Below are 54,193 nucleotides of genomic sequence, written 5' to 3'. Positions count from 1 at the left end.
GGTTTCGAGGGGGTGCACCACCTGCATGGCGGCATCCTGCGCTACCTGGAGGAGCGGCCGCAGCAGGGCAGCAGCTGGCGGGGGGAGTGCTTCGTGTTCGACCAGCGGGTGGCCGTGAATCACCAGCTGGAGCCGGGCGAGGCCAGCCTCTGCCACGGCTGCCGCATGCCCCTCACCGCCGCCGACCGCCAGCTGCCCAGCTACGCCGAGGGGGTGAGCTGCCGCCACTGCGTCGATCGCCAGAACAGCGCAGATCGCCTGCGCTACGCCGAGCGCCAGCGCCAGATGGAGCTGGCCCGCCAGCGCGGCGAGGACCACCTCGGCCGGCGCTTTCCGGTGCCGCCCAGCAGCGGTGGCTGAAGCGCGGCCCATCCTCTACAGCTTCCGCCGCTGCCCCTATGCGATCCGGGCGCGGCTGGCCCTGGCGGCGGCGGGGCTGAAGCCCGGCGTGGATCTGGAGCTGAGGGAGGTGAGCCTCAAGGCCAAGCCGCCGGAGCTGCTGGCGGCGTCGGCGAAGGGCACGGTGCCGGTGCTGGTGCAGGGGGAGCGGGTGATCGAGGAGAGCCTGGCGGTGATGGCCTGGGCCCTGGCGCGCCGCGATCCCCACGGCTGGCTGCAGGGCTGGAGCGCGGCCGAGGCCACCGCCATCGAGGCGCTGATTGCTGAGAACGATGGGCCGTTCAAGCACCACCTGGACCGCTACAAGTACGCCGGCCGGTTTGGTGCCGAGGGGGAGGAGGAGAGCCACCGCCAGGCGGCCCTGGAGATCCTGCGCCGCTGGAACCAACGGCTGGCGTCCGGCGGCTGGCTGCTGGGCGAGCGGCCGTCCCTGGCCGACATGGCCCTGCTGCCGTTTGTGCGCCAGTTCCGCCTGGCCGATCCGCAGCGCTTTGACGCCGAAGCGGCGCTGCAGCCGTTGCAGGCCTGGCTGGGCCGCTTTCTGGCCGGAGCGGAGCTGGCGGCGGTGCTGGATCCGCCCTGGGCGGCCCGCCAGGGGTGGTGGTCGCCCGGCTGGCTCTATCACCTGGCCCTGCGGCAGGAGTGGCAGGCGGCGCAGGCCGCCGGCAGCTACCGCCGCTCCACCCGCGGCCGCTCGCTGGAGCAGGAGGGCTTCATCCACCTCAGCCAGGCCCACCAGCTGGCGGCCAGCCATGGCCGCTTCTACGCCGACCTCGATCCCGCCGAGCTGAGGCTGCTGGTGCTCGACCCCGAGCGGCTGGCGGCGACGGGCGCGGTGGTGCGGCTGGAGCCGGCGCCGCACAGCGGCGAGCTGTTTCCTCACCTGCACGGGCCCTTGCCGCTGGCTGCGGTGCTGGCGGCCTGGCCCTGGTGCCCTGAGGATGGGCCAAGCCGGAGCTCACGATGGTGAACCCCTCCCGAGGTCCGGAACGGCTGGTGCGCGCCGGCCAGTGGCTGATCGCCCTGCTGTTCGCCTATTTCCTGATCCAGGTGGGCGGGGCGCTGATCGCCGACCTGCCCCTGCTCTCCAGCCCGCCCAGACTCGAGCAGTTCCTCGACCAGCCGGCCAAAACGGCGCTGGAGGCCGAGCTGCAACCCCTTGAGAGCCGCCGCGAGGCGCTGCAGGAGCAGGCCGAGCGTCTGGGCGAGCGCCAGCAGCAGGCCCAGGCCCGCTATGAGCGCGAGAAGGCCAGCTTCGACAACTGGCGCTCCACCCGCTCGGCCACGGCCCAGTCTGACCAGAACCCGGAGGTGATCGCCCGGGCCCGCCAGCTCGATGGGCTGCTGCAGCAGCAACAGCAGCTCAGCGGCGAGCAGGCGGCACTGGCGGCCCGCTTGCGGCAGGTGCAGGCCTCGATCGCGGTGCCCCGGCAGCAGCTGCAGCAGCTGCAGTCCGAGGCCCAGGGGCGCTTCCAGGCGGCCCGGCAGCGGGCGGAACTGCGGGCCTTCGGCATCCGGCTGTTGCTGGTGGGGCCGCTGCTGGGGCTGTCGCTGTGGCAGTTCCGCCGTTTCCACCGCAGCGACCAGTGGCCCTTCGTGTGGGGGTTCCTGCTGTTCGGCCTGTTCGCCTTCTTCGTGGAGCTGGTGCCCTATCTGCCCAGCTTCGGCGCCTACATCCGCTATGGGGTGGGTGCCCTGCTCACCTTCCTGGTGGGCCGGGCCCTGATCCGCTGGCTGAATGGCTACCTGGCGCGCAAACAGCAGGAGCAGGCGGCGCCGCAGGAGCAGCGCCAGCACACGATCCGCTACGAGAAGGCCCTGCAGTCGCTGGCGCGCAGCCAGTGCCCCAGCTGCGAGCGCAGCCTGCCGCGGCGGGAGGGCGTGCTGCCCAACTACTGCATGCACTGCGGCCTGCAGCTGCAGCACGACTGCAGCCAGTGCGGCGCGCTGCATTACGCCTGCTTCCCCTACTGCCCCAGCTGCGGCAAGCCGGCGTAATGGAGCCCGATCTGCCGAGCCTGGCCCAGCTGGAAGCGCAGGCCCGCCAGCGGGGCCTGCTGCTGCGGCTGCAGGTGGGGCGCCAGGCCGCCGTGGGCTGGAGCCTGCGGGTGGGGGTGGCCCGCCGCCAGGCTGGGGGCGCCCAGGAGGAGCGGCTGGTGTTGCTGGGGGAGCTGAAGGGCTGGGCCCTGCCCACGGCCGCTGGCCTGCGGCTCGACACGATGCGGGTGCAGGGAGAGGAGAGCGCCGCGGTGGGGGCACTGATCTGGGCGGCCAGCTTCGCCTGGGCCCTGGAGGCCACCCCCTGCCGCCGGGCGCGGCTGCTGGCGATTCGCGATGACGACCGCCAGCACCGCCGCCTGGTGCGCTACTTCCGCCAGCTGGGCTTTGAGCCGCTGCGGGAGCTGGGGGGCGGCGCGGCCGACCTGCCGGCCCGGCTGCTGTGGGGCGGCGCCGGCCTGCTGATGCAGGGCGACTGCGCCGAGGGGCTGCGGCGCAGCGCCCGGCGGCTGGAGCGGCGGCGATGACCCCAGCGCTGGCCTGGAACGGCCTGATCCGCCTGTTCAACGCGCCGCTGCTGCCCCTGGGCAGCCAGACCATCACCCTGGGCTCGCTGCTGGGGGTGGGGCTGCTGTTGCTGGTGGTGACGCTGGCGGCCCGGCTGCTGCGTTTCCTGCTGGCCAAGCGGCTGCTGCTGTGGCTGGGCCTGCCGGAGGGCCGCCGCGAGGCGATCGGCACGCTGCTGGCGATCGGCCTGGCGGCCTTCGGCTACGTGGCGGTGGCCCAGGGCATGGGGCTCGACTTCGGCGCCCTGGCGGTGCTGTTCGGGGCGCTGGGGGTGGGCCTCGGCTTCGGGCTGCAGGACCTCACCCGCAACCTCAGCAGCGGCCTCACCCTGCTGATGGAGGGGAAGCTGAAGGTGGGCGATCTGATCGAGTTCGAGGGCACCCAGGGCTTCATCCGCGAGATCTCCTTCCGCTCCACCGTGATCCGCACCTTCCAGGGCTCGGAGATCGTGCTGCCCAACGCCCTGATCACCAACACGCTTGTGCACAACCTCAGCTACCTGAGCTCCCAGGGGCGGGTGGATCTGGCGGTGCGGGTGATGCACGGCACTGACCCGCTGCTGGTCACCGAGGCGCTGCTGGCGGTAGCCCTGGAGGAACCGAGGGTGCTGGATGACCCCGCCCCCAAGGTGGTGCTGCACCAGATCGGCCGCGAGGGCCTGGAATTCGAACTGTGGGTGTGGACCGCCGAGATCCAGAACCAGCTGCTGCTGCGCAGCGCCATGAACTACGCGATCCACCGGGCCCTGAAGCGGCGCGGCATCCACCTGCTGGGTGAGAAGCAGGTTCTGCAGTTGCTGCCCGAGGCAGGCCCTGGGGCGCCCCTGGCTTTTGATCTGGATGAACAGCTGGCCGCCATCCCCTGCTTCGCCAACATGGATGCGCGCCGCCTGCGCGAGCTGGTGGGCAGTGGCGCCCGCCGCCGGCTGACGGCGGGGCAGATGCTGGTTGAGAAGGGGGACCCAGGCCGGGCCCTGCATCTGGTGCTGGAGGGGAGGATCAGCGCCATCCACGAAACCGAGCGCATCAGCCACCGGCTATTCAGCTTCGGCCCCGGTGAGTTCTTCGGCGAACTGCCTCTGCTGTTGCAGGTGCCCTACCCCACCGCCATGTGGGTGCAGGAGGACGCCGTGCTGTTCGAGATCCCAAGCGGCAACGTTCGCCTGCTGCTGGAGAACCGGCCCGACTTCGCCGAGATCGTGCTGCAGGCCCTGGCCCGTCGCGGCGATGTGTTGCGCAGCTACGAGAGTTGCCTGCGGGAGCGGGGCTTGTTGCGGGAGGGGGATCTGGGCAATCCCTTGCAGTGGCTCAGGGGGCGGTTGCGGCGGGTGCTGGAGCCGAGAGTGGGGGGCTCTTTCCAGTCAACGCAGAATTGAACCTGAACGGTGGGCTAAGGCATGGGCAGCCAGGAGCCCTCCAAATCGTGAAAACTCTCTTCGCGCCAGCCATCGCAATACGCATTGGCCACTGACCAGGGATGTAGCGACTGCAGCACGATTCTGCCTCGTGGTACGAGTAACCGCCTAAGGGTTTTCAATAGCGCAGCAGCCTCCTGGTGGAGAATGGAAAAGTTGGCCGAGATCACATCGAAGCCGTTGCCAGCACGGCTAGGATTGTTGGCTAATTCAAAGTATGTGCAAACCTGAAACTTGCCACCTCCCGCAGACTGAGCCGCTGCAATCAGGGTCGGTGAGCCGTCCAATCCCACAGCATCAACTCCTTGTTGACAAAGCCTCCGAACCAACCAACCTTCACCACAGCCCAGGTCGAGTACTCGCTTTGGTTGTTGAGCGAGCACCGCGTCAACGATAGCTTGATCTGTCACGAGTCGGCGGCTTTCGATACCGCCACCTCGGATGATGTCTATCCATAGATCGGCATTTGCGATCCAGCTCTGCATTAGATCGTCTGATTGATCAGAATGTTTGCTCATTTCAATGCCACTTCAGAACAAGAAGGTAATCAAGTCGGAATGCCAAGATCAGAAGCGGGACGGGTCTTGGGACTGGAAACAGCCAATGCTACCGTCTTCTGCATCTTGATGTTATGCGGTAACAGATTGCTTGCTCGATCCATATTTATGAGTGATCACGAAATTCATGTAGCCTGTGCATTTCGGTCCACTCTGGCTAGAGTTATGCATAGCTCGATTATCATTGCCGAAAGCAATTGATATCTTTCAATGCTGACCGACATATTCGTGGTTCGCTTGTGATTTTCGAGCTTTAGCCTGTCAAGCACATCTTGCTTGCTAAAACTCTGTCTGGGCTTAAAATATTCTTGTTCTAGGTCGTAGCGATTGCACAAAGTCTGGTTTGCTGGCCAGTAATACCAATCTGTATAGGATGCAAGATCAGATAATATGCCATTAAGATCGCATGAGATATTCTGGTCGCCTGCCTCTCTGCTCAATGAAGATATTAGACTAATAATATCATTGCTTTCGTGGGGGCCCATCATTTCAATGCCCAAGCCAACGGCAGCATTTATCGCTTCCACAACATTTGGATCAAAACTCCTATTGGCTCTCTCTTGAGAAGAATATTCTATGCCCGCATGTAATCTTAGCTCAGCCTTATCGCAGAAGTCTTGGATTAGAGGCCGATCTTTTTCTTTATTTGGAAGAGTGCCACATCTTATTGTTACGTTTAAGTCATTTGTGGCTTGAGTGATGCTGTTATAAGAGCTGTTCCAATCAAGAATGCTGTACCCTGACAGCATTCTTGCGCTATCATAGTTGTTTTCAATCGAGGCAATAAACTGTCGCTCAAGTCCTGTGAACACACTCGGATCAAATCCCAGTCTATTTACAATTGCGTTTACTTCCCTAACTCGCACTGGTGAGCGGAAAAACCACTGAGAATAGGCTGACGCGAGAAAATCAGACTGCCTCCGGCAATAGCCAATAACGAATATCTTCTCCGCTATGGTATTTGCCAAGAGGCAGAGCCAATTTACAGCATATGGATTTTGAAACAAGAACTCATGACTGAGAATAAGCGAATCGCATCCATGCAGATCAGCAGACAATTGTTCTCTTGTTGATTCAAGCAATATCTTGCTTGGATCATTGCTATTCAACTTGGAAATTACCGCTGGAGCAAGCAGCTTGAAGCGTATCCTCTCAATGCAAGGTGATTTCTGAGTTGAAAAGAATTGTTGAATAGACGAAGATCCGCACTTGCCTGGGCCTACATGAAGAATTAGCTTTGGCTTCATTGTCTTTGTCTTGAGCTAGGATTGTTCATTGGTTGTCTGCATAACGATTAGCTGAGCCGAACGCCGTTCGTTAAGAACGGCGTTCGGCTAGCAGGCGGTGTCGGCTCGAGCTTGCTGTTGCTTAGCCCTGCAGGTATTCTAAGGACCCACAACAACCGTAAAAACACGGTCTAAGCAACGCTGATTGGGCGGGTCCGTTAACCACCCCCCAAACTCTGCCCTTGCCTGGATAAGCACTGCGTCACCTTGCAGCAGCGAACCCCAGGTCTTGCCACGGCAGTTTTTCTTGGCTCAGGTTCGCAGGGCTGAGAAGTTGATGCGGACCCGGTAACGCGCTGTTCAAGCTGCTACAGAGAACCTGCTCTCTGAAGAAACCGGGTCAAGCCCGATCCGGTCAATACCTTATCCATCGGGGCTATTCCCCTGAGGTTTACAGCATCGGTCAGTCCAATCCCACCCTTCCGGTTAATCCCCGCTTCCGTGGCCCCAACCCAGAAGCCCGTAAGCCTTGTAAAGCCCCACAGCCCTCCCGCCCCCCGCTACCTACCTTCCCCATAGGCCCCAGCCCACCCCATTCCCCCGGAGATCGTCGATGACGGCCATCAGCCAGTGCCCCTTCGCGGGCCGCTCCGGGGCCCCCACCACGGCGGGCGACCAGGCCAACCACCATTGGTGGCCCCATCAGCTCAATCTGGCCATCCTTCACCAGCACGCGCCAGCCTCGAACCCGCTTGGGGCGCACTTCAACTACGCCCAGGCCTTCAGCGAGCTGGACCTCGCCGCCGTGAAGCGGGATCTCCATGCCCTGATGACCGACTCCCAGGACTGGTGGCCGGCGGACTGGGGCCACTACGGCGGCCTGTTCATTCGCATGGCCTGGCATAGCGCCGGCACCTACCGCACCGGCGATGGCCGTGGCGGCGGCGGCACCGGCAACCAGCGCTTCGCGCCGATCAACAGCTGGCCCGACAACGGCAACCTCGACAAGGCCCGGCGGCTGCTCTGGCCCATCAAGCAGAAGTACGGAACCAGCCTCTCCTGGGCCGATCTGATCATCCTGGCCGGCAACTGTGCCCTCGAATCGATGGGCTTCCCCACCTTCGGCTTCGGTGGCGGCCGTGTGGATGTGTGGCAGCCGGAGGAAGACATCTACTGGGGCCGCGAGACCAGCTGGATGGGGGATGAGCGCCACAGCGGCGACCGCGACCTCGAAAACCCCCTGGCTGCGGTGCAGATGGGGCTGATCTACGTGAACCCGGAAGGCCCCAACGGCGAGCCCGACCCGGTGGCCTCCGGCCGCGATGTGCGCGAGACCTTCGCCCGCATGGCCATGAACGACGAGGAAACCGTGGCCCTGGTGGCGGGCGGCCACACCTTCGGCAAGGCCCACGGCGCCGGCGATCCGGAGCTGGTGGGCCCGGCTCCGGAGGGCGCCACCTTGCAGGAGCAAGGGCTGGGCTGGCACAACCGCTTCGGCACGGGCAAGGGCGCCGATGCCACCACCAGCGGCATCGAGGGCGCCTGGAAGCCCAACCCCACCACCTGGGACCGGGGCTACTTCGAGATGCTGTTCGGCTACGAGTGGGAGCTGGAGAAGAGTCCGGCCGGTGCCTGGCAGTGGCGCGCCAGGGATGTGCGTGAGGAGCACCTGATTCCCGACGCCCACGATCCCGGCAAGCGCCACCGGCCGATGATGACCACCGCCGATCTGTCGCTGCGCTTCGATCCGATCTACGAACCGATCTCCCGGCGCTTCCACGCCGACCAGCAGGCCTTCGCCGACACCTTTGCCCGCGCCTGGTTCAAGCTCACCCACCGCGACATGGGGCCCAAGGCCCTCTACCTCGGCCCCGATGTTCCCGCGGAAGACCTGATCTGGCAGGACCCGGTGCCCGCCGTGGACCATCCCCTCATCGGTGCCGCCGCGATCGCCGAGCTCAAGGCCCTGGTGCTGGCCTCACGGCTCACGCTGCCTGAGCTGGTGGCCACCGCCTGGGCCTCCGCCTCCACCTTCCGCGGCTCCGACAAGCGCGGCGGTAGCAACGGCGCCCGCCTGCGCCTGGATCCCCAGAACAGCTGGGAGGTGAACCAGCCCGAGCAGTTGGCGCGGGTGTTCCTGGTGCTGGAGGGCATCCAGCAGGGTTTCAATGCCGCCCAGAGCGATGGCACCCGGGTGTCCATGGCCGATCTGATTGTGTTGGCCGGATCGGCTGCCGTGGAAGCGGCGGCCAGCGCGGCCGGCCAGCCGCTGCAGGTGCCGTTCCGCCCAGGCCGCACCGACGCCTCCCAGGAGCAGACCGATGCCGCCTCCTTCGCGGTGCTGGAGCCCCAGGCCGACGGCTTCCGCAACGTCCAGAAGCGGGCCTTTGCGGTGCCCGCCGAGGAACTGCTGATCGACCGGGCCCAGCTGCTCAGCCTCAGCGCCCCCGAGCTCACGGTGTTGGTGGGGGGCCTGCGGGTGCTGGGCGCCAATGCGGGCGGCTCCAGCCATGGCGTGTTCACCCACCGCGTCGGCACCCTCAGCAACGACTTCTTCGTGAACCTGCTCGACATGGCCACGGTCTGGACCCCCAGCCCCGAGGCCGCAGACAGCAGCCTCCCCGACCACTTCGAAGGCCGCCACCGCGCCACCGGTGCGCTGCGCTGGACCGCCACCCGGGTGGACCTGGTGTTCGGCTCCAATGCCCAGCTGCGGGCCATCGCCGAGGTCTACGCCCAGGCCGATGGCGCTGCCCGCTTCGCGGCGGATTTCGTGGCGGCCTGGACCAAGGTGATGGAGCTCGGTTGTTTCAACCTCCGCTCGCCAGCCTGATCCGCTCGCTCACAAACGCCACCACCGCGTCGATCACGGCGGCCTGCTCCACGTCGCGGAACAGCTCATGGCCGCTGCGCTCGAACCAGGCCGTGCGCACCCGGCTGCTGGGGCTGCCGATCTCGGCGGCCAGCAGGTTCGCCGCCGCGGGCGCCACCACCCGGTCGGCCGTGCTGTGCAGGATCAGAGCCGGCTGCTTCACCTCGGGGAGTCGCCGCCGGGCCACCCCAATCAGCTCCAGGAAAGAGAGCAGGGCATCCATCGGCACCCAGGGATAGCTGGGGTCACTGGCGGCCAGAGCCGCATCGACGTAATCCTTCGGCAGGGGCCAGCCGCGCAGCAGCCGGCCGAGCAGCGGCACCAGCCCCCCCAGCGGCCGCCCCGGAGCCAGGGGAGAACCCAGCTGCAGCGGTGTGGCCACCAGCACCAGGCTGTCGATCGCCCCGGGCTGCTCGGCCGCCAGCAGCAGCGCCAGCAGGGCCCCCATGCTGTGCCCCACCACGATCACGCTGCCGTTTTCGGCGCCAGCCCCAAGCTCGGCCCGCAGGGTCGCCAGGGCGCTGGTGGCATCCGCGAGCCAGTCGACCCAGTTGATCCCGGCCAGGGCCTGGGGCGACGCCTCCCCGTGACCCCGCAGGCGTGGGACGGCCACGGTCAGGCCAAGCCGCCGCAGGGCTGGCTCCAGGCTCGTGAAGGTGCTGGGTCCCCCGCTGAAGCCATGCAGCAGCAGCACGCCGAGGGGGGATTGTCTTGCCGTGAGCGGGTTCATCGTTCCAGGCCTAGGGCAGTGCCACACTGGCGTTCTGCTGGTGTCCCCCATGGCCGAGACGAACTCCGACCCCTCCCTCAGATCGCGCCTGATCAGTGCCCTGGTGGTGCTTGGCGTGCTGGCGGGCCTGGCCGTGGTGGTGTGGTCCACCGTTGTGATGCTCGACCTCAAGCACCTCAACACCTCCGGCTTCACGCTGCCCTGAAGGCCCCTGGTCCCTAAGTTGCCCCCAACTACCGCCTTTCAGGCAGCCAGATCCCCATGGATGTGTTCGAGGCCATTGTCAGCCGACGCGCCGTCAAGCAGTTCGATCCCAGCCACCGGCTGACGCCTGCGGAGGAGCGCCGCCTGCTGGAGGCCACCATCCAGGCCCCCACCAGCTTCAACATCCAGCACTGGCGCTTTGTGATCCTGCGGGATCCCGAGCTGCGCGCCCGCATCCGCACCGAGCTGGGCAACGACCAGGCCCAGATCACCGACGCCTCCCTGCTGGTGCTGTTCACGGCCGACACCAGGGCCTTTGCCAAGAACCCCGAGCGCTACTGGGTCAATGCACCCCAGGAGGTGGCTGAGCTGCTGGTGGGCTGGATGGGCCCCTTCCACGCAGGCCGCGAGTGGCTGCAGCGCGATGAGGCCCAGCGCTCGATCGGCATGGCGATGATGACCATGATGCTGGCCGCCACCGGCATGGGCTATCAGACCTGCCCGATGATCGGCTTTGAGATCGAACAGCTGGCCCAGCTGATCCAGCTGCCTTCCGACCATGTGATGGGCCCGCTGGTGGCCATCGGCAAGGGCACCAAGGAGCCCTGGCCCAAGCCCGGTCAGGTGCCTCTGGAAGAGCTGGTGGTGGAGAACCACTTCTGATCCATGCTGGGCTTGATTGGATGGGCGCGGCCGCGATGATGCAGCAGCTGAGGCAACGGCTGGAGTCGTTGCGGTTGGTGGCCAGCCTCGGTCAGTTCCTCAACCATCCAGGCGAGCTCGACAACGTGTTCGCCATCACCCGCCATCTGCAGGGCAGTCCCCTCGCCACCCAGATGCAGCGCCATCTGCTGGCGCACCCGGGGATGGCCGCCCTGGTGGAAGCCGGCTGGCGGCCCGCCCCGGTGGATCTCGATCAGCTGCTGGCGCTGCCCGCAGGCAGCCTGGGCCATGCCTACGCCCAGCACCTGCGCGGCCAGGGTCTGACGGCGGAGAGCCTGATCGATCCCACGCCGATCACCTCGCCGCAGCAGTACCTCACCCACCGGCTGCGCGAGACCCACGACATCGTGCACGTGCTCACCGGTTTCGGCGTGGATGGGCCGGGCGAGCTGGGCCTGCAGGCCTTCAACCTGGCCCAGGTGCGCTCCCCCCTGGCGGTGATGCTGATCTTCGGCGGTCTGCTCAATGTGCTCCAGGAGGATGAGCCGCTTGAGCCCCTGCTGCGGGCCCTCAGCCACGGTTTTTCGATGGGCCTGGCCGCCCGCCTGGTGGTGGCCGCCAGGCTGGAGGAGGGCTGGGAGCGGCCCCTGCTGGCCTGGCGCCAGGAGCTGGGCCTGCCTGCGGAGGGCGCCTGAAAGGGTCAGGGCATGGCCCGTGTTCGCCGCGATCCCTTCAAGCGTCGTCCAGGCGACAGCCCTCCAGCCGCCGGGGCGATGAACTGGGTGGCCCCGCCGTCCCCCGCCATGGCCGTGCTGCTCTGGGCTCAGCGCCGCCAGATCGGCTGCTGTCTGTTATTGCAGGCCGCCTTCCTCGGCACGGGGATGGCCCTGGAGGGCCGGCTCAGCCCGGCGCCGCCGCCCTGCGCTCCGCCCCTGGCGAGAAGCGCTGAATGATCCGTCTGGCCCCGGGGTCGCTCGTGTCCCGCCGGCTGCAGGAGCGGCCGGGCGAGCTTCCCGGGCCCCTGTTCGTGCACGGCGGCCAGCCTCCCACCAGCCTCTCGGCCCTGCTGTTCACACCCGATGGGGCCGTGGAGCAGCGGCTCGATAACCTCGACGATCTTGATGCTCTGCTGGCCACGGGCATGCCCTGCTGGTTGCGCCTGCAGGGCCAGGCCGATACGGCGCTGGTGAGCGAGGTGTTGGCACGGGTGGGGGTTCCTGAGCTGCTGCACGCCCCCTTGATCGACACGCCCCAGCGCACCCGCCTCGATGCGGTGGAGGACGTGGTGCTGGTGGTGATGCACCGCCTCAGCTTTTCGAGAACGCCGGCGCGGCTGATCTCTGAGCAGGTGGGTCTGCTGCTGCTGCCCAACCTGCTGCTCAGCCTCGAGGAAGCCCCCAAGCCGGAGGCCTTCCCCCGCCTCAGCCGTTGGCTGCTGGGCCTGAGGCCGCCGCCCGGCCAGGAGGATCTCGATGATCTGCTGCACTTCCTGATTGATGAGCTGCTCGATGAGCTCTTCCCGATGCTGGAGGAACTGGCCGATCTGCTGGATGGCATGGAGGAGGCAGCCCTGCGCAACCCCAGGCCGAGCCTGCTGAACCGCACCTACCAGGTGCGCGCCACCCTGAGGCAGATCCGCAGCCAGGTGTGGCCCCTGAGGCCCCAGATCATGATCCTGCTGCGCCAGAACCATCGCCTGCTCGGTGGCGAGGCGCTCAGCGGTTTCCGGGACATGGATCAGCAGGTGACGCTGATCTTTGAACATGTGGAGTTATTGCGGCACCAGTGCGATGCCGTGACCGACGCCTACATGGCCAGCATGGGAAGTCGCATGAACCAGGTGATGAAGACACTCACCATCGTGTCGACCATCTTTGCCCCGCTCACTTTCGTGGCGGGCATCTACGGCATGAACTTCGTGCGGATGCCCGAACTCAAGTGGAGCTTCGGCTATCCCCTGGCCCTGGCCTTCATGGCCCTGATTGCCATGCTGCAGAGCTACTGGTTATGGCGGCGCGGCTGGTTCGAGGACTGGACAGCCCAGCGCGGTTGGCCGTCCCAGCGTGGTGGATCGGACCGCGGCGGGCGCTTGGGTCGGTAGAGACCCACTCCCATCCGGCTTCTGCGCACCTAGATCTGGCTTGTGCCGAGCTTTTCGACCAGGTCAATGTCGTTCTGCTTGTACAGACTTGCCTCTGCATCAATGAGGATGGCTGCCAAAGCCCCATAGGCTTCGGTCCATGCGGCCATCACTTCATCAGTGGCGGCATCACCCAGAACCTCTTTCATGGCCTGGAGCAGTTTTTCTCCAATCAGGGGGTACTGTTCAGGCAGTATTCGACAGGCAACATGCCGGTGGGCAATGGCATCAACCGCATTGGCAAGTTCGTCAAGCCGGTCAATATGGGTTGCATAGGCATAAACGGATGAAGCCAGCTTCTTGGCCTGCCCGTTGCCATGGGCATCAACCATCCAGGTGCTCTCAAAGCCAAGTTTGTAGTCAGGCCGCTCCGAAAAAGCGATTTCATACATGCGAGAGGTGATCTTCTCACCGTGCTCCTTCACCACCGGAGCCGTTGCCTTGACAATGTCGATCGTCTTCTGTGAGATTCCTGCCGTCATCCTGTTTTTGTTGTTAGCCCATCACTCTATGCCGAAGGGTCTGGCTGAGAACCAAAGAGTGATCAACATGTTGTGAGCAGGCCAGGACATCGGTGGCCAATGGGGGCTTCCCTCTCTCCCCGCCGTTGCCTACGGGCGATGCCGGGGAGTGGTTGGTGAGATCGCGCTCCATGGGCCACAGACAGCTGGGCTGCGGGCCAACGGGCCCCAGACTCTTCGGCCGTGACCTCCCGCAGCCGTCGCTGTGCTCCCCCATCCCAAGGAATCCCCCTTCAGCGCGCTGCCGCCGCTGCTGCTGAGCCGGCTGCTGCCCACGCCGCCCGCCCCCGGGGAGGGGCTGCGGCTCGCTCTCTGGCAGGGGGAGGGGACGGCGGGAACCCCAGAGGCGGTGGAGGCAAACCTGCTGCGCCTGGAGCAGGTAGCCGCTGAGGCCGCCACCTGGGGCACCCAGTTGCTGGCCTTCCCCGAGCTGTTTCTCAGCGGCTATGCCAGCGATCCGGAGCGGGTGCGCCGGCTGGCGGAGCCGGTGGATGGTCCCGGCCTGGAGCGGGTGGCGGCCTGCGCCCGCCGCCACGGCATGGCCATCGCCTGCCCCTACGCCGAGCGGGCCCTGGTGGGCGGCCAGGAGCGTTTCTACGACGCCATTGCCCTGGTGGCCGCCGACGGCAGCCTGCTCAAGAACTACCGCAAGACCCACCTCTGGGGACCGGATGAACGGCTGTTCTGGAGCGAGGGCTACAGGCTGGCCGAGGAGGGCGAGCCCTTCACCGTGCACGCCGTCAACGGTGTCGGCGTGGGCCTGCTCAACTGCTACGAGGCTGAGTTCCCGGAGCTCACGCGCCTGCTGGCCCTGGCCGGCGCCAGCCTGGTGCTGATCCCCACCGCCGCCGACACCTGGGTGCGTCTCAGCGACGGCCGCCGCACCGAACACCCCTACCCCGATGTGTCGCGCAACCTGCTGCCGGCTCATGCCTTCGCGAACGGCTGCTTTGTGGCCTACGCCAACCGCTGCGGCCTCGAGCTGGTGGAGGGGGAGCCGTGGGCCCACTACCTGGGCAACAGCGTCATCTGCGGCCCCGATGGCGCCCTGCTGCTGGCCGCCCAGAACCGCCCCACCCTGCTGCTCGCCGACCTGATTCCCGCTGAGTTCCGCGCGCCGCACCCGGAGGGCACCACCTACCGGGCCGACCGCCGCCCTGACCTCTACGGCCCGCTGCACACCCCCGCCTGCTGAAGGACGATTCCCGCCAGCGTGCATACGGTGAGGGCCCTGGCCCCCTCAAGCCGCCCATGGCCCTGCACCTCACCGGCGCCACCAGCCAACGCGATCAGCAGGAGGCCGAGCTGCTGGTGCGGCCACTGCCGCTGGACCTGTTCCCCGCCGAGGGCCAGGAGCCCGCCCTCACCGCCGCCATCCTCACGGAGGAGCTGCTGCTCGATGGCAACAGCAAGCAGAACCTGGCCACCTTCTGCCAGACCTGCGAGGAGCCCGAAGTCCACGCCCTGATGGATCTGGGCCTCGACAAGAACCTGATCGACAAGGACGAATACCCCCAGACCGCCGAACTGGAACGCCGTTGCGTCAGCCTGCTGGCCGACCTCTGGCATGCCCCTGCCGGCGCCACCGGCTGCTCCACCATCGGCAGCAGCGAGGCGGCCATGCTCGGCGGCATGGCCGCCAAGTGGCGCTGGCGGGCGGCGCGGCGGGCGGCGGGTCTGCCGGCCGACAAGCCCAACATGGTGTGCGGCAGCGTGCAGATCTGCTGGCACAAGTTCGCCCGTTACTGGGACATCGAGCTGCGCGAGATCACCATGACGCCGGGCCGTCTCTGCATCACACCGGCGGATGTGCTGGCCCAGGTGGATGAGAACACGATCATGGTGGTGCCCACCCTCGGCGTCACTTATCACGGCCTCTACGAGGATGTGGCGGCCATCAGTGCCGCCCTCGACGACCTCCAGGCCCGCACCGGCCTGGACGTACCGATCCACGTGGACGCCGCCAGCGGCGGCTTTCTGGCCCCGTTTACCGCCCCGGACCTGCCCCCCTGGGACTTCCGCCTCGAACGGGTGAAGTCGATCAATGCCTCGGGCCACAAGTACGGCCTGGCCCCCCTGGGGGTGGGCTGGGTGCTGTGGCGCCAGGCCAGTGATCTGCCCCGGGAGCTGGTCTTCAGCGTGTCCTATCTGGGGGGGGACATGCCCACCTTTCAGATCAACTTCTCGCGGCCGGCCGGCCAGGTGATCGCCCAGTACTACACCTTCGTGCGCCTGGGCCGGGAGGGCTACCGCCTCACCCATGGCGTGGCCTACCAGGTGGCCCGCTATCTCGCCGCCGAGCTGGCCAGGCTGCCGCTGTTCTCGGTGCTGCACGACGGCGACCCCGCCAAGGGGATCCCGGCCGTGGTGTGGCAGCTGCAGCCGGGCACTGATCCGGGCTTCAGCCTCTACGACCTCGCCGACCGCCTGCGCAGCAGGGGCTGGCAGGTGCCCGCCTACCCCTTCACCGGCGCCCTCGCCAGCCAGGCCTTCCAGCGGATCATGGTGCGGCGCGGCTTCAGCCGCGACATGGCCGATCTGCTGCTGCAGGACATCCGCCAGGCGATCGACCACTTCGAGCAGCACCCGATCAGCGTGCCCCTCTCGGCTGCCGAGGCGGCCTCCTACAACCATCTCTAGGTCGTGTCTGGCCGCGGATCAGTCGCCGGCGTGGTAGCTGCTGCGCACCAGCGGCCCGCTGCGCACCTGGACGAAGCCCAGCTCCCGGGCCAGGGCACCGAGGCGCTCGAACGCGTCCGGAGTCCAGTAGCGCGCCACCGGCAGGTGGGCCAGGGAGGGGCGCAGGTACTGGCCCAGGGTGAGGCGCTGGCAGTCCACCGCCCGCAGATCGCGCAGGGTCTCCACCACCTCCTGCTCGCTCTCCCCCAGCCCCAGCATCAGGCCGCTCTTGGTGGGGATGGCGGGGGCCAGCTCCCGGGCTGCGGCCAGCAGTCCCAGGGAGCGGCGGTAGGTGGCGCCGCGGCGCACCTCCCCCTGCAGCCGCTCCACGGTTTCGAGGTTGTGGTTGAAGCACACCGGCGCCGCCGCCAGCACCGTGGCCAGCCGCTGGCGCTGGGCGGCCAGGGCCGCCTCGGGATCGGCCAGGCCGCCCCAGAAATCGGGGGTGAGCACTTCAATCGCCACGGCGGGGCTGCGGCGCCGGATCGCGGCCATGGTGGCGGTGAACAGGCTGGCGCCGTGGTCGGCCAGATCGTCCCTGGCCACGGCGGTGAGCACCACATAGCGCAGCTGCAGCGTGGCCACGGCCTCCGCCACCCGCTCGGCCTCGGCCCCGTCCACGGGCAGCGGCGCCCGGCCTTTGTCCACCTGGCAGAAGGCGCAGCTGCGGGTGCAGATCGGACCGCCCAGCAGGAAGGTGGCCGTGCCGGCGGCATAGCACTCGCCCCGGTTGGGGCAGCGGCCCTCCTCACAGATGGTGTGCAGCCGCTGCTGCTTCACCACCCCCTGCACCGATTCCAGGGCGGAGGCCTCGCCGATCGGCCGCCGCAGCCAGGCGGGCAGCCGTTCGGCCGGGGCGATGCTGCTGTAACGGCTGGAGGTCTGGCTCATGGCTGCTGGTTCATTCCATCCGCCGCCGCCCCTCGAAGGCCCGGGCCAGGGTCACCTCGTCGGCGTACTCCAGCTCACTGCCCACGGGCAGGCCGTAGGCGATGCGGCTCACGGTGGTGAAGGGTTTGAGCAGTCTGGCCAGGTAGAGGCTGGTGGTGTCTCCCTCCACGCTGGGGGTGAGGGCCAGGATCAGCTCCTTGATGCCCTCATCGGCCACCCGCTGCACCAGCGGTCCGATCTGCAGCAGCTCCGGGCCGATCCCGTCCATGGGCGAGATCAGGCCGCCCAGCACGTGATAGCTGCCCCGGAACTCCCGGGTGCGCTCCATGGCCAGCAGGTCGCGGGAGTCGGCCACCACGCAGAGCTGGCCATTGCGGCGCTCCTCATTGCGGCAGATCTCACACAGGGGCTCAGCCGAGAGGTGAAAGCACCGCTGGCACTGGCCCACCTGGCTGCGGGCCGCCAGCAGGGCCTCGGCGAAGCTGCGGATCTGCTCCTCCGGCTGGCGCAGCAGGTGCAGGGCCAGCCGCTGGGCCGTGCGGGGGCCGATGCCGGGCAGCCGCTCGAACTGGTCGATCAGCCGGGCCAACGGGCGCGTGAAGCCGCTCAGCGAACCGCCGCAGGTGGGCTGAATGTAGGCGGGCCGGCGCTCGCAGCAGAATGGCGCCACCGGTCCCCCTCTCCCTGCCATGACCAGCCCCTCCGCCCTGCTGCCTCGGCCCCTTGTGCGGGGGGCTCTGGCCCTGCTGCTGGCCGTGGCGCTGGTGGGCTGCAGTGCCGCTTCAGCGGGGCTGAACCGCTTCCAGAACCCAGACGGCCGCTTTGCCTTCCTCTATCCCACCGGCTGGGTGCGGGTGCAGGTGAGCGGTGGACCCCAGGTGGTGTTTCACGACCTGATCAACAGTGACGAGACCCTCAGCCTGGTGATCTCCGAGGTGACCCCCGAGAGCGACCTCACCAGCCTGGGCAGTGCGGTGGCCGTGGGGGAGCAGCTGCGCCGAGCCGTGATCGCCACCGAGGGCAGTGGCCGCCAGGCGGAGCTGCTCCAGGCCGATGAGCGCCAGCAGGACGGCCGCACCTTCTATGACCTCGAGTACGCGGTGCACCTCGACGACCGCGATCGCCACGAGTTCGCCACGGTGGTGGTGGACCGGGGGCGCCTGTACACCTTCGCGGCCAGCACCAATGAGGCCCGCTGGGACAAGGTGAACGAGCTGTTCCACCAGGTGGTGACCTCCTTCACGCTGCTGGTCTGAGCCGGAACGGCGGGAGCCGGCCAGGGACATGGCGATGGCGGCTGCTGTGGTGGTGGTGGGGGGCGGCCTCTGCGGCGGGCTGGTGGCCCTGGAGCTGGCGGCGCTGGGGCTGGAGGTGGTGCTGCTGGAGGGGGGTGGGCCCGCCGCCACAGAGCTGAGCTACGGCCTGATGCCGCTGCCGGCCGCCCTGCCCTGGCTGCGGCTGCAACTCCGCCATGGCCCCCTGGGGCTGCGCTGCCGCTGGCTGCGGCTGCACAGCGCCGCTGAACCCGCAGCTTCCGTTCCCTGGCTGGATCGCCTGCCCCTGCCCGCCGCCCAGGTGGAGGCGCCGCTGTTCCTGGCCGCCCTGCCCGCCGCCCTGGCCGCCGCTGGGGTGCAGGTGCTGCCGGCTCAGGTGCGGGGCCCGCTGCAGCGCGGCCCGGGCGGCTGGCGGCTGGTGTTGGAGCCGGCCCCGGCTGCTGGTGGTGGCGCCAGGGGCTCAGCTGCTGATCCTGGGCTGGAGGCCGCCCAGGTGGTGCTGGCCGCCGGTGGCGGCTGCCGCCAGCTCTGGCCTGCTCTTGCACCAGGCCTGCAGACCAGCTGGGCGGGGGTGCTGGAGCTCGCCGAAGCCCCGCCCCGGGGCCTCTGCTGGCCGGCTGAACTGACCGTGCCGCGGCGGTTTCAGCGGCCTGCCCTGAAACGCCAGACCCTCGCCCCAGGGCCACTGGCCTGGGTGGTGGATGCCGGCCTGGTGCCGAGCGCGGATCGCTGGCTGGCCGGCCAGATCAGCCTGGTGGGTGCGGAAGCTGCGCTGGGTGCGCAGGCGCCCGATACGCCGCAGCCCGATCCGGCGGCGATGGAGGAGCGCCTGCGCCAGGGGCTGAGCGGCCTGAGCCCTGCCCTGGCTGGGGCCCCCGCCCGCTACCGCCAGGTGCCTGTCACCTTCTCCCCTACGGCCACGCCGCTGGTGGGCCCGGTGGGCGGGGCGCCGGGGCTGTGGGTGTTGAGCGGCTTCTCGGCGGCCTTCAGCCAGGTGCCCCAGCAGGCGCTGCGCCTGGCCCAGGCCATCGCTACTGCCGCGGCCGATCCGGTTCAGTAACGGAGTGAGCCTCAGTCAGCGGGGCAAACCTCAGTACACGTAGTTGTTGTCGAAGCTGCCGTCGCCTTCGCCGGCCGGTCTGGGCCAGTCGGCCTCCCAGTAGCTGATGCCATCGAGCATGAAGGGCCGTCCCCCCAGGCGCTCTGTCTTGAGTTCGGTGCTGCCCATGGCGGTGATCAGGCCCCCCAGTTCCATCGGCCCCAGGTTGGTCTTCACGTCGTTGCCACCGGCGGCGAGCAGCATCGGCAGCCGCACCAGGTTTTCAGGCCGGGTGAGTTTGCGGAACAGGGCCTTGAGGGCCAGTTGCTGCCGCTCGATGCGGCCGATGTCGCCCCACTCGTCATGGCGGAAGCGCAGGAAGCCCTCCAGGTCGTTGCCCCTGAGCAGCTGGGGTCCGGGCTGGAGATCGATCGATAGCCCCTGGCTTCTGTCTGTGTAGCGCATCCGCTTGGGCACATCCACCTCGATGCCGCCGAGGGCGTCGGAGATGCGGCTGATCGCGTTCAGATTCACCACCACGTGGTGGGTGATCGGGCGCCCCATCTTGAAGGAGAGCTCCCTCTCCAGCAGCTCGGTGCCCCCCAGTGCGTAGAGGGCATTCACCTTCGTGGGGCGGTAGCCCTCTGGATCGATGTAGGTGTCGCGGGGCACCTGGGTGATGCTGGTGATGCCGCCATTGATGCGCAGCGTGGCGATCACATCGGTGTTGGCGCCGCTGGCATCGGTGCCCAGCACGAGGATGTTCTGGTCGCCGATGCCGCTCCAGGCGGCAAAGGGGTTGGTGATGCGGGGGTTCTCCGGCAACGCGGTGCCGCTCAACCAGTCGGCCAGCGGCATGGACGCCAGCAGCCCGCCCCCCAGCCCGATCAGCATGGCCAGCAGCACCGGCCCACGCCGTCGCCGCTGTCGAGGCTGCTGATGGGGGGCCCGCCGGGCCTCGCTGGTCTTCATGGAGAAACGCTATTGCACAGCGGCGTGGGGCACGGTTGCCGCTGAGCCGGTTGGACGGGCAGCCCCTCTGGCGGCCTAGGCCCTCAGCATCTCGTCGAGCTGTTCATCGCGGCGCAGGCCGGCCTGCACCCGCCAGAGGTTGGCGTAGACCCCGCCGGCGCGGATCAGTTGGTCATGGCGCCCGCTCTCCACGATCCGGCCCTGGTCCATCACCACGATCCGATCGGCATGGCGCACGGTGGAGAGACGGTGGGCGATCACCAGGGTGGTGCGCTCCGCGGTGAGTTGCTCCAGGGAGCGCTGGATGGCGGCCTCGGTCTCGTTGTCCACGGCGGCGGTGGCCTCATCCAGCACCAGCACCGGCGGGTCCTTGAGGATGGCGCGGGCCAGGGCGATGCGCTGGCGCTGGCCGCCGGAGAGGCGTTGGCCGCGCTCCCCCACCACCGTGGCGTAGCCCTGGGGCAGGGCCCGGATGAAGGCGTCGGCTTCGGCGCGGCGGGCGGCGGCCTCGATGGCCGCGGGGCTGGCCTCGAAACTGCCGTAGGCGATGTTCTCGGCCACCGTGCCGTGGAAGAGGAACACCTCCTGGCTCACCAGGCCGATGGCCTGGCGCAGGTCATCGAGCCGCAGCGTGCGGATCGGAATCCCATCCAGACGGATCTCACCGGCCTGGATCGCGTAGAGCCGCAGCAGCAGCTTCACGATCGTGCTCTTGCCCGATCCGGTGGCCCCCACGATGCCGAGGGTGCTGCCCGCCGGGATCGCCAGATCGAACGCCTGCAGCAGCGGCTCGCGGCCCCCATAGCCGAATTGCACGGCCTCGAAGCGGATCTCACCCCGCACCTGCTCGACGGGCAGGGGGCGCTCACCGGCCGGGATGGTCACCGGGGTGTCGAGCAGGTCGAGCACCCGGTTGGTGGAGGCCATGGCCCGCTGGTAGTCGTCCAGGGTGCGGCCCAGGGTGGTCAGCGGCCAGAGCAGACGCTGGGTGATGAACACCAGAAAGGCATAGGTGCCCGTGGCGATGGCGCCCCGCTCGGCCTGGAGGCCACCGATCACCAGGATGGCGATGAAGGCGAACAGGATCGCGTAGCGGATCAGCGGCACGAAGGCCGCCGAGAGCCCGATCGCCCGACGATTGGCCTGGCGGTAGGCCTGGCTCTGCCGCCGCAGCCGCTCCAGCTCCCAGCCTTCGGCGGTGTAGCTCTTGATCGTGAGCATGCCGCCCAGGTTGGTGCTGAGCTGGCTGGCCAGGTCGCCGGCCTGCTGCCGTACGGCGGCATAGCGCGGTGCCAGCCGCTTCTGGAACCGCAGCGACCCCCACAGGATCACCGGGATCGGCAGGAACGACAGCCCCGCCACCGTGGGCGAGAGCACGGCCATGGCGCCGCCGACGGCCAGCACGGTGGTGAGCAGCTGCAGGATCTCGTTGGCACCGTGGTCGAGGAAGCGCTCCAGCTGGTTGATGTCGTCGTTGAGCACGGCCATCAGCCGGCCGCTGCTGCTGGTTTCGAAGTAGGCCATCTCCAGCTGCTGAAGATGGTCGTAGGCCTTGAGGCGCAGCTCGTGCTGCACGGTCTGGGCCAGGTTGCGCCAGAGCACGCCGTAGAGGTATTCGAACAGCGACTCAGCGCTCCAGATCAGAAAGGAGAGCAGCGCCAGCACACCCAGCTGGCCGGCCACGCTGCTCACCCCGAAGCTGCTCAGCCAGGCGGTGTCCTGCCGCACCACCACATCCACCGCCAGGCCGATCAGCACCGGCGGCGCCAGATCGAACAGCTTGTTGAGCACCGAGCAGGCCGCGGCCAGCCTCACCAGACGCCGGTGGGGCCCCAGGGCTGCCAGCAGGCGCCGCAGGGCCGAGGCCTGAGCCTGGGGATGGGCCGTGGCGGCGGCAGGAAACGGGGCAGCGGGCGGTGGCGCCATGGCAGAGGAAAGGGCTGGGCATGCAGGCCCCACTCTCCCCTTCCGGGCTCACCAGCGGTTGCCGCCGCCCCCATAGCCGCCGCCCCCATCGCGGTTGCCGCCGCCGTAGCCGCCGCGCCCGCCACTGCCGCCCTCCCGGGGGGTGGCCTTGTTGACCCGGATCATCCGCCCCATCCACTCCACGTTCTGGAGATCGTCGATGGCCTTCTGCTCATCGTCGTCGCTGGCGAGTTCCACAAAGGCGAAGCCGCGCTTGCGCCCGGTTTCTCGATCGAGCGGCAGGCTGCACTGACGCACCTCCCCGTACTGGCCAAAGAGATCGAGCAGGTCCTCGCGTTCAGCCTGGAAGGAGAGGTTGCCAACGTAAATGGTCATGAATGAAGCAGAACCTGGAACGAAGTCCTGTGAACGGAAAGAATGAGTGCTGGCCCAGCCGTGGCGAACCGGCGCAGCACCATTGCGGTGCCAACAGGAATGGAACCCAATTTAGGGGGCGAAGCCAGCTCACAAGCCTCTGCTGTCCGGCAGAAGGTATCCCTGGCCACCCGTCGCTGACGGGGGGCGGCGGCCGGGGCGAGCGTAAAGAAGCCTGAAGCAGTTCCCGAAAAGACTCTGAAGAAGCTGCGCTGCTCCCGATCGCTGGGGCATTGTCAGCAAATCGTGATCTGATCAGGTGGATGCCATGACGGCCCCCGTTCCCTGGAGCCTGGCCTGGAGCGAAGACGGCGAGCTGGCACCCCAGGATCGCTTTGATCTGCTTCAGAGCCTGGTGCAGACCGAGAGCCAGGACGTGCAGCCCTCCCTGATCGCGGCTGTGGAGGTCATGGAGCTGACCGAGGTCAGCGGCAGCCACTGCACCAGTGTCACCAGGCTCTGGGCCTGAGCCCAGGGGCTGGACTCAGCCCCGGAAGCGGGAGATCTGCAGGGGTTTGTTGAGCACCCTCAGCTCCCGCAGGCTCGCGAAGATGTCTTCGGGCATGCCCTTCGGCAGATCAATGATGCTGTGGGCATCGAAGATCTGAATCCGGCCGATCGCCTTGCCCTGCAGACCGGTTTCGTTGGCGATCGCGCCCACCAGGTTGCCCGGCTTGATGCGGTCGCGCCAGCCGAGTTCAACCCGGAAGCGGTCCATGTCGGCTTCCGGTGCCCCCAGGGAGCGCTCGGGGCGTCCGCCGCGACGCAGCTCTCGGCCACCGTCGCGACCCCCATCGCGGCCGTCGCGGCGGGCCGGGCCCTGGGGCCGCACCTGGGTGAAGTCGTCGTTGCCCTGCAGCAGCAGGGGTTTGCCCGCCAGGCCCAGCTCCAGGGCGGCCAGGGCCAGTTGGTCCGGGCTGCAGCCCTGCTCCTGAGCCACCCGCTGCAGGATCTCGCCCAGCAGGGCCCGTTCGTCGGCGCTGACGGTGCTCTGCTGCAGGGCGCCGGTGAGGCGCTGGCGCAGGCGATCGAGACGGCTCTGGTTGATCGTGGCGTTGTTGGGCACCTCCATGGGCTCGATCGGCTTGCCCACCGCCCGCTCCAGTCCACCCAGGAAGCGGCGCTCCCGGGGGGTGAGGAAGAGGATCGCGTCGCCCTTGCGGCCCGCCCGGCCGGTGCGGCCGATGCGGTGCACGTAGGCCTCGCCGTCAAAGGGGATGTCGTAGTTGATCACCAGGGCGATCCGCTCCACGTCCAGGCCTCGCGCGGCCACGTCGGTGGCCACGAGCACGTTCACCTGGCCGGTCTTGAGCCGCTCGATCGTGCGCTCCCGCTGGGCCTGGGGCACGTCGCCGTTGAGCACGGCCACGTCGTAGCCGTGGGCCTCCAGCGATTCGGCCACGTTGAGGGTGATCGCCTTGGTGCGGGCGAAAATGATCACCCCCTCGCTGGTCTCGCTCTCGAGCACCCGCTCCAGGGCGGCGAGCTTGAGCGGGGCCTGAACGGTGAGGTAACGCTGACGGATCCGACTCGCGTCGGCGGCCCGCGTCTTGATCGTGATTTCGGCGGGGCTGTTCAGATACTGCTGCGAGATCCGGCGGATCTCGGCGGGCATGGTGGCCGAGAAGAGCACCACCTGGCGCTGTTCGGGCAGCTGGCCCAGCACCCACTCCACGTCGTCGATGAAGCCCATGCGCAGCATCTCATCGGCCTCGTCGAGCACCAGGGCCCGCAGCTCCGAGAGGTCCAGGGTTCCCTGGCGCATGTGGTCCATCACCCGGCCCGGGGTGCCCACCACGATCTGGGCACCGCGGCGCAGATGGTGGATCTGGTCGCGGAAGTCGGCGCCGCCATAGACGGCCACCGTGCGCACCTGGGGCAGATGGGAGGCGTAGCTGCTGAAGGATTCAGCCACCTGGATGGCCAGTTCCCGGGTGGGAGCCAGCACCAGGACCTGGGGCTTGCGCTGCTCGGGGTCCAGGCCGGCCAGCATCGGCAGGGCGAAGGCCGCCGTCTTGCCGGTGCCGGTCTGGGCCTGGCCCACCAGGTCGCGCCCCAGCATCAGTTCGGGGATCGCCGCCGACTGAATCGGCGAGGGCTCGCTGTAGCCCACGGCCTCCAGGGCCTGCAGCAGTTCCGGGTCGAAGCCGAAGTGGGCGAAGCCACTGGCCGGACCCGGCTGGTCGCCGCCGGCGGTCTCTGGGCCGTGGCCGGTGCTGCCAGCCGTGGAGGTCGCTGTCGCAGCAGTGTCTTCAGCACCACTCCCCTGAGTGGTCAGCTCCCGAACAGCAGCCGTCTCGTGGGCGGCTGACTGGAGGCCAGGAGTCGACGTCTGGGTGGGTACCGCCGTTCCGGACACGTTCTCGCTGGGAATGATCGGAGCTGCAGCTGCGGCGTCAGGGGCCGGCTCGCGGGAGCCGCTGGCGTCTGCCGAGGGGTCTGCTGAGGGGTCTGCCGCTGTGGCCGCAGGGGCCGTCGTGTCGTCGATCTGGACGCTCTGGGGAGTGAGGGAAATGGTGTCGCTGGGGGTGGTGGTGGGGTCGGGGCACACGACGCTGGCGCCGCTGAACGATTCAGTCACGGAAGTCAATCGAACCTGTCCAGGCCAGGGCCTGGTGGAATCCTTCTTCGCAGGACGGCAGATGCCCAGATGGAGGGAACCGCTGGACCATCAAGGGGGTGTCGTCGCTGTTGGCTCCCGCCGGTCGATGACATGCACGACGCTGAGGCGATGGGCTGAGGAGCCGTTGACCTTGCTGCCGTTGAGATTGCGCCAAGGGGCGCGGATCTCCTTGAAATCCTTGAGTTCTTGAGAATCCTTAGAACTGCCTTGCCCTTGAGAAAAGGGTGAAATCAAACTTTATCACCCTCTGGTGTGATCAGCTCCGCCCGCTGTCTGGCCCGGGTGAGGGCGGTGTACAGCAAGCGGTCGCTGGGGCGACCCGTGTCCGGCATCAGGATCCACACCTCCTCGGCTTCACTGCCCTGGGCCTTGTGCACCGTGAGGGCCAGGGCAGGCTGCCGTGCAGGCAGTTGGGCGGGATGGAGCCAGAGATGCTCTCCGCCTCCCACGCCGAACAGCAGACGTGGCTCCTGCCCCGCTGCCGGCCGCGTGAGGATCCCCACATCGCCGTTGGCCAGGCCCAGCTCGGGCAGGTTCTGCTGGCAGAGCACCGGCGTTCCGAGCGGCCACTGCTGCACGGGTTGCTCCAGGCGCTCCCCCAGCAGGGCCCGATGGATCGCCTCCACCCCCCAGCGACCGCGGCGCACGGGCGTGAGCACCAGCAGGGCATCGAGCTGGGCCAGCAGCCGCGCCTCGGCCTGCTGGTCGCCGGGCCTGGTGCTGTCGCAGAGCCGGCGCAGCTCCTGCTGCTGCCGCTGCAGCCGCTCCAGCAGTTCCCCCGGCAACCGCCGCGGAGAGGCCTGCCGCCAGGCCAGATTGGCCCCGGGCTGCAGCTGGCGCAGCTGGGGGATCAGATGACGCCAGTCGCCTGATCCCTGCGCCGCCGCGTCCACCGGCTTGGGGCCAGGGCTGGGCCGCAGGCTGGCCGCCAGCTCGGCGATGGCGCCGCCGTTGCGGTAGGTGGTGCGCAGCTCCACGGCCGCGGGCCCCAGGGCCTGCCGCCTGTCGGCACGCTGCAGCTCCAGGAGTACCGGCCCGGGCCCCACCGGCGGCAGCTGGGCGCCATCCCCCACCAGCACCAGGCTGGCCTGGGCCGGCAACGCCTCCAGCACCGCCTGCATCAGGGCCAGGTCGAGCATCGACACCTCATCGATCACCAGCAGATCCAGCTCCAGGGGGTGCTGGCGGTTGCGCCCGAAGCGCTCCCCCTGGCTCTCCAGCAGGCGGTGCACCGTGGTGCAGGGCACCGCCTCGCTGGGGGCCAGGTTGGCCCGCAGCCGGGCCGCGGCCTTGCCGGTGGGTGCCGCCAGATGCATGCGGGCGCCGCCGTTCCGCTCGCGCACGGCCTCGAGCATCCCGGCCACGGTGCTGGTCTTGCCGGTGCCTGGGCCGCCTTCCAGCAGCACGAGCCGGTGATTCAGCACGGCCGCCACCGCCCGCTGCTGATCTGAGTCGAGCCTGGCCAGGGCCGGAACCGGCCCAGCCTCCGCCAGGGCGGAGGGCTGCCCGGCCCGCTGGATCAGGGCCTCCAGCACCTGCTGGCGCTGGGCGTGCCAACGCCGCCACAACAGCCGCTCGCCCTCCAGCACCAGGGGGCCCCAGGGGTCGCTGGCCAGGGGTGAGGCCGCCACGGCCCGGCGCTGCTCGGGATCGGCCAGCAGCAGCTCCAGCTGACCCTCCGCCAGGGCGCCGGTGAGGGCCGCGATCACGGTGTCCAGGGCCGGATCGCCCTGGACGCCATGCAGCCGCGGCAGGGCCTCCGCAAGCGAGGCGGCCAGGGCGGCAAGCCAGGCCGGCCGCGGATCGCCGGCGGGGTCGGGCAGGGTGGCGGGGGAGGGGCTCACGCCGCCCCCTCCAGCACCCGATCCAGGGCCAGCAGGCGCGCCAGGGGCGGACACTCCACCGCCATCCCCGGCAGCAGCTCGGCCTGGGCGGCCTCCTGCCGCGCCCGCTCCGATGGCCCCGGCACGCCGCGCAGGAACACGTAGGCATAGCCGCCCAGGTGGCAGGCGGGGTCGTAGCCCGGCAGACGCCAGCGCAGGTAGCGGTGCAGGGCCACCAGATAGAGGTGGGCCTGCAGTGGGTAGTGGTTCGCGGCCATCAGGTCGGCCAGGGCGCCGGGGCCGTAGTGGCGGGGGCCGCAGGCCAGGGGCTGGCCGTCGGCATCCCGCTCGCCCAGCCAGTTGCTCTTCCAGTCGAGCACCCACCAGCGCTCGCCCTGGCGGAACACCAGATCGATCGAACCGGTCAGGAAACCGCGGTCATGCACCTCTAGCAGGGCCAGCCGGTCGGCGTAGTCGGCGCCGCAGGCGCCGCCGGGGTGATCCCGGAATGGCCGGGCCAGGGCTTCGGCCCGCACCAGGCCCAGGGGCAGATCGAAGCCCATCTCGTTCAGCCGCTCCGCCGCGGGCAGCTGGTCCAGCTGGAAGGCCCCGAGCGGGCCACCCAGGGGGCTCAGGCGCAGCTGGTCGAGCCCTGAGAGCGCGTTCTCCAGGTGGCTGGCGGCGATGCCGCTGCGCTGCAGCTCGCGGCCCACCAGCTCGGCCTGCTCGGCAGCGGGTTGCTGGTAGTCGAGCTGCTCGAGGATGCGGTGCAGGCAATCACCCGCCTGGGAGCCGCGGGGGAAGTGCGCCAGGGGGCTCTCGGCCGGCCATGTTGCTTCCGGCTTCCCGGACGGCTCGCCGGCCTCGGAGGCGCCCAGCGGCTCCGGCAGCTCGAGCTCCAGGGCGAGGCCATCGGTTTCGCGGCCCTCCTCCAGGGTCTGGGGCGCGGCGGCGTGGCTGCCCCGGGTCCAGCTGGTGTAGCTGCTGCGGCCCCAGCTGCGATCGAGGCGGTGGCTGGGCACAGGCCCCACGGCCAGCTCAGGGCCCACCGCAGCCGCTGGCGCCACCTGCACGGATGCGCCCGGATCGGGAAGGTCGCGCAGCCGCATCGGCAGGTTCCGCCGGGCGATCTCCTGATCGAGGCGCTGGCGCCACTCCTGGTCGGAGGGGTCGGTGTAGGGAGCGTCGTCCAGCCCCGGCGGGGGCTCCTGGCCGAACAGCCAGCTGTGCAGGGGGTTGCCCTGCTGCTCCTTCACCGGACCCCAGGCCAGCAGCAGGCGCCGCCGGGCCCTGGTGCAGGCCACGTAGGCCCGCCGCTCCGCCTCCTGCAGATCCGCCTCGCTGTGCTGCAGCCGGGCCTGGCAGCCCTGGCCCCAGTGGGCGTTCAGGTGCAGGTCGAGCACCGGTGCCGGATGGTGCGGTGGTTGCCAGCGCAGGCCAGGGCCCGTCAGGCGGCGGCTGGGGGCCTTCCACAGGTAAGGGCAGAGCACCACGGGGTATTCGAGGCCCTTGCTGCGGTGGATCGTCACCACCCACACGGCCCCATCCTCCAGGTCGCTGTGGGGCTGGTGCGTCTCGGGGGGATCGGGGTCCGGCTCCAGGCGCCGCTGCCGCAGCCAGTCGGCGGCGGCGGCCGGCCCGAGCCGGTGGCTGTGCAGCTGTTGCTGCACCAGCACGGCGCATTGCTGCAGATCGGCCAGCACCCTGCCGCCCGGGGCGAGCCGGGCCAGGCCCGGGGCGTCGAGCAGCGCGGCCAGCACGCCCATCAGCCCGCGGCGCTGCAGCTGCTCGGCGCCCTCGGCCAGCTCCGCGGCCAGGGCGCTCCACCGCTCCGGGCTGGCCGCGGCCAGCTCCGCCGCACTCCAGCCCAGCAGCGGTGAGGCCGCCAGCAGCCGCAGACGGCGGGGATGGCCGGGGTGGGCGAGGGCATCGAGCAGGCGCTGCAGGGCCGTGGCCGCCGGGCTGGTGAACACATCGCCGTCCATCACCAGCCGGCTGGCGATCCGGCAGCGCTCCAGGGCGGCCCGCAGCTGCTCCGCCTGGCGGTGCGTGTTCACCAGCAGGCAGATGTCCTGGGGCACCTCGCCGCCAGCGATCAGCTCCACCACCACCCGGGCCACCTGGCCGGGCAGGCGCTTCTCCAGCTCCGTGCTGGTCTGGGGGGCCTCGCCGGCGCCCTCGCCGCTGCCCAGCCAGAGCAGCTCCAGGCTGGTGGGCGGGCCCTGGGCCCCTGGGGCCGCCTGACCGGGCCGGGGCTCCACCTGGGGCACCTCCAGACCGGAGCGCCGCAGGCCCAGTGCCATCAGGCCGTTCAAGGCCTTGATCAGGGTTGCCGTGGCGCGGTAGTTGGTGGTGAGGGCGCTGACGCCCCCGCTGGTTTCAGCCGCAGCGGCCGCGAGCCTGTAGGTGGCCAGCTCGCCGCCGCGAAAGCGGTAGATCGCCTGCTTGGGATCACCCACCAGCACCAGCCGGTGCCGCTCCGGGCTGAAGGCCCGCGACAGGATCCGCCACTGGATCGGATCGGTGTCCTGGAACTCGTCGATCAGGGCGGCGGCGTAGCGCTGGGCCACGGCCTCCAGCAGGGGGGAGTGGGCGTGGGGGTCCTCGCCCGGATCCAGGCTCTCCAGCAGTTGGCCATAGCCCATGCGGCCGCTGCGCTGCCGCCGCCGGGCCAGCTCGCGGCGGCCCCAGTGGCAGGCGTGAAGCAGCAGCGCCTCCGCCGGACCCTCCAGCAGGGCTGCCACGGCCTCCATCAGGGGGCGCTCGGGCAGGCTCGGCTCCCGGCCGCCGGGGGCTGACGGGGCGGTGGCCTCGATCGGCCTGGCCTGCTTCAGGAAGGCGCCGGGGTGGAAGTAATCGTTGAGTTCCTTCTGGGCCAGGCAGGCGGCGTGGTCGCCACCGTCCGGCTGGGCCGCGATCCAGACGCTCACGATGGCGCAGCGGTCCTTTCGGGGGCGGGGGGAGTACGTACCGGTCTTGCTGATCCCCCTGGAGCGCCAGTCGGCGGCCGTGCTGCAGAGGCTGGCCTCCAGGGCCTGGCCGTGCCGGGCCCACAGAGCGCAGAAGTGGGTCCAGCTGCTCCGCCAGAGGCCCACCAGCTGGTCCGTCAGAGGCTGATGGACGTCCATCCCCTCGGGCAGGGGGTCGAGGGCGAGGGCGGGATCGCCATCCAGCCGCGCCAGCAACTGCACCAGGGTGTCCGGGCCCTTGATCTGGCTCTGCACCCCCGCCAGCAGGTGGGCTGGCAGGGCCAGCACCTGCTGGCGCCAGTAGTCGTGGCACACCTGCCGCAGCAGGGGGGCGGCATCGGTGTCGAGCTGCAGCTCGGGCGGATGGCCCGACTCCAGGGCATGGCGCTGCAGGCTGCGCAGGCAGAAGCCGTGGATGGTGGTGATGTCGGCCCCGTCGAGGTCCTCGAGCGCCAGCAGCAGGGGCGCCCGCAGGGCCTCGGCCCGGGGCCGGGCCCAGGTGAGCCAGTCCGCCAGGGCCGGATCCATGTCCGCCCGAGGGCCCGCTCCATTCCCCTCCCCGGCTGCTGCCCCCGCCTCCAGGCCGGTGAGGGCCTGTTGCAGGCGCCGGCCGATCCGCTCGCGCAGCTCGGCGGCCGCGGCGTTGGTGAAGGTCACCACCAGCAGCTGGTTCAGGGGCAGCTCGGCCTCGCTCACGAAGCGCAGCACCAGATGGGCCAGGGAGAAGGTTTTGCCGGTGCCGGCGCTCGCCTCCAGCAGCCTCAGCCCCGGCGTCAGCGGAAAGCGGTTGGCTTCGAACACAGCCTTCATGCCAGCCGCTCCCGCAGCGGAGCGAGCAGCTCGGCGGCCAGCTCCCGCACCGGGTTCTGCTCCAGCAGCACCACCCCCGGCAGCTCAGCCCCGAAACAGAGAGCCTGCTCGGGCTCCAGCCGCTCACCGGCCAGCTGGAAGCCCCCCTCCCAGCAGCTGATCGCGGCGCTGTCGCCTTTCTGCAGCAAGGCCCAGCCCGTCTGCGGCGGCACCGGCCAGCAGCGCTGCCGCCACTCCTGGTGCAGGGCGGCCAGGCGCTCCAGTTCGGCCCGGGCGCCCGCTGCATCGGGGGTCCGCAGCTCCAGCTCCTTCCCGAATCCCTTGCTGCCGCGGGCCACCAGCACGGCCCCGCTGGGCTGCTGGTCGGCGGCGGCGGCCAGCAGCAGCCGCAGCCACAGCTCCAGCCGCTGGTGGCTGCGGGCCCGGGCCGTGTGCACGAGCACCACGCAGCTGCCGCGCCAGGGCAGCTCCTGCTGCCAGCACTGCCAGCTGGCCAACCGCTGCTGGGCCGGTCCCAGGGCCTCCAGGGCTTCGGTGAGGTCGCGCCAGCGTTGCGCCAGGCCCTCGGCCTCCAGTTCTCCTCCCGCCAGGGGCGGCAGCAGGCCGCGCCCCCGCTGGGCCTCAAGCCAGCTGCCGGCCTCAGCCAGGGGATCATCCGCAGGATCGGCCGGGCAGGCCTCGTCCCGACCCAGGGCCTGGCGCAGCAGGGAGGAGCGCTGGCGCTCGTCCAGGCCGGCGGCGTCCAGATCCTCGATGGCCTCGCTCCACTCCTTCGGTTGCAGGCCGAGCGACTCCAGCCAGCTCCCCTGCGGTTGCACCAACCAGCGGCGCAGGTCCTCGTAGGGGCTGATGGGGGAGGCGCTGGGCGCGGTGCTCTGCGGGGCGGCCGTGGCCGCCAGGGGACGCAGGGGCTGGGGGGGCTGCGGCCGATCCAGCAGCTGCCGGGCCGCCAGCCGGCGGCGGTCGCAGCTGGCCGGCGGCCCCTCCGCCGTGGGGAGGAAATTGGCCCGCTCGAGGGGGTTGGCGCGATGCTCCTGCACCAGTCCTGAAGAGGCCTCGGCGGGGCTGAGGGCACTCTGGAGCCAGGAGATCCACTGGCTCACCGGGGTGGCGGGCTGCAGGGGCTCCCCCTTGCGCTCGTCGCGGCAGTTCCAGGTGATCAGCAGGTGGTCGCGCGCCGAGAGCAGGGCCTCCAGCAGGGCGTAGCGATCCTGATCCGCCGGGCTGGGATCGCCCAGCTGCCGCCGTTGCTCCAGGTGGTGAAAGCCAGGCCGCCGGCTCTGCCGCGGAAAACGGCCCCCATCCAGGCCCATCAGCACGATCACCCGGTGGGGAATCGCCCGCATCGGCTCCAGGGCACTGATCGTGAGTGCCCCGCTGCGGTGGCCGAACCGGCCGGCCTCCTCGGCCAGCCGCTCCTCCAGCACCGCCGCCACCACGGGAGCCGCGAGTTGCAGGTCACAGCCGGCGGCGGCCCGCTGCCAGTCGTCGATGGCGGCGAGCAACGGCGGCAGCTCCCAGGCCGCCTCCCCTGCGTCGCCGAACAGATCCTCCAGGCCAGCCTGCAGGCTCCTGGCCCAGGCGCCACAGCTGCGAGGCCGCCGCCAGCGCTCCAGCCAGTGGCGCAGGCGGCCCAGCAGGTGCAGCCAGCGCCCCAGCAGCTCCAGGCTGGCGCCTGCGGCAAACGGTGCCGTCTCCGCCGGGGCCAGGCCGGGCGTCTCGGGCAGCACCAGCCCCAGCAGCAGCCGATCGATCGCCCAGCTGAGGCTGCCGCAGGCCTCGCCGCCCCGCTCGGTGCCATCCAGTCCCCAGCGGAACCCGAGCCGCTGCAGGTTGCGGTGCAGGTCGGCCATCTCCTCGGCGCTGAGTTGGAAGCGCTGCCGCAGGGCCGGGCTCTCCAGCAGGGCCTGCAGCGACGAGGCGGTGAGCCTCTCCCCCGCCTGGCGCAGCAGGGCCAGCAGGCTGGGCCCCAGACCGTTCTGGCCCTGCTGGCTGCGATCGGTGAGTCGCCAGTCGAGCGCCACCCCGGTGGCCTCGCGGTCGCCGAACACCGAGGCCACCAGCGGCGCGAAGGCATCCACCTGGGGCGTCATCACCAGCACGTCCCGAGGCTGCAGGCTGGGGTCGTCATGCAGCAGCTGCAGGATGCGGTCCCGCACCAGCTCCAGCTGGCGCAGCTGCCCCGGACAGGCGTGGAATTCCAGCGAGCGATCCCCCCGGGCCCGAGTCAGCTCGGGAGCGCCGGCAGGATCGACCAGCTGGCGCTGCAGCTGACGCAGCAGGGGTGCCGGCTGCCCCGGGCCGGCAAGGGGGGGGAGGCTGGTGGGATCGACAAACAGGTCTGCCTGCTGGCTCGCCCCCAGCTGGCTCTCGCCGGTGCCCTCCAGCAGCTGTTGAAACTCGGCCCCCAGCCGCCCGAAGCGGGCCTCCAGCCCCCCCGCCTGGGCCAGCCAGTCCGCCCCCAGGGGCTGGCGCAGGGCCACGGCATCGCTGAGCAGGGAGCGGCGGCTGGTGCAGTGCTGCCAGAGGTCGGGACAGGGCGTGAGCAGGTACAACTCCACCGCCATGCGGCCACTGAGCGCCTGCAGCAGCTCCACCTGCACCGGAGCCATGCTGCTGAGGCCGAACAGGCGCAGGCGGGCGGGCAACTCGGGGCAGGCGTCCGGGTGCCGCTGCAGCCGTTCCACGGCCTCCCGCACCCGCAGCCCGAAGGGCTTCACCCCCAGCTGCTGGCGCAGCTGCCGCACCAGCAGGGCCTGCCAGTCGCTGCCCTCATCCAACCCCTCCCACCACTGCCCCAGCAGGTCGGGGCGGTAGAGGGCGTAGTCGTCGAGGGCATCGGCGATGCAGCGGCCCAGCTGCCACTGGGCCAGCCCCAGCTCCCGGCCGGATCCAGTCCGCTGCTGCAACCAGTCGCGCAGGGGGGCGGCGGCGGGCTCGTCCACCAGGGCCGGCAGCAGCTCCAGCACCGGCCACACCAGATCGCCGGCCCGCCAGGGATCGCGCTCGCCGCCTTCCCCGCCCAGCACGGCCTCCAGGATCCGGCGCAACAGGCTGCCGGGGAAGGGGTAGCGGATGTTGGCGGCGATGCCCCCCAGCTCCACCGCCAGCTGCTCGCCCAGCCAGCGGCTGGTGGGCCAGGTGTTCACCACCACCTGCACGGTCTCCAGCGGCGGCGGCGGCGCCTCGCGAAGTTGCACGGCCAACAGGCTGGCCAGGGTTTCGGCCCGGTTGCTGCGGAAGACGGTGAGCACGGCCGGCGCCCGGCTCAGGCCGGAGCGGCCAGGCGGGAGGGAGAAACCGGCGGGGGGGCGGTGGGCTGGGGAACGGAATCCATGAACCAGGGGCGGTGACCGGCCACACTGCGGCTGGCCCCTGTTTCGGGGCAATAGGCGGAGAGGCGGCCGCCGTAGCAGGCACCAGTGTCGATCAGCACGATCTGGCCGCGTTTCTTGCGCCGCACGGCCTTGCCGGGGGTGTGGGCCACGATCACATCGCCGAAGCGGCCGTCATAGGTGTCCCAGAACGCCTGCCGCACCGTGAGCGAGGGCTCCCAGCTGTCGGGATCGAAGCCGGCGTGGGTGGCCACCCAACCGGCTCTCCGGTAGATCAGGGGCAGGGCCTCAAGCCGCTCCAGCCAGAGGCGGCAGCGGCGATCCCCCAGCTGGCGGTAGGTCTCGCAGGCGGCCAAGGTCTCCCGGGCGCCCGGACCCTGCTGCTTCAGGGCTTGCACCAGGCTGGCCTCATGGTTGCCCTGGAGCCACACGGCGCGACCGCAACAGACCAGCCCCCAGGCCAGTTCCATGCTGCGCTCGATCTGGGGGCCCCGGTTGATCACATCGCCGCAGAGCACGAGCCGGTCGCGCGCCGGCAGGAGATCGACCAGCCGTTGCAGGGCGTCGGCGCAGCCATGAACGTCCCCGATCACCCAGTGGCGGGAGGGAACGGCGGGGGGCGTCATCAGGAGGTCTGCGTTGCTGCCAGTCTGGCCCCTGGACGCCCAACCTGTCAGCAATCAGCCCGCAATCAGCGCCCAACAGGATGGGCTCGGGCCCTGGCCCTCAACTCCCGGACAGCACTGGTACGGTTCGCCTCACCTGCCACCGGGAGCCATGGAGTTGCAGTCGTTGACGGTGTTGCAGAGGGTGCGGGCCCTGGTCAAGGCCCTCAACGGCGCCCGCCGCACCAACGAGGCCCTGGCCCGCTGCTCGAACGGCGAGGAGATGCTCGATGTGCTGCTCAACGCCTCCGCCAAGCTCGGCCTGGGCCTCAGCCGCGAGCAGCTGCGCGACACGCCGCCGATCCGCGACTGGGTGTGGTGGAAGAACAAGGAGGCCCTGCTCACCATCGGCGACAACAAGCCCCGCTATCAGCAGGACGGAGGCCAGGGACGGGCCAGGCCCGAGCCTGGCTCCAGCCCGGCAGAGCAGGATCAGGCCGCGCCGCCCGAACGCAAGCGCTTTCTCGGACTGTTCTGAACCGGCTCAGGCGAGGCTGGCCAGGGGATCGGCGATGGTGCTGCTGGGGCCCTCGAACTGGCCCACCAGCACGAACTCCAGCCGCAGCTTCAGGAAGGTGATGAACTTCTCGTCGGTGGAGACCACCGCCGCAGCGGGCCTGGGCACAGTGCTGGTGCTGGCGGCGAGCTCCGGGGCCTCCAGAAAGGCCGGCCGACGCACCAGCCAGAAATCGATCGCCTTGCCCTGTTCGCCGTAGTGGCGCACCCGCTCGCGCAGCACCTCCTCCAGGGGCTCCTCCACCGTGAGGAACGACTCGCTGGCGGCAACGAAGTGATAGGTGCTCATGGCTGCAGGCTGCCGAACAGGGGATCGCGGCGCGGATTCTGAACCAGCGCCTTCATCTCGCGCACGGCCTGGCTCAGCCCCACGGCCAGGGCCCTGGCCACGATGCTGTGGCCGATGTTCAGCTCCTCCATGCCCTCGATTCCCGCCACCGGCTCCACGTTCTGGTAGTTGAGGCCATGGCCGGCGTTCAGCCTCAAGCCCAGGCTGCGGGCGATGAAGCTGGCCTCGCAGAGCCGGGCCAGCTCCCTGGGTTGCTCACTCCAGGCGGCATCCGCATAGGCCCCGGTGTGCAGTTCCACCCAGCGGGCGCCGCTGGCCTGGCTGGCTTCCAGCTGTTGCGCCACGGGATCCACGAACAGGCTCACGCCGATGCCCTCCTGCTGCAGACGGCCCACGAGATCCGCCAGCGCAGCGCCCTGGCCGGCCACGTCGAGGCCCCCCTCGGTGGTCACCTCCTCGCGCTTCTCGGGCACCAGGGTCACCATGTCGGGCTGCAGGCGCAGCGCCACGGCGGCCATTTCGGCGGTGGCTGCCATCTCCAGATTGAGGCGACTGCGCACGGTCTGGCGCAGCAGCTCCACGTCACGGTCCTGGATGTGGCGGCGGTCTTCGCGCAGGTGCACGGTGATGCCATCGGCGCCACCCAGCTCGGCCAGCAGGGCATGGGTGACCGGATCGGGCTCCACCGTGCGGCGGGCCTGGCGCACGGTGGCGATGTGATCGATGTTGACGCCGAGGCTGGCCATGGCAGCGGAAGGGGGCCTTGCGGATCCTATGGAGCAGCCCCGGGGCGATCGCGCTGCCGCCGTTGGGCCGCAGGGTCAACTGCCCGCCCGGGCGGCGACAGGTGGGAGTGAGTCCGTAACTTGCCTGGATGATCTCGACCCAGGAGCGAGCGGCGACGATGGCCCGACCGGAGGATGAATCCGAGGGCCCGGGCCGACCCGGAAGTGCTGCTGCGGAGCGCCCCCCGCTTGCGGGGCTCTCGCGGGAGCCCAGCGTGTGCCGCGGCATCAGCCCCTGGCTGGCCCCGGTGGCGATGCTGGCCACCCAGGATCTGGCCCTGCCCCTGTGGTTCCGCTCCATCACGGTGCGCGGCCAGCAATTCCTGCCCCTCCACGGCCCGGTGTTGCTGGCCCCCACCCACAAGGCCCGCTGGGATGCTCTGCTGCTGCCCCATGCGGCGGGTCGCCGGGTCAGCGGACGCGACTGCCGTTTCATGGTGACCGTGGATGAGATGCAGGGCCTGCAGGGCTGGTTTCTGCAGCGGCTGGGCTGCTTTGCTGTGAACCAGCTGCGGCCTTCCCTGGCCAGCCTGCGCTACGCCGTGGAACTGCTCGAGGCCGGCGAACAGCTGGTGGTGTTTCCGGAGGGGCGCATCCGCCGGGAGCCCGCCGTGCCCCGGCTGCAGCAGGGGCTGGCGCGTCTGGCTCTGCTGGCGGCCAGTAAGGGCGTGCAGGTTCCGGTGGTGCCCGTGGGCATTGCCTACAGCCACAGCCTGGCCCTCCCCTGTGCCCGCGCAGCGCTTCACCTGGGTGCGCCGATGCAGATCCAGGGCGAGGGCCGGGAGGCGGCGAAGGTCTTCACGGCCCAGCTCGCCGCTGCCATGACGGTTCTCGAAAGCCAGGCGGCCGAGAGCATCGGCCTGCCATCGCTGCCGGGATCCTGCCCCGGGGTGCTCCAGGACGGCGGCCCAGAGCCATCCGGTGCTCCAGACCAGTCCCCTTAGAGTTTCGCCACCATGACACCCTTTGCCGTGCATAGGCTCCACCGCCGTCTGTGCGGAACTGCGCTGGCCCTCACGGCCGTGCTCGCGCCCCTCGCGGCGACTCCGGTCCTGGCCCAGCAAGAGCCTGAGCGCACCCTGGCCGGGACCCAGAGCCCGATCAGTCTGGATGCCGTGCGGCGTCTGCTGGCCCAGGGAGACGCTGCCGCCGCCAGCGGCAATCTCGCCGAGGCCCGCCGCAACTACGACCTCGCCCGCGACTACTGTCGCCGCCTGCTGGGGTTCTACCGCGATCTGAGCGGCTCTTTCCGGGGCCTCGACGCCCGCATCCCGAGGGAGATGGACCAGAAGGGCAGGGAGGCCCTGGAACTGATGGCCCAGACCAACCTGCGGCTGGCGGCCCTGTTCCGCCGGCAGAACGAGCCCGAAGTGGCCGTGCCCCTGCTGGTGGAGGTGGTCAAGGTGATGACCCCCACCACCGAGGAGGGCCGCAAGGCCTACCAGATGCTTCTGGAGATCGGCTTCGCCACCACGCCCTACACGGCCGGCCAGGCGGCGGCGACCAACTGAGCCGGACAACCCCCTAGATTCCCGCCGTTGCGAGGCCTGCTCCATGGTGCAACCTGACGAGGTCAAGGCCGCCATCCAGCGCGCCATGCCCGATGCCCAGATCGCGGTGGAGGATCTCACCGGCGGTGGTGACCACCTCCAGGTGACCGTGGTGTCCACGGCCTTCACGGGCCTCACCAGGATCCGCCAGCATCAACTCGTGTATGGCGCCCTGCGCCAGGAACTGGCCAGTGAGGCGATCCATGCCCTGGCCCTGCAAACTTCAACCCCTAGCTGATTCCATGGACGCTTCTGTCAAACAGCGCATTCAGACGCTGGTCACCAGCAGCCCGGTGGTGGTGTTCATGAAGGGCACCAAGCTGATGCCCCAGTGCGGCTTTTCCAACAACGTGGTGCAGATCCTCAACGCCCTCGGCGTGCCCTTCGACAGCTTCGATGTGCTCTCCGACGCTGAGATCCGCCAGGGCATCAAGGAATTCTCCGAGTGGCCCACCATCCCTCAGGTGTATGTGAACGGGGAATTCATCGGCGGTTCAGACATCCTGATCGAGATGTACAACTCCGGTGAGCTCAAGGAGCAGCTGGCGGTGGCCCTCGCCAGCTGAACTCCAGGTCGGCCTGGCTGCCGCGATCCAGCTAGCGGCGGCCGGTTTCGTAGCCGCTCTCGTACAGCGCCCTGGGGTCGCCGTCTGGGCCGATGAAGCTGGAGGGGTCGAGAATCCAGCGTTCCACCAGATCTTCAAGCCGCCGCAGGACCAGGGGGTCGAGTACGGCGGTGCGGCGCAGTGCGTGCAGGTAGCCATCGGCATAGAGCCGCAGGTCCGCCGGGCCGTGGTGCCGGAGTGAGAGCTCCTGGCAGGCGTCACACAGCGACTGGAAGTGGCGGATGGCGTCGGGGTGCTGAAGCGCGTTCATGGTGAGGGCTGACCCTGATGACCATTGTGGCCTTGATCGTTGACGGGCGCGGAGCGGACCACCGAACCACACGCTCTGAGCGCTCCTGGTTCAGGTCCCTGCAGGGGTCTGAGGGGGTCTGCGGGGTGCTGAGGTCTGCGCCGCAGCACACCAGGCTCCTGTTTACAGCCACGGCTGATACGTGCCACGGCTCGACAGGACCGTTAGGTTGGAATGACTCAGGGTCTTGACCCACACAGCGGTGCCACCCGAACAACCTCCCTTGCCGCAGCCTGCCTCCGATCTGGCCAAGCGTGTGCTGGTGGTTGATCCCCACGCCACCCTGCGCACCGTTCTGGCCCAGCGCCTCCGTCAGGACTCCCACCTGGCTGCCGCCGTCGCCACGGCCAAAGAGGCCCTGGAAGTGTGCCGCGACCAGTCGCCTGACCTGCTGATCAGCGCGGAACTGCTGGATGAGAGCAGTGCTCTGCGCCTGGCCAGCCAGCTGCGTTGCCCGGTGATGGTGCTCACGGCCCGCTCGGGCTCCGAGCCCGTTGTCACCCTGCTCGATGCCGGCGCTGACGACGTGCTGCGCAAGCCGTTCGGGCTCGAGGAACTCGCTGCCCGCTGCCGCACCCTGCTGCGTCGCAGCTCAACGGGTCTGCAGGAGCAGGTCTGCGTGGGCCCCTTGGAGGTGCATCTGCTGCTGCGACAGGTCACCCTCCGCGACCAGCCCGTGGAGTTGAGTCCGCGCGAATTTGCCCTGCTCTGTGCCCTGTTGATGCCCCCGGGGGTGGTGCGCAGCCGCCAGGAACTGCTGCGCATGGCCTGGCCCCCGTTCAGTGGCGGCCCCCGTTCCGTGGACACCCAGGTGCTCACGCTGCGCCGCAAGCTGGAGCAGGCCGGCCTCGGGGAGGGCGGCGGTATCGACACCGTGCGTCAGCAGGGTTACCGCTTCAGCCTCGACACCCTTCCCGAGCATCCTGCGGCCGGACCTGACCTGCTGCCGGTGGGTTCACCCCTGCCCAATCCGGTCAATTCCCTGGCCTGACGCCAGTGCCCAGATCAGTTCGCCAGCCAGCATCAGAGCGCTGAGAGCGGCCAGCAACTGGTAGGTCCATGGCGGGCTGATCCGTCCGATGCCCTTGACGCTCAGGCCCGTCCCCTTCGCGAAACGATCGAGGAAGTCTGGAAAGCGGGCCACGCGCTGGGGCAGGAGCCAGGCGGAGCCATCGCTTGAGCGCACGTAGTACACCCGGCCACCCTGGCTGGTGGTGACGGGTGTGAGGGCGGTGATGCTGGTCCAGTTCAGGCTCCAGCCACGGCGCAGCAGCCAGCTGCACCAGCGGGGATGGCCCACCCTGATCCCCTCGCCATCGAGCTCGACCCGTTCGCTGGTGAGGGCGAGAACCAGAGCCAGGCCCCACGCCACTGCCAGCACCAGCATGCCGCCGCTGACGCCCGCCGGGGCGAGGGCCGGCAACGGCACCACCAGGGCCAGATAGAGGCCCAGCAGCGTGAAGCGGATCAGCGGCGCCATCGGGTAGCGCTGGGTCGCTGGGGTCATCGGTCGCCAGGAGAGCCCGGCAGGGGTTCCAGCAGCGCTGAGGGGCTGTAGGCCCCGCTGAACACCTCCTGCTCGCGCCCCTTCCAGAACGCGCCCAACCGCATCAGATCGGCGTGGGCCTCCTGCAGCCGCTCCAGGTAGTCCTCGGGGGAAAGCTCATGCTTCGATTCCTTCAACTTGGCCAGACGCAGCATCTGCAGCAGCCAGGGCTTGCTGAGGTCGCCCCGCTGCTCCAGGTAGAGGGCCAGCTGGGCCGCGCTCGGTTGCTCAGGCGGGGACGAGCTGCTGGACATCTCAGGGAGCGGCGTTGGACTCCACGTTATGAAGGCTGCCGGGGCGACGTGGCTGCCCGTGGCTCAGGCCGGCAGCGCCCAGGGGTTGAGCCCCAGGTCGGCACCGATCCGGTGGGCGCAGGCGAAGCCGCTGAAGGCCACGGCGTTGAGGCCCTGGCCCGGGAAGCAGGAATCGCCCACGCAGTAGAGCCCGCTGACGCCGGTGCGGTTGAAGGGCATCGGCAGCAGCCCCGGCAGCCGCAGGGCCGGCACGGGCCCGTAGCTGCCGCCGCTGCGGCCCAGGAAGCGCCGGTGGGTGCGGGGGGTGCCGATCTCCCGGTGGCGGATGGCGCCGCTGAGGCCAGGCAGGATCGTGTCCAGCCGCTGGATCAGGCGCGCCGCATCGGCCTCCTTCTTGGCGGCGTAGGCGCCCGGGCTGAGCTGGCTCCAGGCCTCGATGGCGCTGGGGGTGAAGCTGTGCAGGATGTGGTGGCCCTCAGGCGCCAGGGAGGGATCGAGCAGCGTCGGCATCGACACGAACACCACCCCCTGCTCGGCCTCCATCGCCTCCCAGGCCTCCAGCAGCAGGTGGTGGCAGTGGAAGCCCTCGGGCACCAGGGCGGCGTCGATGCCGAGGTGCAGCGAGAGGAAGGAACTGGAGGGCTTGTAACGCCGCCGCCAGGTGGCCTCGGCAGCGGGGGTGTCGGCCGCCTCCACCAGGGTGCTGCGGGGCGAATCCTCCCCCGCGAAGGTGTCCCAGCGGGTGGCATTGCTCACCACCCGGCGGCAGTGGATCTGTTCGCCATCGGCCAGCTCCACCCCCACGGCCTGGCCGTTCTCCAGCAGCACCCGGGTGACGCGGCAGCGGTAGCGGATCGTGCCGCCGTGGCGCTCCAGGCCCGCCACCAGCTTCTCGGCGATCGTGCCGACGCCGCCGCGGGGGTAGTTGATGCCGCCGGCGTGGCGGTCGGAGAACACCATGCCGGCGTTGATCATCGGCGTGAGATCCGCCGGCATCACCGACCAGCAGAAGCACTCCATGTCGATGAACTTGAGCAGCGCCGGATCGCGGATGTGGCGCCGCGCCACCGCTCCAGCGTTCTCCGGCAGCCAGCGGGCCAGCCCCAGGCAGGCCAGCGGCGCCTTGAAGAACACCTTGGCCAGGTAGGCGGGATCCTCCAGCGACAGCAGCGGCATCGCATCGAGGCAGCGGAACACCTGCCAGCAGGTGTCGTAGAAGGCGCGGATGCCCCTGGCCTCGTGGGGGAACAGGGCGGTGAGATCGGCGATGAAGGTGTCGTAGTCACGGTCCACCGCCACCTCCAGGCCATCGGGCAGGTGGTAGGCCAGCTGGGCTGGATCGGGCACCGTGGCGCAGTGCTCGCCCACATCGGCCAGGGCGCGGGTGAGCAGGTTGGTGTGGCCCTTCTCGCCGAAGCCGAAGATCATCGAGGCGCCCACATCGAAGGTGTAGCCCTCGCGCCTGAAGCTGCCGCCGCTGCCGCCCGGGATCAGGTAGCGCTCCAGCACCAGCACCCTGGCACCCTTGGCAGCCAGCTGGGTGGCGGTGACCAGCCCGCCGATGCCGGAGCCGATCACAATGGCGTCCCACTCTGGCCGCTCCACCGTGGTCTCGCTCTCAACAGGGCGCGACCCTAGGACCGAGACCAGCCGTGACGTCTGGCGCGGGAGTGCTCAGTTGAGCCGCACCTCCAGGGTGGGGCTCACCGCGTCGGGCTGCTGGGGCCCCATCGGCAGCAGCTTCAACTGACCGCCTGCGGCGCTGAGGGCCTGGCGCAGATCGAGGGTCCGCACCCGCTGATCGCCGAAGGTCTTCCAGTTGAAGGTGAGATCCCTGAGGTTGGAAACGCTGGTCCAGGTGGTGTAGTCGGGGGTCACCTCGGCTGTGCCGGCCGGCGGCCTGGCCACGCCGAGCGGGATGTCGAAGTTGTTGAGGATGTGGAAGAGCTGGCCCACTGCCGCCGTGGTGGTGGGGCTCTTCGAGGCGTTCTGGGTGAAGAACACCATCCGCACGAAGCGCGACGGCGGGCTGAAATCTCCTGGCAGGCCCATGCTGCCGGCACCCATGCCGAAGGGGGTGAGCTTGAGCTGGCCCGCACCGGGGGCCCCGATCGTGGAAGCGGGCGCGTAGGCGCTGCTGACGGTGAGGTAGTTGGTGAGGTTGGTGAGGTGCCAGGGGAAGGTGGGTGCGTTGGTGAGCACCCGGGTGGGGTTGTCGTGCACCAGCAGGCGGCCATCCCGCGGCTCGATGACGATGCTCTTGCCGCTGGCATCCTGCACCTTGAAATGCACATCGGGCACCGCCCCCAGCAGGCTGATCACCTGGGCCGTGAGCTCCACGCCGCTCAGGCCGGCCTTCACCTCCTCCACGGTGGCGAAGTTGGCCAGCAGCCAGGTGCCCAGCTGAGCCGGCGCCAGGGTGCGATCCTGCCGCGCCCGGGCCTCGGGGGTGTACTGGGCGAAGCCGGGGAAATAGAAGAGGCCCACATTGAGCCCCTTTTCGTTGAGCCCATCCAGGATCATGTCCGCGTACTGGGCCGCGGTGGCCCCCACGAATCCGTAGCGGGAGCGATAGCTGAGGCCCTTGCCCCGGTTACTGGAGCCAGTGAAGCTGCTGCCCGCCGGCCACACGGCGATCTGTGAATCGAGCGGTTTGCCGAATTCCAGCGTGCGCCCCACCGCCACACCCCCATCGGTGGCGGTGAGGGCTCCCCCCGTGCAGGCCAGGGCCAGGGGGGCCGTGGTCAGGACCAGTACAGCGGTGCTGGCGGCGGTCAGGCCGAGGCCGAGGCGCGACATGGTCGAGGGGACTGCTGGGGATGGAAGACCAGCTGTTGCGGCAGGCTAGGTCCGGGCTTCGGCATAGACAGGCTCAATCAGGCGCTCGCGGCAGCTGCCGGGCGATCCGGCTGAGATGCCGCAGAAGGGCTCCAGATCCGCCAGGGAGCGATCGCGGTAGGCGCCATAGCGGCGGCGCTTGTCGCGGATGCGCTCGGGCAAGTCCGGCATCAGGGCGAAGTTGGGCGGCATCGGCTGGAACTTGCCGCTGGGCGCCGTGGCGATGAAGTGGAGCAGCGCCCCGGCCATGGTGGTGGGCGGCAGCCGCAGCGGCTCCAGGCCCCTGGCCAGCCGGGCCGCGTTGGTGCCGGCCAGCCAGCCACCGGCCACGGCCGCCGCGTAGCCCTCGGTGCCGGTGATCTGGCCGGCGGCGAGCAGGGTGGGGCGCTGCCGGAACTGCAGGGTGCTCTCCAGCAGCTGGGGAGCCTCCAGGAAGGTGTTGCGGTGCATCACGCCGAAGCGCACAAAGCTGGCGTTCTCCAGCCCCGGGATCAGCTGGAACACCCGCTTCTGCTCGCCCCATTTCAGGTTGGTCTGGAAGCCCACCAGGTTCCAGAGTCGGCCGTCGCGGTCCTCCTGGCGCAGCTGCACCACGGCATGGGCCCGCCGGCTGCGGCGCACCTCCCGGTCGTGCAGGTCGCCCCAGCGGGGATCCCAGAGCCCGATCGGCTTGAGCGGGCCGTAGCGCATCGTGTCTTCGCCGCGGCGGGCCAGCTCCTCGATCGGCAGGCAGCCCTCGAAGAAGCTGGCGCTCTGGGTGTCGAAGTCCTTGAGCTCGGCCTGCTCGGCCTCCAGCAGGGCCTGGCGGAAGACCCGATACTGCGCCTCGCCCATCGGGCAGTTGATGTAATCGGCGTCGCCCTTGTCGTAACGCGAGCCGCGGAAGGCCACCGAGAGATCGAGGCCCTCCCCCTCCACGATCGGGCTGGCGGCATCGAAGAAGTGGCAGTCGGCCCGGCCCGTGAAGGCGCGCAGGTCGTCGGCCAGGGCATCGCTGGTGAGCGGCCCGGTGGCCAGCACACCGATTTCGTCGGGCCCGGGCAGGCAGCGCTGCTCTCCCCGCTCCACCGTGATCAGGGGGTGGCGCTCCAGGGAGGCGGTGAGGGCGGCACTGAAGCGGCCCCGGTCCACGGCAAGGGCACCGCCTGCCGGCACCGCATGGCGATCGGCGGTGCCGATCACGGTGGATCCGAGCCGGCGCAGCTCCTCCTGCAGCAGGCCGGCGGCCCGGTCACTGGATAGGGCGCCGAAGCTGTTGCTGCACACCAGCTCCGCGAATTCAGCGCTGTGGTGGGCCGGCGAGCGCCGCAGGGGCCGCATCTCCACCAGCCGCACCCGAAGGCCGGCCGAAGCGATCTGCCAGGCGGCCTCTGTGCCCGCCAATCCAGCCCCCACCACGGTGATCACTGGCTGCTCAGAGGGCACGGAGGAATCGGTTTGGTCTGCCGTGAACTCAGGCGCGGGCGCGCCTGATCATCAGCTGCAGCTGGCCCACGGCAGCGCGGCCGATGTGAAACACGGCCCAGCCGGCAGCGAGCAGGATCGGAGCGGCAACCAGCACCAGCCGAGCGTCCATGGAGGGCAGAGGGAAGTTTGGTGATCTTAAGGACAGGCCGCCGCTGTGGTGCCTCCGGGCTGGTGCTCTGATTGGTTTTGTTAGGTGGCCCCGCGCCCGGCATGGACCATGGCCAGCTCCCGGTAGTGGCGGGCATGGTCGAGCTGCTCGGCCATCGCCTCCTCGCTGAGCTGGCGTTTCACCTGGGCCGGGGCCCCCATCACCACGGCGCCGGACGGCACATCGCGGGTCACCACCGATCCCGCCGCCACGAGGGCTCCCCGTCCCACGGTCACGCCGTTGAGCACCACAGCGCCGATGCCGATCAGGCACCCGTCCTCCAGGGTGGCGCCATGGATCACGGCCCGATGGCCGATGGTCACGCCGGCGCCGATCAGCACGGGCTGGCCAGGATCGCCGTGCAACACAGCTCCGTCCTGCACATTGCTGCCGGCACCGATGCGGATGGCGCAGAGATCACCGCGGGCCACGGCGGTGGGCCAGAGGCTGGCCCCCTCAGCCAGCTCTACGGCGCCGATCACCACCGCACTGGGGGCCACCCAGGCGTCGGGGTGGATGGTGGGGTCGGGCCAGGGGAGGGGAGCCATGGTCGAATGCCGGAGGTTGGGGTGGCGAACTGGCGGACTGGGTCGGAGCCATTTTCCGGGCTCCAGAACCCGCCCGCTGTGCTGTTTGGAGGAGGTCGCCACGGGGTGATACGTTCCATGGGTGCCCCAAGGGCGCGGGTCGCTAGCTCAGCGGTAGAGCACTCGGCTTTTAACCGATTGGTCCTGAGTTCGAATCTCAGGCGACCCATTGCGATCCGACGCGGCGTTGATCCAGCGGCGCCGCTGATCTGTCTGCAGACGCTCGACTGCTCAGCAGCAGCTGCCCGCTTCCGCCCCGGCAGTGGGCAGCTCCCGGCCGCCGGGCTCAAAGGGCAGCGTGCCGCCGCAGCCGGGAAACAGGCCGTAGTGCCGGCTGAAGTCGCCGATGAAGCTGAAGTGCTCAGCGAAGCGACTCTCCGCCAGCATCCGGTAGGTGTTGCCGCACACCGGGAACACCCGGCCGGTCTCGATGCTGTGGTGCTTGTCGAAGTCCAGCCGATGGGGCTGGCCCGGCACGCTGCCGCGATAGATCACCGCCTGGCCATGGTCCTCGCAGGCGTCCTCGAGGCTGTCGCAGTGGAACAGGCGGTAGGTGGCTGAGAAGAACTGCAGCTCGCCGGTGCGGGCCGCCAGCTGCGGGTCGGTGATCGCCAGGGGACGGTCCTCCACCAGGCGCGGGTCGGCAAAGCCGGCCTGGCGGGCCAGGCGCAGGAAGTCGTTCCAGTAGAGGGCTCCGCCGAGGCATTCGCCGTAGAGCACCGGATCGAGGCGCAGTGCCTCGGGCACGCGCCGGTCGGCATAGACATCGGCGAAATAGAACTCTCCCCCGGGCCGCAGCAGGCGGCGCACGCCGCTGAGCACCGCCCGCTTGTCGGTGCTCAGGTTCACCACGCAGTTGGACACCACCACATCGAAGCTGCCCGGCTCCAGCCCCAGGGCGTCGAGCTGCTCGATCCGCCCCTCCAGCAGCTGCACGTTGGCAAAGCCGAACTGCTCGGCATGGAAGGCCTGGTGCTCGCGGGCCACCGCCAGCTGCTCGGCGGTCATGTCCACCCCCACCACGCTGCCCGTGGGGCCCACGAGCTGGGAGAGCAGGTAGACGTCGCGGCCGCTGCCGCAGCCCAGATCCAGCACCCGGGCGCCCTCCAGCAGGGGGGGCATCACCAGGCCGCAGCCGTAGTAGCGGGCCAGCACCTCGGGGTGGAGGCGGGCCAGCAGTGGCTTCAGGTCGGCCGGCAGGGCGGTGGCGTCGCAGCAGGCGCTGGTGCGCAGGTCGGCGCTGCTGCTCAGCACCGTGCCGTAGTAATGCTGAACCTGGCGGCTGAGGTCCTGGTCGGGCTGGGCGGCGTCGCAGCCGGCCCGGTCACTGGTGGTGGTCATGGGGAGAGGAAGGAGTCCGGGTGGCGTCAGGCCAGGGAGCCGCTGCAGCTGGAGCCACTGCCGGCAGTGCAGCCGAAGCAATGCTCGCCCACGGCGATCGGCTGGTGCCTGGGATCCAGCCGCAGCAGATCCCTCAGGTGGAGCCTGGGCCTGTCACTGCCGCCAGCAGGCAGGTCGAGCATCTGGTTGAAGTCACAGTCGAACAACTGCCCCTGCCAGTCGACGCTGATCAGCGAGCGGCACATCACGCCATCCAGGTTGGCGTCGCGATGGCTGGAGCGCAGCAGCTCGAGGTAGCTCTCCAGCTGGCCGCTGGCCTTGAGCACTGCCGCGAAGCGCTGGATCGGCATGTTGGCCAGGGCGAACAGCTGGTTGAAGCGGAGGCCGAAGTCGCGCTCCAGCACCTGCTTGTATTGCGCCTCCAGCTGCTGCTGGGGCGGCGGCAGGGCGGCCCCCTGGGGGTTGTACACGAGGTTCAGCACCAGGCCTGAGCCCTGCTCGCCGTAGCCCAGGGCCTGGAGCTGCTGCAGGCCGGCAATACTGCGCTCGAACACGCCATCGCCGCGCTGACGATCCACGTTGTCGGCGGAGTAACAGGGTAGGGAGGCCACCACCACCACCTCCTGGTCGGCCAGGAAGGCCGCCAGGTCCTCCTGGCCGGGTTCGCTGAGGATGGTGAGGTTGCAGCGGTCGATCACCGTCACCCCCAGCTGGCGCGCCTGCCGCACCAGCTGGCGAAACAGCGGATGCAGCTCCGGGGCGCCGCCGGTGAGATCCAGGCTGCCCAGACCCCTGGCCTTCAGCACCTGGGGGATCAGGGCCGCGGTGGCGGCGTCCATGCTCTCGGTGCGGGTCGGGCTCGCGCCCACGTGGCAGTGGCTGCAACTCTGGTTGCAGCGGTAGCCCAGGTTCACCTGGAGGCAACTGAGGGCCTGGCGCCGCAGGGCTGGAAAGCCCGGGGGCTCTGCCGCTACGCCGTTGCTGCCGGCGCTGGGCTGGCTGCTGCGGCTGGTGCTGAGGGATGCGCTGGACATTCAGACGCTGGTGAGAACGCGGGGACCCCGGGGCTGATCCCCCCCCGGGCGCAGGGGTTCGAGGCTGATGCTCAGCTTGCTGGCGCTGCTGGAGGGCTCGGTTGGAATCGGCATCGCCACGGTGCCGGCCAGGTCCGGCACGAACTGCACGCAGCCCACCTGCCGGCCGTCCACCTCGGCCCAGAGACGGTAGGCGTGCTGGGGCGGAGGCGCTGGCAGGCCCTTGAGCCGCAGCAGGTTGTAGCCCTGGTCGGCCTGCACCACCACCTGGCCGCTCACGGCACCGCTGGGGGTCATGCCCTTGAGGGCCATGGTGCGGCTCACGGGCAGGGGATCCCCCGCGGCGCCGGCGGCCGGCGGCCGTTCGGCCAGCTGGTGGCGCAGCTGCTGCACCTGCACGCCCATCAGCACCAGAGCGCCGGCCATGGCGGCCATGGCCACTCCCGCCCAGCGGGGGGGAGCTGTGGCCGCGGGCCGGGCCGGGGCGGGGGCAGCCGGTTTGAGCAGGCGCCGCCGCAGCCGCGCCGGCGGAAGCTCCTGGTTCGGCAGGGCCAGGGGCAACAGCTGCAGGGTGGTGGTGAGCTCGTCGAGACGCACCTGCAGACTCGGGTCGGCGGCCAGGTGGCGCTGCAGTTCCGCCTGCTCGGTCTCATCGAGATCGCCAAGGGCGTGGCCGGCCAGCAGTTCATCGAGAGCGCTGCCGGTCGGTGGTGTCAGATCGGGTGCGGACATCAGCGGCGCGGGGAGGGAGAAGGGGTACTGGGCTGGCCGACGGGGCCAGGACCGGCCTGGAAATCGACCATGTGGCGCCGCAGGGCCAGCAGGCCCTGGCGGGAGCGGGTCTTCACCGTGCCCAGGGGGATCTGCAGCCGCTCCGCCACCGCGGACTGGCTCAGGCCCTGGTAGTAGGCGAGTTCCAGCACCTGCCGCTGCTTGGGATCGATCTGACCCAGGGCCAGGGCCATGCGCTCGCCCAGGTCGGTGAGTTCGGCCCAGCGCTGGGTGCTGGGGGGCTCGTGGCCCAGCAGTTGGTGGGACCACTGCTGCAGGATCTGCCAGCGGTTGCGCTGCTGGGACAGCTTGTTCAGAGCCATCGAGCGGGTGAGCAGCAGCAGATAGGCCAGCACGGGCCCCCGGCTGGGGTCATAGCTGCCCTGCCGCCAGAAGCGCAGGAACACATCGTGCACCAGGTCTTCGGCGGCGTGGCTGCTGCGGCAGAGCCTCAGGGCCAGGCGGTAGACCGCCGGGCTGTAGGCGTCATAGAGCGACGCCAGATCACCGTGGTCGATCTCCAGGTCCGGCGCGTCGGCTGCGCCGGCGTGCAGCGCAGCTGGCTGCTTCAAGGCGCCAGTTGTTCCCTGGGCAGATCGGGGGTGCGGGGGCGCCATGGCCGTCTTGGCAGGGAGCAGATCTGGAGCCTCTACCTGCGAACGGGCCGATCGGATGGGGCCTCCCGATCAATCACCAGCAGCAGGCCGCCCATGATGGCCAGATTCTTGAACAGCTGGATCCGTTCCTGGGGATCCTCCAGGGCGGTGTGGAACACCAGGGTGGCGGGCACGAGGAACACCAGCAACAGGGCAGCCCCCAGGCGCTGACGCCAGCCGCTGATCACCAGGACCGAGCCCACGGCCATCAGGGCCATCGACACCGCCAGCACCACTGCTGGGATGGGCAGCCCCCGCTGCTGCATCTGGGCTGCCACCGCCCCGAAGCCCCCCATCTTGCCCAGCAGGGATTGCAGGAACACCAGGCAGAGCAGGGTGCGCCCCAGGGCGGCCCACCAGGAAAACGAACGGGTCATGGCTGGGCAGGCAGGTTGTTCAGGCTGGGGCCGATCCCGGCTTGCCGGAGGTGTTCTCCCGCTGGAACAGTCCGTCGAGATAGTGACGCACCACGGCCCGATCCTGGCAGCCCTGCTGGAACAGGAACCCTGCCAGGGCGGCTTGCATCAGCCGGTACTGGTCCCACTGGGGATGGGTGCGCACGAACTCGCCCATCGCCTCGAACAGGTCTTCGGGGAACTGGTTCTCGATCGACACGGTGGCCGGGGCATGGTTGGGGATGGCGCTCATCGGGCTGCGGCTCAACGGGGTGTCGCTCAAGGGGATCAGTCGCGCTTCGACCCCATCAGGCCATGGCGAGTGGCCGGCGTCAAAGCCGCGGCTCAGGGCCCCATCCCGCCAAGACGCACGCTGAGAAGTGAGTGGGGATGGGGCTGCCTGGGGAGTTGCTGCCGGCTTGCCCCGAGGCCGTCAGGCCTCAGCCCCGGGCCGTCAACGGGAGAACCGCTTTTCCACGGAGATTGGCCACGCCGGCGCCGCTGGGCCGGTTGCCCGCCGTGACGGCTGGGGAAAACCCCGCGTGCCAGTGGGGAAAAACCACAGGAGCGGCGGAAAAGTTGATTGCTCAGCAATGGTGATCGGTCGCAGCGGCCCAGCGGCCTTCTGGTCATCGCTCCACCGCGTCGGTCCAGAAGCACTTCGACGAGTTGTATCAATCGCGCCATTGGGGGGGATGGTCGGCGGGCTTGGCTACCCCACAGCCCATTTTCGGACTATGCCTTCAAACCCGCGGCTCCACGCCATCGACACGATCCTGGCGCGGCCCCTGGTGCCCACCACGCCCGCCACCTCGCTTGAAGAGCTGTGGGCCAGCGATGTGTTCACGCTCGAGAAGATGAAGTCGGCGCTGCCGAAGAACGTCTTCAAATCGATCCAGCGCTGCATCCGCGAAGGCAGCAAGCTCGATACCTCCGTGGCCGATGTGGTCGCCCAGGCCATGAAGGACTGGGCCACAAGCCGAGGTGCCCTGTACTACGCCCACGTCTTCTACCCGCTCACCAACCTCACCGCGGAGAAGCACGACGGCTTCATCTCGGCCCAGGGGGATGGTTCAGCCTTCACCGAATTCAGTGGCAAGGTGCTGGTTCAGGGGGAACCTGACGGCTCGTCCTTCCCCAACGGCGGTATCCGCTCCACCTTTGAGGCCCGCGGCTACACCGCCTGGGATGTGACCAGTCCGGCCTATCTGATGGAGACCCCCAATGGGGTCACCCTCTGCATCCCCACGGTGTTCGTGTCCTGGACCGGCGAGGCCCTCGACAAGAAAACCCCTCTGCTCCGCTCCAACAAGGCGATGAACAAGCAGGCCCAGCGCCTGCTGAAGCTGCTGGGTGAAACCGAAATCGCCACGGTGAACTCCAGCTGCGGTGCTGAGCAGGAGTACTTCCTGGTGGATTCGGCCTTCACCGCCCTGCGGCCCGATCTGCAGCTCGCCGGTCGCACCCTGGTGGGAGCCCCTCCGGCCAAGGGCCAGCAGTTCGATGACCACTACTTCGGTGCGATCCCCGAACGGGTGCAGGTGTTCATGCAGGACGTCGAGCGGCAGATGTATCGCCTCGGCATTCCCGCCAAGACCCGCCACAACGAGGTGGCCCCGGGTCAGTTCGAGCTGGCGCCCTACTTCGAGGCCGCCAACGTGGCCACCGACCACCAGCAGCTCACCATGACCGTGCTCAAGAGCACGGCCAAGAGGCATGGCTTCAGCTGCCTGCTGCACGAGAAGCCCTTCGCCGGCGTCAACGGCAGCGGTAAGCACGTCAACTGGTCGATCGGCAACCCCACCCAGGGCAATCTGCTCGATCCGGGTTCCACGCCCCACGAGAACCTGCAGTTTCTGCTGTTCTGCTCCGCCGTGATCCGTGGCGTGCACCTGTTCGGTCCGCTGATGCGGGCCGCCATCGCCACCGCCAGCAACGACCATCGCCTCGGGGCTAACGAGGCGCCGCCGGCGATCATCTCGGTGTATCTGGGCAGTCAGCTGGAGGATGTGTTCCAGCAGATCCGCTCCGGCAGCCTGCAGGGTTCGGCCCAGGCGGCGCTGATGTCCCTTGGCATCGACACCCTGCCCGAGCTCAACAAGGATCCCGGCGACCGCAACCGCACCTCACCCTTCGCCTTCACCGGCAACCGTTTCGAGTTCAGGGCTGTTGGCTCCGGCCAGTCGGTGGCTGGTCCGCTGGTGGTATTGAACACGATCCTGGCCGATTCCCTCGAGTGGTTGAACGACCAGCTGGAGGCTGCCATGGCCGCCGGCAGCAGCCTCGATGAGGCGGCCCTGGCGGTGATGAAGGACGTCATGAACCAGCACGGTGATGTGGTGTTCGGGGGGGATGGCTATTCCTCCGAATGGCACCGCATCGCCGTGGAGGAGCGTGGACTCGAGAACCTGCCCACCTCCGCCGACGCCCTGCCGGTGCTGGAGCGGCCTGACGTGACGGCCCTGTTCGAGCGCCAGGGCGTGCTCTCGCCGCTGGAGCTCGAAAGCCGCTTCGAGGTCTACGCCGAGCAGTACGTGCAGGCGATCGAGGTGGAGGCCCGCCTGCTGCTGCGCCTGGCCCGCACCCAGATCTATCCGGCGGTGTCGGACAGCCTGGGCAAGATGGCCTTCTCGATCAAGAGCCAGGAGAAGGTGGGCCTGTCCCCCGACACCTCCATGCTCAAGACGATGGAGTCCTTGGGCGGGCAATTGCTGGAAGGCTGCACGGCCCTGGAGGAGGCCATGGCGGTGCATCCCGACGGCATTCATGCCCACCTGCGCCACTGTGCCGATGGGGTGCTGCCGGTGATGCTCAAGATCCGCGCCGCCGCCGATGGTCTCGAGCAGCTCATCGACGATGACGCCTGGCCGCTGCCCACCTACCAGGAGATGCTGTTCATGCGCTGAGCCTGGCTGGCTCGCACGTTCGGTTGGCTCTGGGCAGGATGGCGAAAGTCCCCTGCCCAGAGCGACCCATGGATCCAGATGTGGTGCTTCCGATCGGGGCCGGCCTGGTGCTGATCGTGCTGATCGTGGTAGGCGCGGTGGTGATTGTGCTGCGCCCCAGCGACCTTCCCGATCGCAGGCCCTGATTCGCGCTCATCAGCCCTGATTCGGTTGGTTGCAGCAGGCATCGATCTGTTCCACTCCAGCCCACACCTCTGGTGCTCCCGTCATGTCCTGCCTATGACGAGGGCATGCCCTCAGGATCGGGAGTCCTGCCGTTGATCCGCGCCATTCCCAGGGATTGCCCCGCGGCGAGCCCAGCCCTGAGCCGCCTGGTGGTGGGCCAGGCCCTGGGCTATTTCGCTCTGCATTTCCGGCGTCCGATCGCCATGGCCGCAGTGGCCGACGCCCTGGGCATTTCGGAGGCCTGCCTCGACTTCTGCTTTGACCAGTCGCGGGGCATGACCCCCTACGAGGCCCTGCAGCACCATCGGCTCAACCGCCTGTTTGCGGCCATCACCAGGCAGCCCCGCCGCTCGCTCACCAGGGCCATCCTGGCCTGCGGCCTGCAGCGCAGTGCAGACACATTGACACGCTTCGAAGCCACCTTCGGCATCGCCATGCCCCTGTTCCTGCTCACCTGCCGGCGGGCTGAGCAAGATCGCCACTTTCGCCGTGGCCATCCCCAGCGGGCGGCCCTGGTGCTGGCGCAGGCCTCATCCGCCTAGGCCCATCTGCCTAGGATCAATCCTGTCAGTGAGATTGTTCTGTCAACCCCTGTTGCGGCCGGCCAACGCCCCTTCCTGTTGAGGCGGCTGCTGCACGGCCTGGGCCCCAAGCTGATGATTCTCATCCATCTGGGCTGCGCCGTACTGCTGTGGACTGGGCTGGGTGTGGGAGCGGCCCTCTGGGCCGTGGCCCTCTATCTGCTCAGGATGCTCGGCACCACCGCCATCTACCACCGGCTGCTCACCCACGGCAGCTACCGAGCTCCGCGCATGGTGTGGTGGATCGGCTCCCTGGTGGCCTGCTCCTCGGGCCAGATGGGCCCCAGCTGGTGGAAAGCGCACCACCTGCAGCACCACCGCCATGTGGATACGGCGGCCGACCCCCACACGCCGCTGCAATCCGCCAACGGCTGGCGCGGTTTCTGGCACTCCCAGGTGGGCTGGCTGCTCACGCCCGAGTTCCACCCTGCCGAACTCCCGGCAGACATCGAAGCCGATCCGGTGCTGCGCACGATGGATCGCCTGCACGTGGTGCCCGTGCTGGCCCTGGCGGCACTCTCCTGGCAACTGGGCGGGCTGGAGTGGCTGGGCGCGTTCTGTCTCAGCACCGTGGTGCTCTACCACGCTGTGGCCAGCGTCAACTCCCTGGCCCACCTCTTCGGCGACCAGCCCTTCAACACGGGCGATGACAGTCGCAACAATGGCTTCGTGGCACTG

Annotated in this window: 56 protein-coding genes and 1 tRNA gene (2 of these 57 running past the window's edge); 26 read left to right on the top strand and 31 right to left on the bottom strand. The window is 69.2% G+C overall.

Annotation, left to right across the window (positions count from 1 at the left end):
- The 5 genes in view from CyaNS01_RS09670 to CyaNS01_RS09650 are tightly spaced (each overlapping or abutting the next) and all read left to right on the top strand, a layout consistent with a single transcriptional unit that may run on beyond the window.
- On the top strand, positions 1-360 hold the final stretch of the coding sequence (locus CyaNS01_RS09670) for a rhodanese-related sulfurtransferase (RefSeq protein ID WP_186696903.1). It extends 600 nt beyond the left edge of the window; the window shows 360 of its 960 coding nt (coding positions 601-960); its start codon lies off the left edge, out of view; the stop codon is at positions 358-360.
- The gene (locus CyaNS01_RS09665) at positions 353-1,369 is read left to right on the top strand and encodes a DUF952 domain-containing protein (RefSeq protein WP_186696902.1); all 1,017 of its coding nucleotides are present in this window, start codon (positions 353-355) and stop codon (positions 1,367-1,369) included. The genes CyaNS01_RS09670 and CyaNS01_RS09665 overlap by 8 nt, the downstream gene beginning before the upstream one ends.
- Positions 1,366-2,397, top strand: a complete 1,032-nt coding sequence (locus CyaNS01_RS09660; RefSeq protein ID WP_222934179.1) for a zinc ribbon domain-containing protein — start codon at positions 1,366-1,368, stop codon at positions 2,395-2,397. Before CyaNS01_RS09665 ends, CyaNS01_RS09660 begins: the two co-directional genes overlap by 4 nt.
- Positions 2,397-2,924, top strand: coding sequence for a hypothetical protein (locus CyaNS01_RS09655; protein ID WP_186696900.1), 528 nt, complete (start codon positions 2,397-2,399; stop codon positions 2,922-2,924). The genes CyaNS01_RS09660 and CyaNS01_RS09655 overlap by 1 nt, the downstream gene beginning before the upstream one ends.
- Positions 2,921-4,339: a mechanosensitive ion channel domain-containing protein gene (locus CyaNS01_RS09650; protein ID WP_186696899.1), complete on the top strand. Its 1,419-nt coding sequence runs from the start codon at positions 2,921-2,923 to the stop codon at positions 4,337-4,339. The genes CyaNS01_RS09655 and CyaNS01_RS09650 overlap by 4 nt, the downstream gene beginning before the upstream one ends.
- 14 nt (positions 4,340-4,353) lie before the next feature.
- On the opposite strand, the gene CyaNS01_RS09645 is transcribed toward CyaNS01_RS09650, so the two are convergent.
- Positions 4,354-4,896 carry a bifunctional 2-polyprenyl-6-hydroxyphenol methylase/3-demethylubiquinol 3-O-methyltransferase UbiG gene (locus CyaNS01_RS09645; protein ID WP_186696898.1) on the bottom strand — a complete coding sequence of 181 codons (543 nt, stop codon included), beginning with the start codon at positions 4,894-4,896 and terminating at the stop codon, positions 4,354-4,356.
- 164 nt (positions 4,897-5,060) lie between these two features.
- Positions 5,061-6,044, bottom strand: coding sequence for a hypothetical protein (locus CyaNS01_RS09640; RefSeq protein ID WP_186696897.1), 984 nt, complete (start codon positions 6,042-6,044; stop codon positions 5,061-5,063).
- A 730-nt stretch (positions 6,045-6,774) separates the two neighbouring features.
- Between CyaNS01_RS09640 and katG the strand changes: the two genes are divergently transcribed.
- A complete protein-coding gene (gene katG, locus CyaNS01_RS09635) occupies positions 6,775-8,994 on the top strand; it encodes a catalase/peroxidase HPI (protein ID WP_186696896.1) in 2,220 nt (739 codons plus the stop codon).
- Here katG and CyaNS01_RS09630 read toward each other — a convergent pair.
- Complete coding sequence (locus CyaNS01_RS09630; protein WP_186696895.1) at positions 8,972-9,763, bottom strand: carboxylesterase; 792 nt, start codon at positions 9,761-9,763, stop codon at positions 8,972-8,974. The genes katG and CyaNS01_RS09630 overlap by 23 nt on opposite strands.
- A gap of 49 nt (positions 9,764-9,812) precedes the next feature.
- On the opposite strand from CyaNS01_RS09630, the gene CyaNS01_RS09625 reads away from it, so the two are divergent.
- The 5 genes from CyaNS01_RS09625 to corA are packed head-to-tail and all read left to right on the top strand — an operon-like array spanning position 9,813 to position 12,731.
- Positions 9,813-9,968 (top strand): hypothetical protein, encoded by a 156-nt coding sequence (locus CyaNS01_RS09625; RefSeq protein WP_186696894.1) that lies wholly within the window; start codon positions 9,813-9,815, stop codon positions 9,966-9,968.
- A gap of 56 nt (positions 9,969-10,024) precedes the next feature.
- On the top strand, positions 10,025-10,630 hold the full coding sequence (locus CyaNS01_RS09620) for a nitroreductase family protein (protein WP_186696893.1): 606 nt from the start codon (positions 10,025-10,027) through the stop codon (positions 10,628-10,630).
- 20 nt (positions 10,631-10,650) lie between these two features.
- The gene (locus CyaNS01_RS09615) at positions 10,651-11,325 is read left to right on the top strand and encodes a Coq4 family protein (protein WP_370561500.1); all 675 of its coding nucleotides are present in this window, start codon (positions 10,651-10,653) and stop codon (positions 11,323-11,325) included.
- A 12-nt stretch (positions 11,326-11,337) separates the two neighbouring features.
- The gene (locus tag CyaNS01_RS09610) at positions 11,338-11,583 is read left to right on the top strand and encodes a hypothetical protein (protein WP_186696892.1); all 246 of its coding nucleotides are present in this window, start codon (positions 11,338-11,340) and stop codon (positions 11,581-11,583) included.
- Positions 11,580-12,731: a magnesium/cobalt transporter CorA gene (gene corA / locus CyaNS01_RS09605; protein WP_186696891.1), complete on the top strand. Its 1,152-nt coding sequence runs from the start codon at positions 11,580-11,582 to the stop codon at positions 12,729-12,731. Before CyaNS01_RS09610 ends, corA begins: the two co-directional genes overlap by 4 nt.
- 29 nt (positions 12,732-12,760) lie before the next feature.
- Here corA and CyaNS01_RS09600 read toward each other — a convergent pair whose 3' ends face one another.
- Positions 12,761-13,252 carry a globin domain-containing protein gene (locus tag CyaNS01_RS09600; protein WP_186696890.1) on the bottom strand — a complete coding sequence of 164 codons (492 nt, stop codon included), beginning with the start codon at positions 13,250-13,252 and terminating at the stop codon, positions 12,761-12,763.
- A gap of 244 nt (positions 13,253-13,496) precedes the next feature.
- On the opposite strand from CyaNS01_RS09600, the gene CyaNS01_RS09595 reads away from it, so the two are divergent.
- Both CyaNS01_RS09595 and CyaNS01_RS09590 read left to right on the top strand, forming a co-directional pair.
- Positions 13,497-14,486, top strand: a complete 990-nt coding sequence (locus CyaNS01_RS09595) for a carbon-nitrogen hydrolase family protein (protein ID WP_222934178.1) — start codon at positions 13,497-13,499, stop codon at positions 14,484-14,486.
- 56 nt (positions 14,487-14,542) lie between these two features.
- The gene (locus tag CyaNS01_RS09590; protein ID WP_186696889.1) at positions 14,543-15,931 is read left to right on the top strand and encodes a glutamate decarboxylase; all 1,389 of its coding nucleotides are present in this window, start codon (positions 14,543-14,545) and stop codon (positions 15,929-15,931) included.
- Between the two features lie 18 nt (positions 15,932-15,949).
- On the opposite strand, the gene lipA is transcribed toward CyaNS01_RS09590, so the two are convergent.
- Together lipA and recR are read right to left on the bottom strand one after the other, a co-directional pair.
- Complete coding sequence (lipA, locus tag CyaNS01_RS09585) at positions 15,950-16,861, bottom strand: lipoyl synthase (protein WP_186696888.1); 912 nt, start codon at positions 16,859-16,861, stop codon at positions 15,950-15,952.
- A gap of 10 nt (positions 16,862-16,871) precedes the next feature.
- Positions 16,872-17,441, bottom strand: a complete 570-nt coding sequence (recR, locus tag CyaNS01_RS09580) for a recombination mediator RecR (protein WP_255460154.1) — start codon at positions 17,439-17,441, stop codon at positions 16,872-16,874.
- A gap of 109 nt (positions 17,442-17,550) precedes the next feature.
- Between recR and psbP the strand changes: the two genes are divergently transcribed.
- Entirely contained in the window at positions 17,551-18,117 is a 567-nt protein-coding gene (gene psbP / locus CyaNS01_RS09575) for a photosystem II reaction center PsbP (RefSeq protein WP_186696887.1), read from the top strand.
- A 34-nt stretch (positions 18,118-18,151) separates the two neighbouring features.
- Positions 18,152-19,195, top strand: coding sequence for an FAD-dependent oxidoreductase (locus CyaNS01_RS09570; RefSeq protein ID WP_186696886.1), 1,044 nt, complete (start codon positions 18,152-18,154; stop codon positions 19,193-19,195).
- 30 nt (positions 19,196-19,225) lie between these two features.
- Here the strand turns inward: CyaNS01_RS09570 and CyaNS01_RS09565 are convergent, their stop codons facing one another.
- The 3 genes from CyaNS01_RS09565 to CyaNS01_RS09555 form a co-directional block, all read right to left on the bottom strand.
- Positions 19,226-20,068, bottom strand: a complete 843-nt coding sequence (locus tag CyaNS01_RS09565; RefSeq protein WP_225875937.1) for an LCP family protein — start codon at positions 20,066-20,068, stop codon at positions 19,226-19,228.
- Between the two features lie 153 nt (positions 20,069-20,221).
- The gene (locus CyaNS01_RS09560; protein ID WP_186696884.1) at positions 20,222-22,072 is read right to left on the bottom strand and encodes an ABC transporter ATP-binding protein; all 1,851 of its coding nucleotides are present in this window, start codon (positions 22,070-22,072) and stop codon (positions 20,222-20,224) included.
- Positions 22,073-22,120: 48 nt separating this feature from the next.
- A complete protein-coding gene (locus CyaNS01_RS09555; RefSeq protein WP_186696883.1) occupies positions 22,121-22,447 on the bottom strand; it encodes an RNA-binding protein in 327 nt (108 codons plus the stop codon).
- 307 nt (positions 22,448-22,754) lie between these two features.
- Between CyaNS01_RS09555 and CyaNS01_RS09550 the strand changes: the two genes are divergently transcribed.
- Positions 22,755-22,955 carry a hypothetical protein gene (locus CyaNS01_RS09550; protein WP_186696882.1) on the top strand — a complete coding sequence of 67 codons (201 nt, stop codon included), beginning with the start codon at positions 22,755-22,757 and terminating at the stop codon, positions 22,953-22,955.
- A gap of 15 nt (positions 22,956-22,970) precedes the next feature.
- Here the strand turns inward: CyaNS01_RS09550 and CyaNS01_RS09545 are convergent, their stop codons facing one another.
- The 6 genes from CyaNS01_RS09545 to CyaNS01_RS09520 form a co-directional block, all read right to left on the bottom strand.
- Positions 22,971-24,764, bottom strand: coding sequence for a DEAD/DEAH box helicase (locus CyaNS01_RS09545; protein WP_186700597.1), 1,794 nt, complete (start codon positions 24,762-24,764; stop codon positions 22,971-22,973).
- 393 nt (positions 24,765-25,157) lie between these two features.
- The gene (locus tag CyaNS01_RS09540; RefSeq protein WP_186696881.1) at positions 25,158-25,343 is read right to left on the bottom strand and encodes a hypothetical protein; all 186 of its coding nucleotides are present in this window, start codon (positions 25,341-25,343) and stop codon (positions 25,158-25,160) included.
- On the bottom strand, positions 25,340-26,953 hold the full coding sequence (locus CyaNS01_RS09535) for an ATP-dependent RecD-like DNA helicase (protein ID WP_225875614.1): 1,614 nt from the start codon (positions 26,951-26,953) through the stop codon (positions 25,340-25,342). Before CyaNS01_RS09535 ends, CyaNS01_RS09540 begins: the two co-directional genes overlap by 4 nt.
- Positions 26,950-30,711 carry a UvrD-helicase domain-containing protein gene (locus CyaNS01_RS09530; protein ID WP_186696880.1) on the bottom strand — a complete coding sequence of 1,254 codons (3,762 nt, stop codon included), beginning with the start codon at positions 30,709-30,711 and terminating at the stop codon, positions 26,950-26,952. Before CyaNS01_RS09530 ends, CyaNS01_RS09535 begins: the two co-directional genes overlap by 4 nt.
- Positions 30,708-33,965, bottom strand: coding sequence for an exodeoxyribonuclease V subunit gamma (locus CyaNS01_RS09525; RefSeq protein ID WP_186696879.1), 3,258 nt, complete (start codon positions 33,963-33,965; stop codon positions 30,708-30,710). Before CyaNS01_RS09525 ends, CyaNS01_RS09530 begins: the two co-directional genes overlap by 4 nt.
- A gap of 14 nt (positions 33,966-33,979) precedes the next feature.
- A complete protein-coding gene (locus CyaNS01_RS09520; RefSeq protein WP_186696878.1) occupies positions 33,980-34,672 on the bottom strand; it encodes a metallophosphoesterase in 693 nt (230 codons plus the stop codon).
- Positions 34,673-34,823: 151 nt separating this feature from the next.
- Here CyaNS01_RS09520 and CyaNS01_RS09515 point away from each other — a divergent pair, with 151 nt between their 5' ends.
- The gene (locus tag CyaNS01_RS09515; protein ID WP_186696877.1) at positions 34,824-35,189 is read left to right on the top strand and encodes a hypothetical protein; all 366 of its coding nucleotides are present in this window, start codon (positions 34,824-34,826) and stop codon (positions 35,187-35,189) included.
- 6 nt (positions 35,190-35,195) lie between these two features.
- On the opposite strand, the gene CyaNS01_RS09510 is transcribed toward CyaNS01_RS09515, so the two are convergent.
- Both CyaNS01_RS09510 and CyaNS01_RS09505 read right to left on the bottom strand, forming a co-directional pair.
- Positions 35,196-35,516: an MgPME-cyclase complex family protein gene (locus CyaNS01_RS09510; RefSeq protein WP_186696876.1), complete on the bottom strand. Its 321-nt coding sequence runs from the start codon at positions 35,514-35,516 to the stop codon at positions 35,196-35,198.
- Positions 35,513-36,262 (bottom strand): pyridoxine 5'-phosphate synthase, encoded by a 750-nt coding sequence (locus CyaNS01_RS09505; protein ID WP_186696875.1) that lies wholly within the window; start codon positions 36,260-36,262, stop codon positions 35,513-35,515. Before CyaNS01_RS09505 ends, CyaNS01_RS09510 begins: the two co-directional genes overlap by 4 nt.
- A gap of 128 nt (positions 36,263-36,390) precedes the next feature.
- On the opposite strand from CyaNS01_RS09505, the gene CyaNS01_RS09500 reads away from it, so the two are divergent.
- Genes CyaNS01_RS09500 through grxD form a run of 4 tightly spaced genes read left to right on the top strand, consistent with a single transcriptional unit; the run spans position 36,391 to position 38,417 of the window.
- Positions 36,391-37,245 (top strand): 1-acyl-sn-glycerol-3-phosphate acyltransferase, encoded by an 855-nt coding sequence (locus CyaNS01_RS09500; RefSeq protein WP_225875613.1) that lies wholly within the window; start codon positions 36,391-36,393, stop codon positions 37,243-37,245.
- Between the two features lie 12 nt (positions 37,246-37,257).
- Positions 37,258-37,812 (top strand): hypothetical protein, encoded by a 555-nt coding sequence (locus CyaNS01_RS09495; RefSeq protein ID WP_186696874.1) that lies wholly within the window; start codon positions 37,258-37,260, stop codon positions 37,810-37,812.
- Between the two features lie 43 nt (positions 37,813-37,855).
- Positions 37,856-38,089, top strand: coding sequence for a BolA family protein (locus tag CyaNS01_RS09490; protein ID WP_186696873.1), 234 nt, complete (start codon positions 37,856-37,858; stop codon positions 38,087-38,089).
- A 4-nt stretch (positions 38,090-38,093) separates the two neighbouring features.
- On the top strand, positions 38,094-38,417 hold the full coding sequence (gene grxD, locus CyaNS01_RS09485; RefSeq protein ID WP_186696872.1) for a Grx4 family monothiol glutaredoxin: 324 nt from the start codon (positions 38,094-38,096) through the stop codon (positions 38,415-38,417).
- A 31-nt stretch (positions 38,418-38,448) separates the two neighbouring features.
- Here grxD and CyaNS01_RS09480 read toward each other — a convergent pair whose 3' ends face one another.
- Complete coding sequence (locus CyaNS01_RS09480) at positions 38,449-38,727, bottom strand: DUF6761 family protein (RefSeq protein ID WP_186696871.1); 279 nt, start codon at positions 38,725-38,727, stop codon at positions 38,449-38,451.
- A 262-nt stretch (positions 38,728-38,989) separates the two neighbouring features.
- Here CyaNS01_RS09480 and CyaNS01_RS09475 point away from each other — a divergent pair, with 262 nt between their 5' ends.
- The gene (locus CyaNS01_RS09475) at positions 38,990-39,757 is read left to right on the top strand and encodes a response regulator transcription factor (RefSeq protein WP_225875612.1); all 768 of its coding nucleotides are present in this window, start codon (positions 38,990-38,992) and stop codon (positions 39,755-39,757) included.
- On the opposite strand, the gene CyaNS01_RS09470 is transcribed toward CyaNS01_RS09475, so the two are convergent.
- The 7 genes from CyaNS01_RS09470 to CyaNS01_RS09440 all read right to left on the bottom strand — a co-directional run bounded on the left by CyaNS01_RS09470 (position 39,722) and on the right by CyaNS01_RS09440 (position 45,567).
- Positions 39,722-40,273, bottom strand: a complete 552-nt coding sequence (locus tag CyaNS01_RS09470) for a hypothetical protein (protein ID WP_186696870.1) — start codon at positions 40,271-40,273, stop codon at positions 39,722-39,724. The two genes, CyaNS01_RS09475 and CyaNS01_RS09470, sit on opposite strands and share 36 nt — an antisense overlap.
- Positions 40,270-40,566 carry a hypothetical protein gene (locus CyaNS01_RS09465; RefSeq protein ID WP_186696869.1) on the bottom strand — a complete coding sequence of 99 codons (297 nt, stop codon included), beginning with the start codon at positions 40,564-40,566 and terminating at the stop codon, positions 40,270-40,272. The genes CyaNS01_RS09470 and CyaNS01_RS09465 overlap by 4 nt, the downstream gene beginning before the upstream one ends.
- Positions 40,567-40,629: 63 nt before the next feature.
- Entirely contained in the window at positions 40,630-42,171 is a 1,542-nt protein-coding gene (gene crtH / locus CyaNS01_RS09460; protein WP_186696868.1) for a carotenoid isomerase, read from the bottom strand.
- Positions 42,172-42,240: 69 nt separating this feature from the next.
- Positions 42,241-43,365 (bottom strand): linear amide C-N hydrolase, encoded by a 1,125-nt coding sequence (locus CyaNS01_RS09455; RefSeq protein WP_186696867.1) that lies wholly within the window; start codon positions 43,363-43,365, stop codon positions 42,241-42,243.
- 45 nt (positions 43,366-43,410) lie between these two features.
- Positions 43,411-44,829: an FADH(2)-oxidizing methylenetetrahydrofolate--tRNA-(uracil(54)-C(5))-methyltransferase TrmFO gene (trmFO, locus tag CyaNS01_RS09450; RefSeq protein ID WP_225875611.1), complete on the bottom strand. Its 1,419-nt coding sequence runs from the start codon at positions 44,827-44,829 to the stop codon at positions 43,411-43,413.
- 28 nt (positions 44,830-44,857) lie between these two features.
- Entirely contained in the window at positions 44,858-44,980 is a 123-nt protein-coding gene (locus CyaNS01_RS09445) for a photosystem II protein Y (protein WP_186696866.1), read from the bottom strand.
- A gap of 80 nt (positions 44,981-45,060) precedes the next feature.
- The gene (locus CyaNS01_RS09440) at positions 45,061-45,567 is read right to left on the bottom strand and encodes a gamma carbonic anhydrase family protein (protein WP_186696865.1); all 507 of its coding nucleotides are present in this window, start codon (positions 45,565-45,567) and stop codon (positions 45,061-45,063) included.
- A 136-nt stretch (positions 45,568-45,703) separates the two neighbouring features.
- Between CyaNS01_RS09440 and CyaNS01_RS09435 the strand changes: the two genes are divergently transcribed.
- Positions 45,704-45,775 (top strand) — tRNA-Lys (locus CyaNS01_RS09435).
- Positions 45,776-45,837: 62 nt separating this feature from the next.
- On the opposite strand, the gene CyaNS01_RS09430 is transcribed toward CyaNS01_RS09435, so the two are convergent.
- From CyaNS01_RS09430 to CyaNS01_RS09405, 6 genes are all read right to left on the bottom strand, one after another.
- Complete coding sequence (locus CyaNS01_RS09430; RefSeq protein WP_186696864.1) at positions 45,838-46,947, bottom strand: methyltransferase domain-containing protein; 1,110 nt, start codon at positions 46,945-46,947, stop codon at positions 45,838-45,840.
- Between the two features lie 26 nt (positions 46,948-46,973).
- Positions 46,974-47,981, bottom strand: coding sequence for an arsenosugar biosynthesis radical SAM (seleno)protein ArsS (gene arsS, locus CyaNS01_RS09425; RefSeq protein WP_186696863.1), 1,008 nt, complete (start codon positions 47,979-47,981; stop codon positions 46,974-46,976).
- Positions 47,982-48,713, bottom strand: a complete 732-nt coding sequence (locus CyaNS01_RS09420) for an anti-sigma factor domain-containing protein (RefSeq protein WP_186696862.1) — start codon at positions 48,711-48,713, stop codon at positions 47,982-47,984.
- Positions 48,713-49,324, bottom strand: coding sequence for a sigma-70 family RNA polymerase sigma factor (locus CyaNS01_RS09415; RefSeq protein ID WP_225875610.1), 612 nt, complete (start codon positions 49,322-49,324; stop codon positions 48,713-48,715). Before CyaNS01_RS09415 ends, CyaNS01_RS09420 begins: the two co-directional genes overlap by 1 nt.
- A 77-nt stretch (positions 49,325-49,401) precedes the next feature.
- The gene (locus CyaNS01_RS09410; RefSeq protein WP_186696860.1) at positions 49,402-49,785 is read right to left on the bottom strand and encodes a DoxX family protein; all 384 of its coding nucleotides are present in this window, start codon (positions 49,783-49,785) and stop codon (positions 49,402-49,404) included.
- Between the two features lie 19 nt (positions 49,786-49,804).
- Positions 49,805-50,056, bottom strand: coding sequence for a DUF2811 domain-containing protein (locus CyaNS01_RS09405; RefSeq protein ID WP_186700588.1), 252 nt, complete (start codon positions 50,054-50,056; stop codon positions 49,805-49,807).
- 484 nt (positions 50,057-50,540) lie between these two features.
- Between CyaNS01_RS09405 and CyaNS01_RS09400 the strand changes: the two genes are divergently transcribed.
- The 3 genes from CyaNS01_RS09400 to CyaNS01_RS09390 all read left to right on the top strand — a co-directional run.
- A complete protein-coding gene (locus CyaNS01_RS09400; RefSeq protein ID WP_186696859.1) occupies positions 50,541-52,709 on the top strand; it encodes a glutamine synthetase III in 2,169 nt (722 codons plus the stop codon).
- A 290-nt stretch (positions 52,710-52,999) separates the two neighbouring features.
- Positions 53,000-53,476, top strand: a complete 477-nt coding sequence (locus CyaNS01_RS09395) for a helix-turn-helix domain-containing protein (RefSeq protein ID WP_186696858.1) — start codon at positions 53,000-53,002, stop codon at positions 53,474-53,476.
- 114 nt (positions 53,477-53,590) lie between these two features.
- Positions 53,591-54,193: the 5' portion of an acyl-CoA desaturase gene (locus tag CyaNS01_RS09390; RefSeq protein WP_186696857.1), read on the top strand. It continues 198 nt past the right edge of the window; 603 of the gene's 801 nt are visible here — the first part of the coding sequence; the start codon lies at positions 53,591-53,593; its stop codon lies off the right edge, out of view.

It is taken from the genome of Cyanobium sp. NS01, from assembly GCF_014280235.1.
In the GTDB taxonomy this organism is placed as follows: Bacteria; Cyanobacteriota; Cyanobacteriia; order PCC-6307; family Cyanobiaceae; genus NIES-981.
Note: the sequence above shows the minus strand (reverse complement) of the source record. Positions and strands in the feature narration are given on the sequence as shown.

Bases quoted from the DNA above. Each gene is read 5' to 3' on its own strand.
- CyaNS01_RS09655 (WP_186696900.1), top strand. From the start codon at position 2,397: ATGGAGCCCGATCTGCCGAGCCTGGCCCAGCTGGAAGCGCAGGCCCGC.
- CyaNS01_RS09650 (WP_186696899.1), top strand. From the start codon at position 2,921: ATGACCCCAGCGCTGGCCTGGAACGGCCTGATCCGCCTGTTCAACGCG.
- CyaNS01_RS09645 (WP_186696898.1), bottom strand. From the start codon at position 4,896: ATGAGCAAACATTCTGATCAATCAGACGATCTAATGCAGAGCTGGATC.
- katG (WP_186696896.1), top strand. From the start codon at position 6,775: ATGACGGCCATCAGCCAGTGCCCCTTCGCGGGCCGCTCCGGGGCCCCC.
- CyaNS01_RS09630 (WP_186696895.1), bottom strand. From the start codon at position 9,763: ATGAACCCGCTCACGGCAAGACAATCCCCCCTCGGCGTGCTGCTGCTG.
- CyaNS01_RS09625 (WP_186696894.1), top strand. From the start codon at position 9,813: ATGGCCGAGACGAACTCCGACCCCTCCCTCAGATCGCGCCTGATCAGT.
- CyaNS01_RS09620 (WP_186696893.1), top strand. From the start codon at position 10,025: ATGGATGTGTTCGAGGCCATTGTCAGCCGACGCGCCGTCAAGCAGTTC.
- CyaNS01_RS09615 (WP_370561500.1), top strand. From the start codon at position 10,651: ATGGGCGCGGCCGCGATGATGCAGCAGCTGAGGCAACGGCTGGAGTCG.
- CyaNS01_RS09610 (WP_186696892.1), top strand. From the start codon at position 11,338: ATGGCCCGTGTTCGCCGCGATCCCTTCAAGCGTCGTCCAGGCGACAGC.
- corA (WP_186696891.1), top strand. From the start codon at position 11,580: ATGATCCGTCTGGCCCCGGGGTCGCTCGTGTCCCGCCGGCTGCAGGAG.
- CyaNS01_RS09600 (WP_186696890.1), bottom strand. From the start codon at position 13,252: ATGACGGCAGGAATCTCACAGAAGACGATCGACATTGTCAAGGCAACG.
- CyaNS01_RS09590 (WP_186696889.1), top strand. From the start codon at position 14,543: ATGGCCCTGCACCTCACCGGCGCCACCAGCCAACGCGATCAGCAGGAG.
- lipA (WP_186696888.1), bottom strand. From the start codon at position 16,861: ATGAGCCAGACCTCCAGCCGTTACAGCAGCATCGCCCCGGCCGAACGG.
- psbP (WP_186696887.1), top strand. From the start codon at position 17,551: ATGACCAGCCCCTCCGCCCTGCTGCCTCGGCCCCTTGTGCGGGGGGCT.
- CyaNS01_RS09570 (WP_186696886.1), top strand. From the start codon at position 18,152: ATGGCGGCTGCTGTGGTGGTGGTGGGGGGCGGCCTCTGCGGCGGGCTG.
- CyaNS01_RS09565 (WP_225875937.1), bottom strand. From the start codon at position 20,068: ATGCTGATCGGGCTGGGGGGCGGGCTGCTGGCGTCCATGCCGCTGGCC.
- CyaNS01_RS09560 (WP_186696884.1), bottom strand. From the start codon at position 22,072: ATGGCGCCACCGCCCGCTGCCCCGTTTCCTGCCGCCGCCACGGCCCAT.
- CyaNS01_RS09555 (WP_186696883.1), bottom strand. From the start codon at position 22,447: ATGACCATTTACGTTGGCAACCTCTCCTTCCAGGCTGAACGCGAGGAC.
- CyaNS01_RS09550 (WP_186696882.1), top strand. From the start codon at position 22,755: ATGACGGCCCCCGTTCCCTGGAGCCTGGCCTGGAGCGAAGACGGCGAG.
- CyaNS01_RS09530 (WP_186696880.1), bottom strand. From the start codon at position 30,711: ATGAAGGCTGTGTTCGAAGCCAACCGCTTTCCGCTGACGCCGGGGCTG.
- CyaNS01_RS09520 (WP_186696878.1), bottom strand. From the start codon at position 34,672: ATGACGCCCCCCGCCGTTCCCTCCCGCCACTGGGTGATCGGGGACGTT.
- CyaNS01_RS09515 (WP_186696877.1), top strand. From the start codon at position 34,824: ATGGAGTTGCAGTCGTTGACGGTGTTGCAGAGGGTGCGGGCCCTGGTC.
- CyaNS01_RS09510 (WP_186696876.1), bottom strand. From the start codon at position 35,516: ATGAGCACCTATCACTTCGTTGCCGCCAGCGAGTCGTTCCTCACGGTG.
- CyaNS01_RS09505 (WP_186696875.1), bottom strand. From the start codon at position 36,262: ATGGCCAGCCTCGGCGTCAACATCGATCACATCGCCACCGTGCGCCAG.
- CyaNS01_RS09500 (WP_225875613.1), top strand. From the start codon at position 36,391: ATGATCTCGACCCAGGAGCGAGCGGCGACGATGGCCCGACCGGAGGAT.
- CyaNS01_RS09495 (WP_186696874.1), top strand. From the start codon at position 37,258: ATGACACCCTTTGCCGTGCATAGGCTCCACCGCCGTCTGTGCGGAACT.
- CyaNS01_RS09490 (WP_186696873.1), top strand. From the start codon at position 37,856: ATGGTGCAACCTGACGAGGTCAAGGCCGCCATCCAGCGCGCCATGCCC.
- grxD (WP_186696872.1), top strand. From the start codon at position 38,094: ATGGACGCTTCTGTCAAACAGCGCATTCAGACGCTGGTCACCAGCAGC.
- CyaNS01_RS09480 (WP_186696871.1), bottom strand. From the start codon at position 38,727: ATGAACGCGCTTCAGCACCCCGACGCCATCCGCCACTTCCAGTCGCTG.
- CyaNS01_RS09470 (WP_186696870.1), bottom strand. From the start codon at position 40,273: ATGACCCCAGCGACCCAGCGCTACCCGATGGCGCCGCTGATCCGCTTC.
- CyaNS01_RS09465 (WP_186696869.1), bottom strand. From the start codon at position 40,566: ATGTCCAGCAGCTCGTCCCCGCCTGAGCAACCGAGCGCGGCCCAGCTG.
- CyaNS01_RS09455 (WP_186696867.1), bottom strand. From the start codon at position 43,365: ATGTCGCGCCTCGGCCTCGGCCTGACCGCCGCCAGCACCGCTGTACTG.
- CyaNS01_RS09445 (WP_186696866.1), bottom strand. From the start codon at position 44,980: ATGGACGCTCGGCTGGTGCTGGTTGCCGCTCCGATCCTGCTCGCTGCC.
- CyaNS01_RS09440 (WP_186696865.1), bottom strand. From the start codon at position 45,567: ATGGCTCCCCTCCCCTGGCCCGACCCCACCATCCACCCCGACGCCTGG.
- CyaNS01_RS09430 (WP_186696864.1), bottom strand. From the start codon at position 46,947: ATGACCACCACCAGTGACCGGGCCGGCTGCGACGCCGCCCAGCCCGAC.
- arsS (WP_186696863.1), bottom strand. From the start codon at position 47,981: ATGTCCAGCGCATCCCTCAGCACCAGCCGCAGCAGCCAGCCCAGCGCC.
- CyaNS01_RS09420 (WP_186696862.1), bottom strand. From the start codon at position 48,713: ATGTCCGCACCCGATCTGACACCACCGACCGGCAGCGCTCTCGATGAA.
- CyaNS01_RS09410 (WP_186696860.1), bottom strand. From the start codon at position 49,785: ATGACCCGTTCGTTTTCCTGGTGGGCCGCCCTGGGGCGCACCCTGCTC.
- CyaNS01_RS09405 (WP_186700588.1), bottom strand. From the start codon at position 50,056: ATGAGCGCCATCCCCAACCATGCCCCGGCCACCGTGTCGATCGAGAAC.
- CyaNS01_RS09400 (WP_186696859.1), top strand. From the start codon at position 50,541: ATGCCTTCAAACCCGCGGCTCCACGCCATCGACACGATCCTGGCGCGG.
- CyaNS01_RS09395 (WP_186696858.1), top strand. From the start codon at position 53,000: ATGCCCTCAGGATCGGGAGTCCTGCCGTTGATCCGCGCCATTCCCAGG.